55 protein-coding genes (2 of these 55 running past the window's edge) are annotated in these 56183 nt (G+C 63.0%); 22 read left to right on the top strand and 33 right to left on the bottom strand.

The genetic code is table 11. The features are described 5' to 3' along the window. Positions 1–605 carry the 3' portion of an MFS transporter gene (locus N7568_RS18685; protein ID WP_261611274.1) on the top strand. The gene continues 898 nt to the left of window position 1, outside the view, so only the last 605 of its 1503 coding nucleotides appear in the window; its start codon lies beyond the left edge, outside the window; the stop codon is at positions 603–605. A gap of 159 nt (positions 606–764) precedes the next feature. Further along, the gene (locus tag N7568_RS18680) at positions 765–1172 is read left to right on the top strand and encodes a hypothetical protein (RefSeq protein ID WP_261611273.1); all 408 of its coding nucleotides are present in this window, start codon (positions 765–767) and stop codon (positions 1170–1172) included. Here the strand turns inward: N7568_RS18680 and N7568_RS18675 are convergent. From N7568_RS18675 to N7568_RS18650, 6 genes are all read right to left on the bottom strand, one after another. Next, positions 1091–1945 (bottom strand): RNA polymerase sigma factor, encoded by an 855-nt coding sequence (locus N7568_RS18675; RefSeq protein WP_261611272.1) that lies wholly within the window; start codon positions 1943–1945, stop codon positions 1091–1093. The two genes, N7568_RS18680 and N7568_RS18675, sit on opposite strands and share 82 nt — an antisense overlap. Before the next feature lie 162 nt (positions 1946–2107). Then, complete coding sequence (locus tag N7568_RS18670) at positions 2108–2488, bottom strand: RidA family protein (protein WP_261611271.1); 381 nt, start codon at positions 2486–2488, stop codon at positions 2108–2110. 32 nt (positions 2489–2520) lie between these two features. Then, positions 2521–3285, bottom strand: a complete 765-nt coding sequence (locus N7568_RS18665; RefSeq protein ID WP_306423033.1) for an amino acid ABC transporter ATP-binding protein — start codon at positions 3283–3285, stop codon at positions 2521–2523. Then, positions 3285–4208, bottom strand: a complete 924-nt coding sequence (locus N7568_RS18660; RefSeq protein ID WP_261611270.1) for an amino acid ABC transporter permease — start codon at positions 4206–4208, stop codon at positions 3285–3287. Before N7568_RS18660 ends, N7568_RS18665 begins: the two co-directional genes overlap by 1 nt. Before the next feature lie 44 nt (positions 4209–4252). Next, complete coding sequence (locus tag N7568_RS18655) at positions 4253–5194, bottom strand: ABC transporter substrate-binding protein (protein ID WP_261611269.1); 942 nt, start codon at positions 5192–5194, stop codon at positions 4253–4255. 10 nt (positions 5195–5204) lie between these two features. Next, positions 5205–6482 (bottom strand): alpha-hydroxy acid oxidase, encoded by a 1278-nt coding sequence (locus tag N7568_RS18650; RefSeq protein WP_261611268.1) that lies wholly within the window; start codon positions 6480–6482, stop codon positions 5205–5207. A gap of 127 nt (positions 6483–6609) precedes the next feature. Here N7568_RS18650 and N7568_RS18645 point away from each other — a divergent pair, with 127 nt between their 5' ends. Continuing rightward, entirely contained in the window at positions 6610–8292 is a 1683-nt protein-coding gene (locus N7568_RS18645) for a PucR family transcriptional regulator (protein WP_261611267.1), read from the top strand. Positions 8293–8335: 43 nt separating this feature from the next. Here N7568_RS18645 and N7568_RS18640 read toward each other — a convergent pair whose 3' ends face one another. From N7568_RS18640 to N7568_RS18625, 4 genes are all read right to left on the bottom strand, one after another. Further along, on the bottom strand, positions 8336–10690 hold the full coding sequence (locus tag N7568_RS18640; RefSeq protein ID WP_261611266.1) for a glycoside hydrolase family 65 protein: 2355 nt from the start codon (positions 10688–10690) through the stop codon (positions 8336–8338). Between the two features lie 31 nt (positions 10691–10721). After that, entirely contained in the window at positions 10722–11453 is a 732-nt protein-coding gene (locus N7568_RS18635; RefSeq protein ID WP_261611265.1) for an HAD family hydrolase, read from the bottom strand. 8 nt (positions 11454–11461) lie between these two features. Continuing rightward, positions 11462–12463, bottom strand: coding sequence for a LacI family DNA-binding transcriptional regulator (locus N7568_RS18630; RefSeq protein ID WP_261611264.1), 1002 nt, complete (start codon positions 12461–12463; stop codon positions 11462–11464). A gap of 206 nt (positions 12464–12669) precedes the next feature. Next, entirely contained in the window at positions 12670–13305 is a 636-nt protein-coding gene (locus tag N7568_RS18625) for an alpha/beta hydrolase (protein WP_261611263.1), read from the bottom strand. Positions 13306–13331: 26 nt separating this feature from the next. Between N7568_RS18625 and N7568_RS18620 the strand changes: the two genes are divergently transcribed. Both N7568_RS18620 and N7568_RS18615 read left to right on the top strand, forming a co-directional pair. Then, positions 13332–13778, top strand: a complete 447-nt coding sequence (locus N7568_RS18620; RefSeq protein ID WP_261611262.1) for a helix-turn-helix transcriptional regulator — start codon at positions 13332–13334, stop codon at positions 13776–13778. 19 nt (positions 13779–13797) lie between these two features. Next, the gene (locus tag N7568_RS18615; protein ID WP_142937022.1) at positions 13798–14199 is read left to right on the top strand and encodes a VOC family protein; all 402 of its coding nucleotides are present in this window, start codon (positions 13798–13800) and stop codon (positions 14197–14199) included. Between the two features lie 19 nt (positions 14200–14218). Here the strand turns inward: N7568_RS18615 and N7568_RS18610 are convergent, their stop codons facing one another. The 3 genes from N7568_RS18610 to N7568_RS18600 all read right to left on the bottom strand — a co-directional run bounded on the left by N7568_RS18610 (position 14219) and on the right by N7568_RS18600 (position 16850). Continuing rightward, complete coding sequence (locus tag N7568_RS18610) at positions 14219–15370, bottom strand: glutamate--cysteine ligase (RefSeq protein ID WP_261611261.1); 1152 nt, start codon at positions 15368–15370, stop codon at positions 14219–14221. A 39-nt stretch (positions 15371–15409) separates the two neighbouring features. Continuing rightward, positions 15410–15865, bottom strand: coding sequence for a hypothetical protein (locus tag N7568_RS18605; RefSeq protein WP_261611260.1), 456 nt, complete (start codon positions 15863–15865; stop codon positions 15410–15412). 220 nt (positions 15866–16085) lie between these two features. Then, on the bottom strand, positions 16086–16850 hold the full coding sequence (locus tag N7568_RS18600; RefSeq protein ID WP_261611259.1) for a GAF and ANTAR domain-containing protein: 765 nt from the start codon (positions 16848–16850) through the stop codon (positions 16086–16088). Between the two features lie 286 nt (positions 16851–17136). Here N7568_RS18600 and N7568_RS18595 point away from each other — a divergent pair, with 286 nt between their 5' ends. The 5 genes from N7568_RS18595 to N7568_RS18575 all read left to right on the top strand — a co-directional run bounded on the left by N7568_RS18595 (position 17137) and on the right by N7568_RS18575 (position 22356). Further along, entirely contained in the window at positions 17137–17469 is a 333-nt protein-coding gene (locus N7568_RS18595) for a hypothetical protein (RefSeq protein WP_261611258.1), read from the top strand. A gap of 744 nt (positions 17470–18213) precedes the next feature. Further along, positions 18214–19005, top strand: coding sequence for a DeoR/GlpR family DNA-binding transcription regulator (locus tag N7568_RS18590; RefSeq protein ID WP_261611257.1), 792 nt, complete (start codon positions 18214–18216; stop codon positions 19003–19005). Continuing rightward, positions 19002–19988 carry a 1-phosphofructokinase family hexose kinase gene (locus tag N7568_RS18585; RefSeq protein ID WP_261611256.1) on the top strand — a complete coding sequence of 329 codons (987 nt, stop codon included), beginning with the start codon at positions 19002–19004 and terminating at the stop codon, positions 19986–19988. Before N7568_RS18590 ends, N7568_RS18585 begins: the two co-directional genes overlap by 4 nt. A gap of 2 nt (positions 19989–19990) precedes the next feature. Continuing rightward, positions 19991–22018: a PTS fructose transporter subunit IIABC gene (locus N7568_RS18580; protein WP_261611255.1), complete on the top strand. Its 2028-nt coding sequence runs from the start codon at positions 19991–19993 to the stop codon at positions 22016–22018. Between the two features lie 59 nt (positions 22019–22077). Then, complete coding sequence (locus N7568_RS18575) at positions 22078–22356, top strand: HPr family phosphocarrier protein (RefSeq protein WP_261611254.1); 279 nt, start codon at positions 22078–22080, stop codon at positions 22354–22356. A gap of 81 nt (positions 22357–22437) precedes the next feature. On the opposite strand, the gene N7568_RS18570 is transcribed toward N7568_RS18575, so the two are convergent. The 4 genes from N7568_RS18570 to N7568_RS18555 form a co-directional block, all read right to left on the bottom strand. Further along, a complete protein-coding gene (locus N7568_RS18570; protein WP_261611253.1) occupies positions 22438–23025 on the bottom strand; it encodes a TetR/AcrR family transcriptional regulator in 588 nt (195 codons plus the stop codon). A 5-nt stretch (positions 23026–23030) separates the two neighbouring features. Beyond that, positions 23031–23588: a hypothetical protein gene (locus N7568_RS18565; RefSeq protein WP_261611252.1), complete on the bottom strand. Its 558-nt coding sequence runs from the start codon at positions 23586–23588 to the stop codon at positions 23031–23033. Positions 23589–23675: 87 nt separating this feature from the next. Continuing rightward, on the bottom strand, positions 23676–24635 hold the full coding sequence (locus N7568_RS18560) for a DNA topoisomerase IB (protein ID WP_261611251.1): 960 nt from the start codon (positions 24633–24635) through the stop codon (positions 23676–23678). A 43-nt stretch (positions 24636–24678) separates the two neighbouring features. Next, positions 24679–25158, bottom strand: coding sequence for a Dps family protein (locus N7568_RS18555; protein WP_261611250.1), 480 nt, complete (start codon positions 25156–25158; stop codon positions 24679–24681). A 310-nt stretch (positions 25159–25468) separates the two neighbouring features. On the opposite strand from N7568_RS18555, the gene N7568_RS18550 reads away from it, so the two are divergent. Further along, positions 25469–25639, top strand: a complete 171-nt coding sequence (locus tag N7568_RS18550; RefSeq protein ID WP_167332885.1) for a hypothetical protein — start codon at positions 25469–25471, stop codon at positions 25637–25639. Between the two features lie 47 nt (positions 25640–25686). Here N7568_RS18550 and N7568_RS18545 read toward each other — a convergent pair whose 3' ends face one another. Beyond that, positions 25687–25908 (bottom strand): hypothetical protein, encoded by a 222-nt coding sequence (locus tag N7568_RS18545; RefSeq protein WP_261611249.1) that lies wholly within the window; start codon positions 25906–25908, stop codon positions 25687–25689. A gap of 111 nt (positions 25909–26019) precedes the next feature. Here N7568_RS18545 and N7568_RS18540 point away from each other — a divergent pair, with 111 nt between their 5' ends. Beyond that, complete coding sequence (locus N7568_RS18540; RefSeq protein WP_261611248.1) at positions 26020–26532, top strand: DUF6328 family protein; 513 nt, start codon at positions 26020–26022, stop codon at positions 26530–26532. A gap of 66 nt (positions 26533–26598) precedes the next feature. Beyond that, positions 26599–27291: a DUF6766 family protein gene (locus tag N7568_RS18535; RefSeq protein ID WP_261611247.1), complete on the top strand. Its 693-nt coding sequence runs from the start codon at positions 26599–26601 to the stop codon at positions 27289–27291. A gap of 36 nt (positions 27292–27327) precedes the next feature. On the opposite strand, the gene N7568_RS18530 is transcribed toward N7568_RS18535, so the two are convergent. After that, complete coding sequence (locus N7568_RS18530; protein ID WP_261611246.1) at positions 27328–28194, bottom strand: non-homologous end joining protein Ku; 867 nt, start codon at positions 28192–28194, stop codon at positions 27328–27330. 38 nt (positions 28195–28232) lie between these two features. On the opposite strand from N7568_RS18530, the gene N7568_RS18525 reads away from it, so the two are divergent. Continuing rightward, positions 28233–30785 carry an ATP-dependent DNA ligase gene (locus N7568_RS18525; protein ID WP_261611245.1) on the top strand — a complete coding sequence of 851 codons (2553 nt, stop codon included), beginning with the start codon at positions 28233–28235 and terminating at the stop codon, positions 30783–30785. A gap of 47 nt (positions 30786–30832) precedes the next feature. Here N7568_RS18525 and N7568_RS18520 read toward each other — a convergent pair whose 3' ends face one another. Beyond that, on the bottom strand, positions 30833–31093 hold the full coding sequence (locus N7568_RS18520) for a hypothetical protein (RefSeq protein ID WP_043469625.1): 261 nt from the start codon (positions 31091–31093) through the stop codon (positions 30833–30835). A gap of 50 nt (positions 31094–31143) precedes the next feature. Further along, complete coding sequence (locus tag N7568_RS18515) at positions 31144–31377, bottom strand: hypothetical protein (protein WP_261611244.1); 234 nt, start codon at positions 31375–31377, stop codon at positions 31144–31146. A 305-nt stretch (positions 31378–31682) separates the two neighbouring features. Between N7568_RS18515 and N7568_RS18510 the strand changes: the two genes are divergently transcribed. After that, positions 31683–32510: a putative protein N(5)-glutamine methyltransferase gene (locus N7568_RS18510; RefSeq protein WP_261611243.1), complete on the top strand. Its 828-nt coding sequence runs from the start codon at positions 31683–31685 to the stop codon at positions 32508–32510. A gap of 229 nt (positions 32511–32739) precedes the next feature. Then, positions 32740–34365: an MFS transporter gene (locus tag N7568_RS18505; RefSeq protein WP_261611242.1), complete on the top strand. Its 1626-nt coding sequence runs from the start codon at positions 32740–32742 to the stop codon at positions 34363–34365. A gap of 141 nt (positions 34366–34506) precedes the next feature. Here N7568_RS18505 and N7568_RS18500 read toward each other — a convergent pair whose 3' ends face one another. Further along, positions 34507–35922, bottom strand: coding sequence for an aminotransferase-like domain-containing protein (locus tag N7568_RS18500; RefSeq protein WP_261611241.1), 1416 nt, complete (start codon positions 35920–35922; stop codon positions 34507–34509). On the opposite strand from N7568_RS18500, the gene N7568_RS18495 reads away from it, so the two are divergent. The 3 genes from N7568_RS18495 to N7568_RS18485 are packed head-to-tail and all read left to right on the top strand — an operon-like array spanning position 35921 to position 37882. Continuing rightward, positions 35921–36841, top strand: coding sequence for a DMT family transporter (locus N7568_RS18495; protein ID WP_261611240.1), 921 nt, complete (start codon positions 35921–35923; stop codon positions 36839–36841). The two genes, N7568_RS18500 and N7568_RS18495, sit on opposite strands and share 2 nt — an antisense overlap. Positions 36842–36847: 6 nt before the next feature. Continuing rightward, the gene (locus tag N7568_RS18490; protein WP_261611239.1) at positions 36848–37471 is read left to right on the top strand and encodes an FMN-binding negative transcriptional regulator; all 624 of its coding nucleotides are present in this window, start codon (positions 36848–36850) and stop codon (positions 37469–37471) included. Between the two features lie 9 nt (positions 37472–37480). Next, positions 37481–37882: a VOC family protein gene (locus N7568_RS18485; RefSeq protein ID WP_261611238.1), complete on the top strand. Its 402-nt coding sequence runs from the start codon at positions 37481–37483 to the stop codon at positions 37880–37882. On the opposite strand, the gene N7568_RS18480 is transcribed toward N7568_RS18485, so the two are convergent. Then, on the bottom strand, positions 37883–38398 hold the full coding sequence (locus N7568_RS18480) for a GNAT family N-acetyltransferase (RefSeq protein ID WP_261611237.1): 516 nt from the start codon (positions 38396–38398) through the stop codon (positions 37883–37885). It abuts the gene before it with no gap. Next, positions 38395–38865, bottom strand: a complete 471-nt coding sequence (locus tag N7568_RS18475; protein ID WP_261611236.1) for an SRPBCC family protein — start codon at positions 38863–38865, stop codon at positions 38395–38397. The genes N7568_RS18480 and N7568_RS18475 overlap by 4 nt, the downstream gene beginning before the upstream one ends. Positions 38866–38998: 133 nt before the next feature. On the opposite strand from N7568_RS18475, the gene N7568_RS18470 reads away from it, so the two are divergent. After that, entirely contained in the window at positions 38999–40057 is a 1059-nt protein-coding gene (locus tag N7568_RS18470) for an FUSC family protein (protein WP_261611235.1), read from the top strand. Here the strand turns inward: N7568_RS18470 and N7568_RS18465 are convergent. From N7568_RS18465 to N7568_RS18455, 3 genes are all read right to left on the bottom strand, one after another. Beyond that, entirely contained in the window at positions 40047–40478 is a 432-nt protein-coding gene (locus N7568_RS18465; protein ID WP_261611234.1) for a hypothetical protein, read from the bottom strand. The genes N7568_RS18470 and N7568_RS18465 overlap by 11 nt on opposite strands. Positions 40479–40570: 92 nt before the next feature. Beyond that, positions 40571–42319, bottom strand: coding sequence for a sigma-70 family RNA polymerase sigma factor (locus tag N7568_RS18460; RefSeq protein ID WP_261611233.1), 1749 nt, complete (start codon positions 42317–42319; stop codon positions 40571–40573). 157 nt (positions 42320–42476) lie between these two features. Then, complete coding sequence (locus tag N7568_RS18455) at positions 42477–43256, bottom strand: SDR family NAD(P)-dependent oxidoreductase (RefSeq protein ID WP_261611232.1); 780 nt, start codon at positions 43254–43256, stop codon at positions 42477–42479. 197 nt (positions 43257–43453) lie between these two features. On the opposite strand from N7568_RS18455, the gene N7568_RS18450 reads away from it, so the two are divergent. Next, the gene (locus N7568_RS18450; protein ID WP_261611231.1) at positions 43454–44773 is read left to right on the top strand and encodes a BNR repeat-containing protein; all 1320 of its coding nucleotides are present in this window, start codon (positions 43454–43456) and stop codon (positions 44771–44773) included. 53 nt (positions 44774–44826) lie between these two features. Here N7568_RS18450 and N7568_RS18445 read toward each other — a convergent pair whose 3' ends face one another. The 4 genes from N7568_RS18445 to N7568_RS18430 are packed head-to-tail and all read right to left on the bottom strand — an operon-like array spanning position 44827 to position 50154. Next, entirely contained in the window at positions 44827–46668 is a 1842-nt protein-coding gene (locus tag N7568_RS18445; protein WP_261611230.1) for an IucA/IucC family protein, read from the bottom strand. Next, positions 46665–47255 (bottom strand): GNAT family N-acetyltransferase, encoded by a 591-nt coding sequence (locus tag N7568_RS18440; protein ID WP_261611229.1) that lies wholly within the window; start codon positions 47253–47255, stop codon positions 46665–46667. Before N7568_RS18440 ends, N7568_RS18445 begins: the two co-directional genes overlap by 4 nt. Beyond that, positions 47252–48595: a lysine N(6)-hydroxylase/L-ornithine N(5)-oxygenase family protein gene (locus N7568_RS18435; protein ID WP_261611228.1), complete on the bottom strand. Its 1344-nt coding sequence runs from the start codon at positions 48593–48595 to the stop codon at positions 47252–47254. The genes N7568_RS18440 and N7568_RS18435 overlap by 4 nt, the downstream gene beginning before the upstream one ends. Beyond that, complete coding sequence (locus N7568_RS18430) at positions 48592–50154, bottom strand: aspartate aminotransferase family protein (RefSeq protein ID WP_368736526.1); 1563 nt, start codon at positions 50152–50154, stop codon at positions 48592–48594. Before N7568_RS18430 ends, N7568_RS18435 begins: the two co-directional genes overlap by 4 nt. A 288-nt stretch (positions 50155–50442) precedes the next feature. Here N7568_RS18430 and N7568_RS18425 point away from each other — a divergent pair, with 288 nt between their 5' ends. Next, positions 50443–50799, top strand: a complete 357-nt coding sequence (locus N7568_RS18425) for a hypothetical protein (RefSeq protein WP_261611227.1) — start codon at positions 50443–50445, stop codon at positions 50797–50799. A 172-nt stretch (positions 50800–50971) separates the two neighbouring features. On the opposite strand, the gene N7568_RS25985 is transcribed toward N7568_RS18425, so the two are convergent. Together N7568_RS25985 and N7568_RS18415 are read right to left on the bottom strand one after the other, a co-directional pair. Further along, entirely contained in the window at positions 50972–54448 is a 3477-nt protein-coding gene (locus N7568_RS25985; protein WP_261611226.1) for a DUF11 domain-containing protein, read from the bottom strand. A 259-nt stretch (positions 54449–54707) separates the two neighbouring features. After that, positions 54708–56183: the 3' portion of a sigma-70 family RNA polymerase sigma factor gene (locus N7568_RS18415; protein WP_261611225.1), read on the bottom strand. 153 nt of this gene lie beyond the right edge of the window; 1476 of the gene's 1629 nt are visible here — the last part of the coding sequence; its start codon lies off the right edge, out of view; the stop codon is at positions 54708–54710.

Below are 56183 nucleotides of genomic sequence, written 5' to 3'. Positions count from 1 at the left end.
GCGGCATCCTGTTCATCAACTTCTACCTCCAGATCGTTCTGGGCTTCGCCCCGTTCGCGGCCGGAATCGCGTCCCTGCCCATGACGGTGGTGCTGATCGTCACGGCGGGCGTTGCGGCGAAGAACCTGCCCCGGCTGGGCGCCAAGGTCCCCAGCGCAGTGGGTCCGGTCTTCATGGCCGCAGCCATGCTGTGGCTCACTCAGGTCACGCCGGACGGGACGTACGCGGTGAACATGCTGCCTGCGTTGATCCTCATGGGCATCGGGTTGGGCCTGGTCTTCGTCCCCATGCAGAACCTGGCCCTCTTCGGAGTGGACAAGGACGACGCCGGGGTGGCCAGCGCCCTGGTCAACGCTTCGCAGCAGATCGGCGGATCGCTGGGCATCGCACTCTTCAGTGCCATCGCGGCTGCTACCACCGCGGCAGCGACCACTACGGCGGCTGGCGGCGGACCCCTTGCGGCGCTGACCTCGGGCTATTCAATGGTGTTCCTTTGGGCGGCCGGAGTGGCGGTTTTGATAACCCCACTCGCACTTCTCCTGATCAGGATCGACCGCAAGAGCTTCAGCGGAACAAGCGATACCCCGCACGTTCACTTGGGCTGAACGACCGGCGCCGCCACCCTGTCCGGGTGGCGGCGCCCGCATCTTTAGTACGGCGCGGCGGATATTCCGCCTTAATATTGACATGACATAAGTCACATTCTGTAAGCTAATTTCAAAGTCAGGCATACGGCTTCCTTCGCCCTACCCGGGGAGGTCCCCATGGCCCCGAATTCACTCAAGGCCGAGAATCTCATGGCCCATGGCGTCGCGCTCTCGGCGGCCACCATCGCCAGGCGACGGGCAGCCGCTCAACACGGCAACCATGGCGTGGCAAACAAGCCCGATGCCCTCCTCGGAGCGATCGCAGTCCGTCAACTGTTCCACCGCTGGCCGTTGGTGCCGTCTCGGGAGCTGGAACGTATCCGCCACGTACTGATCCATTGCGACCAACTCGGGTCACCGGACACGCATCACTTATCCGAACCAGCGCAGGCGCTGCTGGACCTCATCAACTGCGAGTTGGAGCGTCGACGTTCGGCGGGGAATCAGGCGTCCGGAACGGCGCCGGTCGGAGACGAAGCGGTGGCAGGACAGACATCAGTCGCCCCGGACAAGGACGCCGCCTGAGACTGGCTGGCCTTGGCGCCCATGGAAGCCTGAATCTCCCGGAGTTCCGCCAGGACGGCTGAACAATGGTGGCATTGATCCGTGTGGCGCCTTATTCTGGCCTGCGCATTTCTGCTCAAACCGTTGCGGACATACCTGCCGAAATGCTTCAGATAGAGTGCGCAGGACCGGATGGTGGGCTCGCCCACATGCTTCTGCAGGTACCTTTGCCGGAGCCCCTCGCGTGCACGCATGGCCAAGGAGGACACGGCATTCGGGGTCAGCCCCAGCAACGGGCCGGCTTGTGCCGGCTTGAGGCCCTCAACGTCCACATACCAGAGCACATCCTGCCAGCGCCGGGGAAGTTCCCGGAACGCGTGCACCAAAATGGAGCTCTCGTGGGTCCCCAGCACGTGATCGTCACCGGCAAAGGCCAGGGCATCCACCGCGCTGGAGTCAATGAGGACCAGCCTGGCGGACGTCTGGTTCTTCCGGTGGGCCATCCTGCGGATGGTGGTCAGGAGGTAGGGCCGGAATGACTCCACAGGACCCCCGCCCTTGATGATCGCCTGGAAGACGGCGGCAAACGCTTCACCCACTATGTCCGCGGCGTCACTCGAGTTGTTTGATTCCGTGCGGGCCACGAAACCTCCCACCCGCCGGTACCGGATGAACAGTTCACCAAAGGCGGCAACATCGCCTCCCCGCACCATCGCCAGCAACTGTTGGTCGCTCAGTGGTTCTGCGGCAGCGGGGTCACCGCGGTTTGGGCAGGGCATATTTTGCACTGACATAACGGGCCTTTCAAGGGATGGACAAGCCTGGCCGGAGCTGCAGGGATCGACGTGATGCGGCCGTGTTGTGGGCGCAGTCAAGGAAGGCCCCGCCCAATGCGCTGTAACATGCACCGGACGGGGCCGCGAGAAAGGTCTTGGGACGTTCTTGCGGGGCGTTTGTTACGGGATGGCCGCGACCACGTCGATCTCCACCAGGAAGTCGCCCAGGAACGAACCAACGGTGGTCCGCGCCGGGTAAGGGGCCACGACGTACTTTTCATAGATGGCGTTGAAGCCATCAAAGTCGCGCCCCGGGTGGTGGAGGTGCACGGTCGCTTTGACCACGTGGGAAAAGTCCAGACCGTGGGCACCCAGGACCTCACCCAGGTTCTTCATGGCCTGGATGGTTTGTTCCTCGATCGTGATCCCAACACGCTCGTCCGTGATGGGGTCGTGCGGCGTTTGGCCCGCGGTGTACAGGAATCCGTTGGCCACAATGGCCTGTGAGTAGGGGCCGGCAGGGCTGGGTGCCAGGTCTGTTGCGACTTGGAGGCGGGACATGTAGTGCCTTTCGTTGCTGTTGAAAAGAGTGGCTAAAGGACCTTCGAGAGGAACGCTTTGGTGCGTTCCTGCCGGGGGTTGTCCAGGACTTCCTCGGGCGGGCCGCTTTCGACCACCACTCCCCCGTCCATGAAGACCACCTGGTCGGCCACCTGCCGGGCGAAGCCGAGTTCGTGCGTGACCACAACCATGGTCATTCCGGCCTCGGCCAAGGACTTCATCACGTCCAGGACTTCGCCTACCAATTCGGGGTCAAGCGCGGAAGTTGGCTCGTCGAAGAGCATCAGCTTGGGCTTCATGGCCAGCGCCCTGGCGATCGCGATGCGCTGCTGCTGTCCGCCGGAAAGCTCTTGGGGATAGGAGTGTCCGCGGTTGCCCAGGCCCACCCGGTCAAGCAGGGCTTGGGCTTCCACAACAACCTCGCGCCGGGGCCGGCCGAGCACGTGCACGGGCGCCTCGATGATGTTCTCCAGCACGGTCATGTGCGGGAAGAGGTTGAAGCGTTGGAATACCATGCCCGCGTTGAGCCGTGAACGCGCAGTTTGGCGTTCCTTCATTTCGTAGAGCTTCCCGTTGCGCTCTGCGTAGCCCACCAGGTGCTCGTCAACATACAGGCGGCCTGCGTCAACCTTTTCCAGATGGTTGATGCACCGCAGGAACGTGGTCTTGCCGGAACCGGACGGGCCGATCAGGCAGGTCACCGAGCCCTTTTCGACCCTAAGGTCAATGCCTTTCAGGATTTCGATAACGCCGAAGTTCTTCCGGACTCCCCGGGCTTCCACCATGGCGGTAGTCATCATGCTGTCCTTGTCTTGGGCTTGCGGATCCGTCGGGGCGCTGAGTCGAAGCCACGTCCGTAACGGCGTTCAAGTTTGTTTTGGAAGAAGCTCAGGACGGTGGTCATGAGCAGGTACCAGAGGCTGGCTACGATCAGCAGCGGAATGGTCTGGTAGTTGTTGGCGTAGATGATCTGGGCCGAGTAGAGCAGGTCCGAGATCGCCAGGACACTCACCAAGGATGTTCCCTTCAGCATCGAAATGACCTGGTTGCCGGTGGGCGGGAGAACCACGCGCATGGCCTGGGGCAGGATGACCCGGTTCATCAGCTTGCCACCGCTCATTCCCAGGGCACGGGCTGCATCGTACTGGCCCTTATCCACGGAGCCGATGCCGCCTCGGATGATCTCGGCCATGTACGCTGCCTCATTCAAGGACAATCCCAGGAGCGCCGCCCCCAACGGCGAGATCAGCACGTTGGCGGAGCCCAGGACCACGGACGGTCCCTCGAACGGAAGCCCAAAGGCTATAACGGGATACAGGGCCGCAATGTTGTACCAAAAGATCAGTTGGACCAGCAGCGGCGTTCCACGGAAGAACCAGATGTAGCCGCGACTGATGGTGCTCAGGATCGGGTTGTCGGAGAGCCGCATGATCGCCAGCAAAGTACCCAAGGCGATTCCGACGGTCATGGACACTACGGTCAGCAGGAGCGTCAGCCCGGCGCCGGCAAGAATCTGAGGGGCGAACAGGTAGGACACCACGATGTCCCAGCGGTAGCGCTCGTTCACTGCCACATCCCAGGCCGCGCTGAGCGCCACCAGGATGAGGACGATTGCAAGGGCCAAACGGACCGGATGCTTCAGCGGCACCACCGGGATGGAGTCACCAGCCGCTGATGTGGCCGGCTCCTTGATATCGGGGACTGAGGGTTGCTCACTCATGGCCGTCACCTCTTTTCTCGGAGAATTCGTCAATGGGCTGGACTTCACTGGGCGAAGTTGACGCGGGCGTCGGTGATGGCGCTGGATTCAAGGCCATACTTTCCGAGGACCTTGATGTAGGACTCGCTCTTGATCACGGCATCCAGCGCTGCGGAAACGGACTTCACCAAGCCTGATTCCTTCGGCATCCCCACCCCTACGGGAGCGAACTCGTACGTACGGGCAACCTCGATCTGCGGGTTCTGGGTAGCTGCGTAATTCAGGATGGGCGAGTCAGCCAGCACCGTGTCCAGTCGACCGCTGGTCAGGGCGGAGATTGCCTGCCGGGTGTCCTGGAATTCGCTCTTCTGGATGGCTTCCTTGCCGGCCGCGACGCACGCTTCGTCGTATGAAGGAACGTTGACGGTCAGCTGGTACGAGCCCGTGAGGAGTCCTACCTTCTTGCCGCAGAGTGCGTTCTCGTCCTTGATGCCTGCCGGGTTGCCCTTGGGAACAGCGATCGCGTTACCGATTTGCATGTAGTCCACGAAGTCCAGGACTTCCATGCGCTTCTCCGTGGGTGTCATGGAGGAGACCGTCATGTCGTAACGGTTGGCCGCCAGGCCGGGAATGATGGAGTCGAAGTTGGCCACCTGGATGTCCACTTTGACACCCAATGCCTCGCCGATGAGACGGGCCACGTCGGGGTTGGTTCCGGTCATTTCCTGCGTGCCTTCGCGATAGAACTGCGTCGGCGGCTCGTTGGTGGGGATGGCCACGCGCAGCACCTTGGAAGCCTTGATGGACTCCGGGAGAAGGTCGACGGCGGCCTGGTTGACTTCCACGGCGGGGACGCCGGTGCCCGCTCCGGCAGCGTCGCCGGACGGGTTCGACGTCGATGCGTTGCCGGCGGGGCTGCAGGCCGTCACTGCCAGCATGAGGGCTGCCGTGACGACGACGCCCGGCAGGCCGGCCTTGGTGCGGTGGGTCGCTGGTGGATTTTTCATGTCGGGATGCTCATTTCTGCAAAGCCCAGGTGGGCTCTGTGGGTTGGGTGCGGGTGAACGCTTCATTGCGGTGCCGGATCAAGTCCCGGCCTTCGGTACGCAGTTCCTCGATGGTGGACACTCCGAGGAGCATCATGGTGCGGGTCATTTCGGCCCGGAACATTTTCAGGACGTGGGCTACGCCCGCTTCACTGGCGGCGGCCAGCCCGTACAAGTAGGGTCGGCCGATGGAGCAGGCGTCCGCTCCGAGTGCCAGGGCCTTCACGACGTCCGAACCCCGGCGGATACCGCCGTCGACGATGATCTCCATCCGCCCTGCAGTCCTCTCGACGATGTCCGGAAGGACGTCCAGCGGTGCTGCCATGTGGTCCAACTGCCGTCCACCATGGTTGCTGACCTGGATGGCATCGATTCCCATGGCAGCTGCCAGCGCGGCGTCGTTCGCGTTCACTACGCCTTTCAGCACGATCGGACCGTTCCAACGTTCCCGCAGGTCCTGGATGTCGTCCCAATCGGTGGGCTCATAGGACCCGGCGAGCAGCGTGCGCCACATGTCCGGCGAGCTGGCGAGCGGCCCATCCGGCACCTCAGCGTCCAGGTTGGGGAAGGCGATCGCGTCATTGGCCAGGAACCCCAGCGCCCATGCGGGGTGCAACATTCCCTCCACAACCGTCTTCGGCTTGATGGACGGCGGGGCGGTAAATCCGTTGCGGTAATCGCGCTCGCGGTGTCCGATGGCCCGGCAATCGACATTGACCAGCAGGGCTTCGTAGCCTGCGTTGGACACCCGGTCCAGGACTGCCTGCAGGAGGCCCTTGTCCGAGGTGGGTTCCAGGTTGAACCACCGGCGAAGACCCGGGGCCGCCGCGCTGACGTCTTCCATGGTGGTGGTGCTGAGGTGGGCCAGTCCGTACGGAATACCCTCGGCGAGCGCTGCCCGGGCGACGGCGGACTCACCCTGGGGGTGGAACAGCCGGGTACCGCCAGTGGGCGAGAGGGTGACCGGCATGGAAACGGGTCCGCCCAGGAGTGTTGAGCCGAGGTTCAAATTGTCCACGGAACCCCATTTGGGGAGGAAGGACCATTCGTCGAATGAGGACCGGTTGCGGCGGAGGGAGACCTCGTCTTCGCCGCCACCTTCGATGTATTCGAAGATGCTCTTGGGCAAGCGCTTGGCTGCCAGCTTCCGCATGTCCTCCACGCTGTAGCATTTCCTGGACAGGCGCTCCGAGACGGATCGGGCCGGCCCCTGCACCGAGGCGAGAGCCTTGATGTCCTTCAGTTTCATGGTGTGTCCTCTGCGTTCCTGCTGGGTTACCCTCCCAGCTTCCTTCCCAATGGTGACGCAGATCTCTCTCGCTCAATATGTGAATTCCTCCACAAGATGGGAAACCACCTTGTGATAACGTCCAGGCATGGACAAAGCAGCGTCGCTTACGGATCCACTTCAAGCCGAGCGTACCCAATCAGGGATGCAGCAATCCGCGGTGCGGTTGTCCGACTGCATCCAGCTCATGCAGGCCGATTTGGTGCACGCCAATCCCACGCCGGAGAACCTCGGGCACCCCGTTTCGGACGTACTCATGTACGACCCCCTGGACCACTGGTCCAGCGTGGACGACCGCATCATCCTGGCCGTCGGATGTACGTACGGATCCCCTGATTTTGATCAACTCCTCCACAGGGCAGCGAACAGCAACGCAGCGGCGGTGATCGTCAAAGCCCACGGTGCCCGGATGGAGGAACTGCGCTCGGCAGCCGTTCGCCACAGCCTGGCGGTGCTGGTGGCGCCGGACGGCGCGGACTGGACGCGACTGGTGGCCCTGGCCAGGGCATCGGTGATGGGCGCGGCGGCGGATTCCGTGTCGGGAGTGCGACTCGGAGACCTTTACGCGTTTGCCAATGCCGCGGCTTCCATCACCAACGGCGCGGCCAGCATCGTGGATCCGCTCGGACGTATCCTGGGTTACTCCACACTGCCTGGCCAGCCCATTGATGAACTCCGGCGCATCACCACGCTCACCTTGCAGGAGACCACGCAGCCTGCCTTCGACCAGGACTTCAAGATCGTCTACGCCGCACCGGGTGCGGTGATGGTGCCGGCGCCCGACGACGGCATGGCCCGCCTTGCGCTGGCTGTCCGGGCAGGCGGTGAGCTGCTGGGTTCCATCTGGATCATCGACCCTGGTGAGAAGAAACGCGCCACCGCGCTGAACGCACTGGACCGGATGGCACCCTTGGCCGGGTTGCACATGCTGCACGCGCGCTCAGCCTCCGACTTTGGCGAACGGCGCAACGCCGACCTCATCCGGACCCTCATGGACGACACTCCGCACGCGTCTTTCGCTGCTGCCCAACTGGGCTTGGATACAGCCAACGGGCTCGCCGTGGCAGCCTTTTCGATCGTTCGTCCGGAGACCGGAAGCCTGGACTCAGTGCGTGACATCCATCGGCTGCTGCACTTGGTAACAACGGTGTGCAACGTTCAGTTCGGCACCAGCCACAGTGCACTGATCGGGTCTGTCGTTTATGCGCTGTTGCCCTGTAACGGGACCTCTCCCAGAGCAGTGCACGGCCGGATCATCCAGGAGATCGAAGCGTACTCGCACACCATCAGCTCATACCCGGTCATCGCCACCGTGGGCGGGATCGCCGTTAGCGTCGAGGACGTGCCCCGGTCCAGGTCCGAAGCCATGCAAACCATGCACCACCTGCTGAATCTGCAGGCACGCGAGGGCAAGGCGCCGGGCGATGCAAGAGCGCCGGGTGTTGCGCTCTTTGAGGACTTCCAAATCCCGCTGAACCTGCTGAGGATCGGTGCATTCATTGAGGACAACGGCCTGGGCGGCACGGACGGGATCGCCAGGATCCAGGCCCGCGACGCCGAGCAGCAAACGGACTACCTGGATACTCTCCGCGCTTATCTGGCCTCCAACGGAAACATCTCCGCCATGGCCTCCCAACTCCACGTCCACAACAACACGGTCCGCTACCGCGTGACCCGCCTGGCCGAGGACTTCAACCTGGACCTGGCGGATCCGCAGAAACGGCTGTGGCTGTGGCTGCGCCTGACGACTATGGACCTGGCCTCCAAGTAGCTCCCGACTCCAGCAGCGCCAAGTAGCCCCGCGAAGGCGGGACTTAACGGAGAATCGGAAGTCCCGCCGTCGGGAAGACGCTGGGGAAGATCGACGGCGGCGGAACCGGTACGGTCTCCAGCGGCACCGTGACGGTGTCCGCTCCGACGGTGACGTGGTGGTCCCGCACATTGAGGTGCAGCGGCTCGTCGCTGTAGTCCGGCCCGGACACAAGCGTCAGCGCGATGGAACCCTGCGAAAGGTCCACAGCCAGCAGGCGTCCTTGGACTTTGAGCCGGAAGGACAGTCCCTCCCACTCGACCGGCAGGCGGGGATCGAAGCGCAGGACCTCGCCCTGGTCACGCATTCCCGCGAAACCACAGACCAAGGAGCTCCAGATCCCACCGGTGGAGGCGATGTGGACGCCGTCGATCGTGTTCCCGTGCGAGTTGTCCAGGTCGATGAACAGGGCGTCGGTGAAGTGCTTCAGGGCAACGTCGCCATACCCGACCTCGGCCGCCATGATGCCTTGGACGCACGCGGACAGGGTGGAATCTCCGGTGGTGATGGGATCGTAGAAGTCGAAGGCACGCTGCTTTTCCTCGGCCGTGAAGTCCTGCCATTGGAGGAACATTGCCAGCACCGTATCCGCCTGCTTGAGGACCTGGTGGCGGTAGATCACCAAAGGGTGGAAATTCAGCAGGAGCGGGTACTTGGACTTGGGCGTGTTCCAGTCCCACGGCTCCAGGGTCATGAAGTCATTGTCCTGGCTGAACACCTCCAGGTGGGGGTCGTACGGCAGCGACATCCGCTCGGCAGCCTGGCGCCACACCATCCGCTCAGTGTCCGCGATTCCCTCGTGCTCCAAGCCCGCAGCGACGCGCAGGTTAAAGCGAGCCATGACGTTGGTGTACAGGTTGTCGTTGACCACGGCGGTGTACTCATCCGGGCCGGTGACGCCGTGGATGTGGAACATGCCGTCCTTGCCGAAGAAGCCCAGCGAAGCCCACATGCGTGCCGTCTCAATCAGCAGGTCGGCACCCAGCTCGCCCCTGAAGGTTTCATCGCCGCTGGCCCACTGGTAGCGGTTGGCTGCGAAAGCAATGGCCGCGGCGATGTGGAACTGGGCAGTCCCGGCCGCGTAGTAGGCACTGGCTTCCAGGCCGTTAATGGTTCGCCAGGGGAACAGCGCGCCGTCCACGCTGAGCTCCTTGGCGCGCACGCGCGCATCCGGAAGCATGGCATGCCGCGATTCCAGCACCTTCCGGGCGCCACACGGGTTGGTGTACGTCAGGTACGGCAGGAGGTAGACCTCCTGGTCCCAGAAGTAGTGGCCCTCGTAACCGGAACCGCTCACGCCCTTGGCCGGGATACCTGCCACGCCGGCACGGGCAGTGGCCTGCGCCAACTGGAACAAGCCCCACCGCACTGCCTGCTGCATCTCCGGTTGGCCGCCGATGGAGATGTCGGCGGTGGTCCAGTATTCGTCGTAATGTGCCTTGCTCTGGGCCAGAATTTCAGCAAAGGAGACCAGATTCGCTTCGGCTTCCATGGCGAGGCTTTCGCCGCGGTCCTCGGCGTCGCTGGAACCGGCCACCACGTAACTGACCGTCTTCTCCACGCGGAAAGTGTCGCCGTCGTGAATGGCCAGAACGTAACGGACGGATGACTCGTCCTCCGCCACCAAGGTCTCGAACGGCTGGCCTTCGGCAGAAATCCAGTGGTCCACGGCCATGGCGACGCGCTGGCGGGATTCGGACGTCTCCCATGCGAGGCGAAGCGAGCCGTCGGATCCCTGGAGGTGCAGGGGCAGCAGGACCCGGCCTGCGTGCCGGCCGGAACGGCGCGGGTCATGGACGGAGTGGTCCTCCACCGGCTGGTCCTGGCGGTTCACGACGCCGGACGTGATGTCCGCGGACACGTCGCGGTCGGCTGTCAGCGACAGTTCCAGGCCAAGACACCCGCGGGAATCGAACCCCACCGCACGGCGCTCCACCGTGGTGACGGTAGCGCCCGAACGGCAGGCCCACGTGATGCTTTCCTCATAAACACCTGTGGAGAACTCAACACTGCGGTGGTAGTCCAGCACCGTGGACTCGGCCAGGCTCAGGGCCTCGCCATCAATGGAAACCGTGAAGTTGTTGGCATCCGGCACATAGACGATCCGCTGGCCTGTCCGGGCGAAACCATAGGCATTCTCGGCGTGCTTGATGTCCCAGATCTCGTGGAACCCGTTGATGAACGTGCCGGGAAGTTCGCCGTCCCCGGCCGTTGAATGCGAGCCACGGATACCGAGGTGTCCGTTGCCAAGGGCGAACAGCGTTTCCAGAGATCCTTCGTCACCGGGGACGTGGATATTCTCCACGAGCTTCCAGGGCTCGCAGGGGAAGCGCAGCCGATCGGAGCTGATGAGTGCCATGGGCTGTTGAAGTCCTTCGAAAAAAGTAGGGTCAGAGAAGATCGTTGAGGTCGTCGACCACCAGCGTGGCGCCGGCGTCGAGCAGGGTTTGCCGGCCTGCTCCGCGGTCCACGCCGATCACGGCGTAAAAGTTGGCACCGGCGCCGGCCTGCACACCGGACACTGCATCCTCCACCACGATGCATTCCTCCACGGGCACGCCCAGCAGGCTTGCCCCATAGACGTACGTGGCCGGGTCCGGCTTACCGGGAAGCCCGACGGCGGCAGCCACCTGGCCATCCACCACCACCTCGAAGTGGTGGTCGAGTCCGGCGGCCTTCAGAACCGCAGGCGCGTTCCGGGACGACGAAACGACGGCGACTTTCAGGCCCAGCTCCACCGCTGCATTGATGAACTTGACCGAGCCCTCGTACGGTTCAACACCGCGCGAACCCACGATCTCGTTGAAGATGGCGTTCTTCCGGTTGCCCAAGCCCTGGACGGTCTCATTGTCGGGGTCGTCGTGGACCGGGCCTTCGGGCAGCGTGATGCCACGGGACGTCAGGAAATCCCGGACGCCATCGAAGCGCGGCTTACCGTCGATGTGATCGAAGTAGTCGCTCTCCTGGTAACCCTGCGGGTGGCCGGCCTCTGCCAGGTAACGGTCGAAAAGCTCCTGCCACGCCTGCTCATGCACCACGGCAGTGGGCGTCAGCACGCCGTCGAGGTCGAACAGCAGCGCCGAAGCGCCCGTCCAGGCATTACGAAGATCAGTCATGTGCATTTTTCCGTTCAGCGCTTGTGGCGCGTGGTTTTGCGTTCGATGAGCTTGGTATCGAGCAGGTGGTTGGAGTGTTGTTGGGGGGATTCAGTATTCAGCAGGCGTTCACACAGCAGGTTCGCTGCGAAGGCACCTTGGTCGGCAACGGGCTGCGCCACAGTGCTCAAGCCAAGGAACCAGCTCATGGGATGGTCGTCTATACCGATCACGGACACGTTCTTGGGCACGGACAGGCCATGCTCGCGGAGCGCCGTCAATGCACCGAACGCGGCTTCATCGCAGTGGGCAAACACCGCCGTGGGCTTGGCTCCGCGGGCGATGAGTTCTGTCATTGCCCGCCGACCGTCGTCGATGCTTGGCCCTGCACCCACCACAAGGTCGGGGTGGACGGTGAGGTGGTGTTCATCCAGTGCACGCCTGAAGCCGCGGAACCGTGGGGTCTCGGTCACAACAGAGTGTTCATTGCTCGAGAGAACGGCCAAGTCCCAATGGCCCAGCCCCAGCAGGTGTTGGGTTGCCTGCCAGGCTGCGTGTTCGTCATCGATACCAACATTGTCCCACGGAACATTTTCCATACCCACGCTGGCCACGGCCAGCCCGGATGCCTTCAACGCTTCCACTTCTTCAGGCGCGAGGTCAATATTGAGCAGGAGCAGCCCGTCCACCCTCTGTGCAAGGTTCCCGAGATCCGCGAAGAACTGTTTCCTCACAGTGGCCTTGTTCCGCAGGCTGACAAGGACTGTGTCGTAACCGCTGTCGCCGAAGACTTCTTCAGCGGCTTCCACGGCCTGGGCGAAGAACCAGGCCGTGGCTGTCGGGGCAACAATCGCCACCGACCCCGTGCTGCCGCCCGCCAGCCTGGACGCTGCCGCCGAGGCCTTGTAGCCAAGTTTGCTGGCAGCTTCCGCCACCTGTCGTTGGGCCTTTTCAGAAACGTTGGGGAGGCTCCTGAGCGCCCGCGACACCGTGCAAATGGACAATCCGGAGAGGACAGATACGTCCTGGATTGTCACCCTGTGAGTCCTAACCATGCAACACGGCCTCAACCCTTTCCATACTCGCCTGACGCCTTGGCGTGAGCCCTGCAACGGGTCACCAGCCAAAAGTGTAAGCGCTTACAATTTTGTCATTCAATAGAGTGCAGTTGAATGCAAAATTGTGACGCGAATCTCACCGAGGGATTGATTCTGAGGCCCCGATGCCGTCTAATCAGCGGCGATCAGCCGCGCGCTCCTAGCCCATTCAGCACGTAGAACCTCAGGAACGCGCTCACATCCACCAGTTCCGGCGGCTCAATCCTGTGCCCCATCCCCGGATAGCTCCGCGCTGTCAGGGCTACGTTGGCGTTCAGCCACTCCTCTGTGTAGGCAATAGCGTCCTCGTTAATAACGGGATCCGCCTTGTCCCGGCCCCAAAAGAACGGAGGCGGGCTGTCAAAGGCCTCACTCAGGGCAAGAAGGTCGTTGTCCAGGACGAACCCGGACAAGCCAACGGTGGCCTTGAAGGCGTGCGGCCGCAAACGCAGGAGGGTACTGGCCATGGCCATGCCCTGCGAATAGCCCAGCAGGCTGACACTGCTGTGGTTGTCCTTGACAGAGTTGATCCAGTTGAACACCGAGTTGGTGGACGCGATGACATCCGCGAAGTCGTTGGTCAGGAAGTAGTCCAGCAGGAACCAGCCGTAGTGGTCACCGATGGATTTGGGACCCCGAAGGGCGGCGCACGTGAACTCGCCGGGAAGGTGCGGGAAGAGGTCCACCATGCGTTGTTCGCTGGTACCGTAACCGTGCATCATCACCAGCAACGGCGTGCCCTTGCGCTGGTCTTCGGGCTTCGACCACACCACTGATTCCATGGGCACGAGCCTAGTAGACTGACGCCATGACTCCGCAGGAACTGGCCAACCTGGCCCATCTGCGGCGCGCCCGCGACTTCATCGATCGTGAGTATGCGCGTCCCTTGGATGTTCCCACCATGGCAGCCGGCGCCCTCATGTCCCCCGCGCATTTCTCCCGCCAGTTCAAGGCAGCCTACGGCGAATCGCCCTACAACTACCTCATGACCCGGAGGATCGAGCGGGCCATGGCACTGCTTCGCTCGGGAACAAGCGTGACCGACGCCTGCATGGAAGTCGGCTGTACGTCACTGGGCTCGTTCAGCACGCGCTTCACGGAAATTGTGGGCATCAATCCCAGCGACTACCGCTCCCGTGAGCACCATGCCGTGAAAGCCATGCCCAACTGCATCGCCAAGGAACACACGCGCCCTGAAAGAAACAGCAAGAGCCAACAAAACCTGAGCAGGATTGAAGAAGCGCCCACGTCATAGCTGCAATAGCGTGTGACTCATGAACATTTCATTGAAGTACGCACACGTCACAGTCAACGATGTCGATGAGTCGCTCGCCTTCTACAGGGATGCCCTGGGCTTCGAAGTCCGGAACGACGTCGGCTCGGACGGCCAGCGCTGGGTCACCCTCGGCAGCGATGCCCAGCCTGATCTTGAACTGGTCCTGTCCCCTCCGCACGCGGGCCGCTCCCAGGCCGACGGGGATGCCATCCAGGAACTCCTCACCAAGGGCGTCATGCCGATGCTCGTGTTCACCACTGATGACCTCGACGCCACCTTCGAGAAGCTTCGTGCATCCGGCGCCGAAGTACTGCAGGAGCCGATCGACCAGCCTTGGGGACCGCGCGACTGCGCTTTCCGTGACCCGTCCGGCAACATGATCCGCATCAACCAAGGCTGAATTTCCAGCCGCCGGCCCGCTACAGACTCAGCAATCCGGCGTCGGACAGTTCGCCATCCTGGTGCGTCGACGCAATGGCAGCGGATACGACGTCGGACAACCGGCGCCGTTGGCCGTAGGCCTGGCGCTGCAACCTCTCTCCGGTGCCGCGGCGGAGGATATTCGCCACTCCGGCCCGCGCGAGCGCCAGGTCGCCAGCCTCGGTCAGGGCCCCGCGGACGTGCCGGAGCAAGGCGGCCGCCACGTCCGCGGCAGGATACGGCTGCTGCTCCAGCGGGTGCAGCAGCTGGTGATTGATGCCAAAACGGCTGGCCTTCCAGTTTGCCATCCGGATGAGCGGGGATATGGTGCCCGACGGCGGTCCGCCCTGCCGCCATTCGGCCGCCGAGGTCTCCACAAGGGCACGCGCGATGACCGCAATGGTCAGGGCATCTTCGGCGTAGAGGCACACATCGGCGATCCTCAGTTCAACGGTAGGGTGCCCCCTTGACAGGCGCGCATCGAAATAGATCATGCCCTCGTCCAGCGGAACTCCCGAGCCCAGGAGTTCTGACAGCACTGCCCGGTAGCCTTCGGCAGAACCGAAAACGTCCATGGGACCAGCGGTGGGCCACCTGTTCCAGATCTGCGTGCGGTAGCTCGCAAAACCGGTGTCCATGCCCATCCAGAACGGCGAGTTGGCACTCAACGCCAGGAGCACTGGGAGCCAATGGCGCATGCGGTCGAGGACGGCGACGCCTTCGTCGGCCGACTCGATGGATACATGGACGTGGAAGCCGCAGGTGAGCTGCTCCCGGGCTATCAACCCGAACTCGGTGCCCATGGTGGCGTATCGCTGATTGCCCAAAGTGGGCGTCGCGTGGAATACCGGCGGCGTGGCCAAAGCCGCAACGCGCGCCCCGACCGCCCTGGCAGCTTTGTCCGACAATGCCCGCCCGGCGCGGATCTCGGCCCGGAGTTCGGCCGCGGTTCTGCAGGGACGCGAGTTGACCTCGACCTGCTCCTGCTTGAATTCCGATTTCAAGGTGGCTGCTTCGGGGCCCGACTCCCCGCCGCCGACTACCCCGCTCCGGGGAACGGCCACGTCCAGCAGGTCGGCAGCCAACGCCAACGGCAACCCGTCCGCGGGATCCGCGATCAGCAGTTCCTCTTCAACACCAAACGTGCGCATGGCCACCCTTCCCCACTATGAGTTATTCAGAGACGGTGGTCAGCCAACGTGGCGTGGGACCTCCATTTGGAAACCGCAACGGCAATGCAGAACCTGGGTCTGCAGATACACCTCAAGCAGGTCGGGGCTTTCAGGATCGTCAGTGGTCCGGGGTGCCTCAATCACGCGTTCGGTGGGGCGTCCCAACGTCATGGGATCGCCGCAGTGGGTGCAGCTGAACCAGAGTCCGGCTGCGGAAGTGGAAAGAAATTCCCGTTGGATCTCCGGCACCAAAGCCTGGAGGCGGACAGCGTGGGCGTAGAAAGTGTCGCACTCGCTGCAGGTGTAGCTGACTTCGACAACCTCCGACTGGTTCGGTTCTGCTTCCATCACCGTTTCAACAAAAATGTAGGAATCAGTCCCGCAAACTGTGCACCACGGACGTGATCCGGTCTCTGCAGTAGCGGGTTCCGTCCCTTTTGCAGGTTTCGGGACGGGAAGGGATCCAAGCGTCATTGCCATTCTCCTTTTGCTCCTCAAAAGAGCCTGCATGCATGCACGCGGCGAGCCGGCCGAAAGCGGCCACAGCTAAAAGGTGCAGTTCTTGGACCATCCGGGATGGCACCAGGTCATGAGGCTCCAAGGGCTATCTGCTTAACCCACCTAAAATGTAGTTCACGAGTGGCGGAGGTCACAAGTCACGGGTTTGATCATCCTGCCCGCTCACTGCCGGGCGTCAGGGCTCGAAATGGGCCACGGGAGCCTGCTTCGCCACACTCTTGACCAGCGATTCCGCAACGTCCCTGAGTTTCTGGTTCCGAGTACTGGAGGCTTTCTTCAGGATCTGAAATGCCTCTTCCTGCGTGCAGCGGTTTTGCCCCATGATGATGCCGCTGGCAAGGTCAATGACGGTCCTGGACTGCATCGCTTCCTGGAGGTCATCCGCATGCTGCTGCTTCACGCCTATCCGCACGGCCAACCGCAGCGAGCGCTCGGCCTGGCTGGCGTAGAGCTCGCAATTCCGGATGGTTGCTTCGTCGTAGGCATTGGCCTGGGGCGCGAAGAAGTTGAGGGCCGCCGTGGCCCCTTCGTCCAACTCCAAGGGAACGCAAAGTGCGGAAAGATGACCGCGCTCCGCAATGACGGAACAGTACTCGGACCAACGACCTTCGGTGGAAGTGTCAGGAACAAGCACCGTGGCGCGGCTTCGCATCGCTTCCAAGCACGGCCCATCCCCGTACGCCTGCTGGACTTCATCGATCAGCCTGGCTTCATGGGTACTTCCAGCCACCGTGGCGGTGCGGCGGCGCCGGCTGAGAGTGATGCCACAGAGCACATCCATACCAACAGCCTCGGACACCGCGGCCGCGGAAAACACGGCCAGGTCTTCCAGGAATCCGCCCACATCCTCGCTGTCAACAACAAGGTCCTGCAGCCGCTCAGGCACCGAAACATTGTCGGGCGCTGAGGCAGCATCAGGCAGCGCTAATTCAACGTTCATTTCGTCCATGTCTTAGTTTACGGTCGTCCGGGACCGGCTTGTCACTGTCTCAGGAATGATAACGGAATCCTTGCATATGCGGTGCACCTATGTGCACAATCTAGCTACAGTCCCCATCACAGGACCCATGCTTTTTAGCTCATGCAGACGGGCGTCCCGCATTTTTTTGATGCAGAGGTACTGACCCATGCCGGCCCAGCCAGCGTCCAGAGTCCCGGACGAAGCTCACCAACCCCCTGACGCGCCCCTTTGGTGCACGCACTGCAATACCGATAAGCATCTTCTGGTGAACTCCATCCAGTCGCACTATCCGCCAGCCCCCAACATGGTGGACGTCACCTACGAGTGCCACATCTGCAGGTACGCCTATCAACAGGTTGCCTCGGTTGAAAAGGTAGCCACGGTGTTGAACCGTCCGGGTGTCTCTCAAGGAGTGCTCCAGTTCGGCGGCCAGTATCTCCACTGCGGTGAGCCCATGAAGACCAGGACCAGCGAACTGCGGAGAATCCAGGCTCCCCTCGCCCTGAAGCCCGGGGGCCAGCCGAGGATCTACGAGGTTCTCATCAACACGCGCATTCTTGGGTGCCATTGCGGGTTCCGCATGGAAATCCCGGACTAGGACCAGCGGGCATCAATGAAGAGCCACAACAGCAATTCCGGAACCAGCGGGAGGGAAGGCATGCACGCAGAATCACCAGGGAGAGAACCTTCAACCGCAGGCGGGAGCCTGGGGCAGGCCAGCAAGCGCAAGCTTCCGGATCCACCGGATCCGGACAATCTGCCCATCGACTACCCCGGCTCCGGGTGGGACTCCAGCCGGTATCCCGCCACAAACCCCAAAGGCCTGAGGCCACCGCATTCGGTCCACAGAAGGAGCACCTGACCATGAGTGGATTCCCTCCGGATCCGGCGCACCCGGATCCAACCCGAGAGCCCGGACCCACCCCCGAGCCCGTTCCACTACCGGAGCCGGGCCCACCTCCCGTCCCCGATCCCACGCCTGGGCCCACAGTGCCCTCACCACCTGGACAGGGAGAACCTCCGGCTCCGTTGACATAGGGTCGCCGGGCGCCCATGGGCCGGGTCCTGGCAAATCCCCCAGTCAGGACCCGAACGAGGGCATGTCGCGCTACAGGGAGCGCGGCATGCCCTTTCGCATGTCCGGGCGCACCCATGCGTATCCATGCGCCGGAGCGCAGCGCCTACCATTCCCGGTCCACCCCCTTCGGAATCTTTGTTTATGTTGATTTCTATTGACTTCCCAACATAAACAAAGATAGAGTCAAGCAATTCCACATCACTTGTGACAGCAGTCACGGCAGTGGCCGCACGGGAAACTTGGCATTACCGCAATGGAGGGTAAGTGTTCGCAGAAGAGCGCCAGCAACTGATCTCCGCACTCGTCGCAGAGCGCGGACGGGTGAGCGTCACCGACCTCGCCGACCGTTTCAGCATCACCACCGAGACCATTCGGCGCGATCTGGCGGCCCTTGAGGTTTCCGGAAACCTGCGGCGCGTCCATGGCGGCGCCGTTCCCTCAGACCGCCTGAGCACCCGGGAGGAGAGCATCCTCGAGCGCGCTGTCCAGCGCCAAGTGGAGAAGCTCCGCATCGCGAACGCCGCCCTTTCCTTGATCCCCGAACCCACCACAGGCAGCATCCTGCTGGATGCGGGCTCCACCACCGAAACCCTCGCGGACCTGCTGGCGCAGCGGACGCCGTCAGCCAACGGTGGCGATGAACTCGTGGTGATCACGCACGCCATTCCCATCGCCGGGAAGCTCTCCTCCACGCAGGGCATCGCACTCCAGATCCTCGGTGGACGTGTCCGCGGACTGACGCAGGCCGCCGTCGGGCAGTCCACCGTGGAGGCGGCCCACAAACTTCGTCCCGACATCGCATTCGTCGGCGCGAACGGTATCCACGCAACGTTCGGGCTCAGCACCCCCGATCCTGAGGAAGCCGCAGTCAAAGCCGCGTTCGTCACGTCAGCCCGCCGCGTGGTGGCACTGGCCGACTCTTCCAAGCTGGACGCCGAAACACTGGTCCAGTTCGCCACCCTGAAGGATGTTGACACCTTGATTACAGACAGCGAACCCTCCGCGGAACTCGCAGCAGCCCTTGCCGAGGCCGGCGTAGACGTGGTGATCGCATGATCGTCACCTTGACCGCCAACCCCAGCCTTGACCGCACGGTGGAACTCCCCGGAGCCCTGGCCCGCGGTGAGGTACAGCGCGCAGTGGCCGTCCACCAGGAATCCGGCGGAAAGGGCGTCAACGTGTCCCGCGCCCTCGTGGCCTCCGGCCTCGAAACCGTGGCAGTCCTTCCGGGCGCGGACTCCGATCCGGTCCTTTCCGGACTGCACGACGGCGGCGTGCCCTTTGCGGCGCTGCCCATCGGTCAGGCACTGCGCAGCAACGTCACGCTCACGGAACCGGACGGCGTCACCACCAAGATCAACGAACCCGGCCCGGAACTGAGCGAAGAACAGCAGGAAGCCCTGATCGGGCTGCTGCTGGAACGCTCCCGTGGCGCGAGCTGGGTGGTACTCGCAGGTTCGCTCCCACCAGGAGTTCCCGCGGATTTCTACGCCACAATCGCGCGCCGGCTCCGGTCGAACGCGGATGGAGCGGCAACCCCCGGCATCGCCATCGACTCCTCCGGGGCGCCGCTTGCGGCGTCTTTGGTGGGCGATGCCTCCGGTAAGCCGGACCTCCTGAAGCCGAACGCGGAAGAGCTCGCAGAGCTTGCCGCCGCCGCCGGTTTCACCAGCGTCTCCACTGCTGACGAACTGGAAGCGGATCCGGCCAAGGCCGCTGAAGCTGCAGCCGCCGTCGTCGCCAGCGGTGTAGGTGCCGTTCTCGCAACACTCGGGTCCAAGGGAGCAATCCTGGTGACGGCAGACGGAGCATGGCTCGCCACGCATCCGCCCATCAAAGCCGTCAGCACGGTAGGCGCCGGGGACTCTGCATTGGCCGGATATTTGCTGGCTGCAACCCAAGGCGGGTCCGCGCAGGACTGCCTTCGTCAAGCCGTGGCACATGGTGCCGCTGCTGCTTCCCTGCCTGGCTCCACTGTCCCGGCAGTCCACCAAACAACCCCCGACGCCGTAACCATCACGGCCCTCCAAAAGGACTAACAGTGACCCAGCTGATTACACCCCAATTGGTCACCCTCGACCAGAACCTGGGCGACTCCCCCGCCGACGTCATTCGCGTCCTGGCTGGCAAAGTTGCCGCCTCAGGCCGTGCTTCCGAGGTCGAAGGGCTCTTCGCTGACGCCTTTGCCCGCGAGCAGAAGACCGCCACCGGAGTCCCCGGCGGCATCGCCATCCCGCACTGCCGCTCGGCCGCGGTCACGGAACCCGCCCTGGCCATGGCGCGCCTGTCCCACAAGGTGGACTTCGGTGCCAAGGACGGCCCTGCTGACCTCATCTTCTTCATCGCAGCCCCGGACGGCGCAGACCAGGAGCACCTGAAACTGCTCTCCAAGCTGGCGCGCTCACTCATCAAGAAGGACTTCACGGCGGCACTGCGAGCAGCTGCCACCGAGCAGGACATCGTGGATCTGGTGGACGGTGCGCTGGCCGACAAGCCTGCGGCTGCGCCCGCCGAGGCTGCACCTGCTGCTGCCGCAACTCCTGCTGCTGCCGGCACGACGACGGCCTCCGCACCCAAGCGCATCGTGGCAGTTACTGCTTGCCCCACAGGTATCGCACACACGTACATGGCGGCTGACTCGCTGGTTGCCGCGGCCAAGGAGATGGGCGTTGACCTGCAGGTGGAGACCCAGGGTTCTTCTGGCGCCAAGCCTCTGGACCCTGCTGTGATTGCAGCAGCCGACGCGGTGATCTTCGCCGTCGACGTTGATGTTCGCGGCAAGGAACGCTTCGCCGGAAAGCCGGTCATCAACGCACCCGTCAAGCGTGGCATCGACGAACCCACCAAGATGGTCCAGGAAGCACTTGCAGCTGCCGAGGACCCCCGCGCACGCCGAGTTCCGCACTTTGGCTCCGAAGAGCAGGCTGAGCGTGCCGAGGAGGAGAAGGGTGAGCACATCGGCCAGAAGCTGAAGCGAGCACTCCTCACCGGTGTCAGCTACATGATCCCGTTCGTTGCCGGCGGTGGCTTGCTGATTGCCCTGGGCTTCCTGCTGGGCGGCTACGACATCACTGAAGTCGCGGACAAGGTGGTGTTGGAGAACAACTTCGGCAACCTTCCCGAAGGCGGCCTCGCGATCTACCTCGGCGCTGTGCTGTTCAAGATCGGCGCCCTTTCAATGGGCTTCCTGGTCCCGGCCCTGGCTGGCTACATCGCCTACGCCATCGCCGACCGGCCAGGCATCGCGCCGGGCTTCGTTGCCGGTGCCGTATCCGGCTTCATGGGCGCCGGGTTCCTCGGCGGCATCGTTGGTGGCCTCCTGGCCGGTTACATGGCGCATCTCATTGGGACCTGGCAGGTACCGCGCTGGCTCCGTGGCCTGATGCCCGTGGTGATCATCCCGTTGCTTGCCTCCATCTTCGCGTCCGGCCTGATGTTCCTGGTCCTCGGCGGTCCCATCGCAGCCCTCACGGTTGCGCTGAACACCTGGCTCACCGGCATGAGCGGCGCCTCCGCAGTGGTCCTCGGCATCATCCTCGGCCTGATGATGTGCTTTGACCTTGGCGGTCCGGTCAACAAGGTTGCCTACGCCTTCGCAGTAGCCGGCCTGAGCGCGGGCAGCGCAGACAACCAGGCTCCGTGGATGATCATGGGCACCGTCATGGCCGCCGGCATGGTCCCGCCGCTGGCAATGGCCTTGGCCACCGCGCTGGACAAGAAGGTCTTCACCCTCAACGAGCGTGAAAACGGCAAGGCAGCCTGGCTGCTGGGCGCTTCCTTCATCTCCGAAGGCGCCATCCCCTTCGCTGCAGCCGACCCGCTGCGTGTCATCCCCGCCAGCATGCTGGGCGGCGCACTGACCGGCGCACTCTGCATGGCCACCGGGGTCACCTCGCAGGCTCCGCATGGTGGGTTCTTCGTCTTCTTCGCGATCGGCAACCTGGTGATGTTCGTCGTCGCCATCCTCGCCGGAATGGTGGTCAGCGCCCTGGCTGTCATCGCCCTGAAGCGCTGGGCCGTTCGGAAGCCGGTTGAAGCAGAACCCGTTCCGGCAACCGCCAGCGTCTAAAGATCCAACGGTCTAGACTTCCCACAAAGCCACCCAACCCTTCACAAAGAGGAGCACCAATGCCAGAACGTACAGCCACCATCGCAAGCCGCGTCGGCCTCCACGCCCGCCCGGCAGCCATCTTCGCCGAAGCCGCAGGAGACCTGGACCTCGATGTCACCATCGCCCGTCAAGGGGAGCCCGCTGACGACGCCATGGACGCGGCCAGCATCTTGTCCCTGATGAGCCTGGGTGCCGCCCACGGTGACGTTGTGGTCCTGCGCGCAGAGGGCGACGGCGCTGACGCCGCCCTGGATAGCCTGGTGAAGATCCTCGAAACGGACCACGACGCCGAGTAGGGACACGCAAACCCCTCAGCGTCACGCAAAGAGCCTGGCGACACCCGGATATGGGTGTCGCCAGACTCTTTCTGCGTCTCCCTAGGGACCGGCGAGCTCGTCGAGATGGCGGGCGAGCATGCTGGGCATCTGACTCGACTCCGGCAGTTCCCCGCTCCACAATCCCTGCATTGCGATTCCATCCAGGAGCGCACGCAAGCGCTGGGCTTCATAATCGGGGTCACGCCCCGGGTTGAACTGCCCTGCTTCGGCCAGGAGCTGGAGGCCAACGTGACACACGCGGTCTACTCCTTCGCTGAGCCTGATCGCGGCAGGACGTAGCGCACTATCCGTCAGTGAGAGGACACCGAGCTGGACCTGCGCAACCAGTTCCAGGCGCCGTTCCTTGTCAAGAGGAAGCAACTGCAACAGCAACTCATCAACCAGCGCCCGGCCAGTCAGCTCAAGTGCGGCGATTCGGGCGGTGACCCGGTCCTCAATGAGTTGCAGGCAGTACTCCCGCAGGGCATGTTGCGTGGCAAACGCGCGCCTCAGTGAAGCGGCGGCAATGTCCGCTTCCGCTGCGACCCCGCGCACTGACAGGCCGGCGAGCCCATCACGTTCGAGGACACGTAAAGAAGCCTCCGCAATCGCTGCGGTCCGTGCCTCTGCGTCGATTCTCCGGGGCATGGGTTTCAGCGCGAAGGAGTTGTAGCCGGCAAGGCGCGGGCGGGCTTCTTCGGCCAGATCGTGTAGCTCACGGCCCAGAGGAAGTCGATGGCGAAGATGATGCCCAGGATGCGGAAGAAGTCCGAGAGGGCTGCGGTTCGTTCGGGGTCGTTGACGAGGATGATGATCGCTCCCAGGGTCGCCGCAGCGATGGCCACCGCCAACGCCGTAAGAAGTACATCCCGCCAGCATTTGATGGTGTAGCGGGTTCCGGTGAGTCGTTCCGGCGCAGGTCCGCCCGCGAACCGGTGCTGGAAGTGCGCATCGGCCCAGGCAACCATGCGTTTGCCATACGCGATGGAGACGCCAATATAGATTGCCGCCAGTCCGTGCTGCCAGGACGCCGTTCCCCCGCCCAGCAGATCGACGGCCACCAAGGCAAGCAGGACAGCATCGATGACCGGAGCAAGGATCAGGAGAGCTCCACCCAGGCGGGGGCGCCGCAACAAGTACCGCGCCGCCAGCCCGGCGAGGATCGCTACCCAGAACGCAACTTCGCACACCACGATCGCGAACAGAATCATTTACGGCCCCCAGACGCCATGCCCCGTCAAACTTTATTAGTACGAGTGTACTCATAAAATTGCCGGGGCCGCCTCGAGGCACCTGGTTTACCTCGGCACTTCGCCGTTCAGATAAGCCGCAATGGAAGCCTCAGTGGGCTTGATGACCTTCAATTCTTCCGAGAGGTAGCCCTCGATGATCCGGGGGTCCACGTAGGAGGAACGTGCCACCGATGGGGTGTTGCCCAAGAGCTCGGAAGCCTCCTTGATGGCCCGCACAATTGCCTGCCTGGGAGTTCCTTTATGGCCCGATTTGATGAGGCACATGGCCGCTGCGGCCGTCCCCTTCCACGTTCGAAAATCCTTGGATGTGTAGGCCTCTCCTGCAATGCCCCGCAAATATTCGTTGATCATGGACGCGTCCACGGAAACCCACGTGCCATTGGCTTGGTAGGCCAGCAGGCGCTCCTTGCCCGGACGCTCCGCCAGCGGTTCAAGGAAGGACGCCAAAGCGGGATCGTGAATGGAGGTGTCCCATAGCTGGCCGCTCTTACCGGGGAACTTGAGGAAGACGTCCGGCCCCTCCACGCGCGCGTGCCGGCAGCGGATGGTGGTGAGCCCATAGGAGCCGTTCTGCTTCATGTAAATCTCGGAACCGACGCGGAGCGCGCCGAGGTCCATGAACCGCACTGCGGCGGCGAGGGTCTGCTGCCGGGGGTCAACGGGGTCCTGGAGGTGGACGGTCACGCTGCGCCGAACGCTGGGCAGCACCAAACCCAGTTTGGCCGCGCGGATGAACTTCTCCGTGTCCTTCCGCTCCCGCCAACCGGGGTGGTAAAGGTATTGGCTCCGCCCGGCGCCATCAACGCCCGTGGCCAGGATGTGCCCATTCTCGAAAGGGCTGATCCACACGTCGGTCCATGCAGGCGGGATCGCCAGCGCATTGATGCGCTGGCGATCCTCCTTGCTGACCAAGCTCCCGTCCGGATGGCGGTAGCTGAACCCCTTCCCTACCCTGCGGCGGACAATGCCGGGTTTGGAAAGGTCGCTTCGCTTCAGCCTGGGCACAATCTATCCGCCCTGTTCGCAATCAGCCTGGTCCTGGTACTTGCTAGGCCTCGTCCGGATCCGTCACTGAAGCGCCGGCGTTCATGATCTCGGCGTTGATCATCCACACCAGCTGCTCAAGGCGGGCGATGAAGGCGTGCAGCAGGTCCGCCGTAGTGGGATCTTCCTCGTCCACCTCGTCATGGACGTCGCGCATGGTCTGGACAGCGCGCTCCACGCGATCGGTGACCAACTTGACGGCGTTCTTGGTGTTGACCAAGCCGGCCGGGAATTCATCCAGGCGCGTTCCCTTGGCGATGGTCGCGCTACGGCCATCGGGGAGTGCATGAAGGGCGCGCATGCGCTCTGCGGTGTCGTCGGCAAACTGGCGGGTGGCAAGGACCAGCTCGTCCAGCTGGAGGTGAAGGTCGCGGAAGTTCGGTCCCACGATGTTCCAGTGAGCCTGCTTCCCTTGGAGCTGTAGCTCGATAAGGTCGGTCAGGACGATCTGAAGGTTGTCTGCAAGCTGCTGTGACGCTTTCATGTGTTCCTCTCTTGGACGTTCATGTGAGCGAAAACCATGCCGCCGAATTTCTGCGGCATCTGCCCAATCATCAAGTGACGACTGCAATAAGCCTTTCATAAGGGTGCTTAGTAGTACAATGAGGAGTGTTGCTGTTCACGACTGGCGAACTCCGCCCCTGGGCGAAGGCCGGTGTGTGATAACTGAAAAGGCACTTTGAGGCTATGGAACCGCCTCAAAGTACCGGCATAACTAAATCGAAGTAAATCGGAATGCATAGTTGGGGATCCACGATTCATCAATGATTCCCCCAGAAAGGAATGTGCTGACCATGAATACGCTTCTGATCATTGCTGGTGTAGTAGCAATTGTTCTTCTTCTTGTAGGCGGCTTCTCCCAAGCCCTTAACTGGCTGCTGTGGGTAGGCGTCGTTCTCTTGGTCGTCGCGGCCATCGGATGGTTGCTGAGCTTCATGTCCGGCCGCCGGGGCCATACGGTATAGGCCCGCACCACGACCCTACGCACACTGAGGGCAGTCCTCCGGCGTGATCAACCGCCGTCCGAAGCGCTACCAGTGGCCGAGGGCGGCGGCGCCGCGTCAGGGTCCTTGGGCGTGGGGAACTCGTCCCCGGTCACTTCCGGGGCTCCCTCCGCAGGCCGTTCCGGTGTTTCGCGTTCGCTTCCCTGGCCGGGCATTTCCTGTTCGGGCGTGGGCGTTCCATAGCCGCCGGGTTCGCTGTCCGGGTCCACGCGATGCTCGTCCTGACTCATTTTTTCCTCCTTGGAAATCCTTGGGGCCCCGAAGAAAAGGCCGGGGAATGCTGACAGTCCGACCGTAGTCCGGTGAAACGCCGGCGTCCACCAATACGCGGAGGTGTACGAATGGCAGAGCCGGAACCGGCCCCCAGATTCGGCAGGAACGAATCCACTGAAGAACGTATGGACCGGAACTGGATGGAGTTGATCCAGGAACTTCGTGTCCTTCAAACCGGAGTGCAGATCCTGGGCGGGTTCCTGCTGACCTTGCCTTTTCAGCCGCGTTTCGGCGAACTGGACGACTGGCAACGGAGCCTGTACCTAACCAACGTGATGGTTGCCGCCCTGACCACCGTCCTCATTGTGCTTCCCGTCAGCGTTCACCGAAGACTCTTCCGCCGAGGCCTCAAATCCGTACTCGTCTCCAGCGCAGACACCATCACCAAATGGGCGTTGGCTGGAGTCGCCATCCTGATCACCGGCTCGGCATCGCTGGTCTTCGACGTCACTGCAGGCAGGACCGCTGGGTTGGTAGCGGGCGGCTTCATCATCCTGGTGCTGCTGGTACTGGTGGTTGGAATGCCTCTGTGGCTGTACCGGCAAGGAATGCGCAACAACGGCGACTCGAAGGAAGAGTGAGCAATGCTGCGACCCATCAAGGGCCACGAAGGCCCGGTGAACAATAGGCCAGTGAACAAAAGGCCGGTGAGCAAGAGGCCGGTGAACAAGAGGCCGGTCCGTGCGTGGATCAAGGACCGTGGGCTGTTGCTGGCGAACGTGGGACTGTTCGTCGTATTCCTCGGCGGAATGATCATCTCCGGTGCGGCCAGCTACAGCGAGGAGCAGCAAACCCACGGCGGGCCACCACTGGGCATCCTGCAGTATCTGGCCACAGGACATTTCGTTGAAGCCGTCTTTGAGAACTGGGAGTCGGAGTTCCTGCAAATGGCCATGTACGTGGTTCTCACGGTCTTCCTCTTCCAAAAGGGCTCATCGGAGTCCAAACCCGTCGGAAAGCACGCCCCACAGGACGAAGACCCCCGCGACGCCAGGATGACCGCCAAAACCCCGTGGCCGGTACGGCGCGGCGGGTGGGTCCTGAAGGTCTACGAGCACTCACTTTCCGGCCTTCTGGGCCTGCTTTTCCTGCTTTCCTTCACCATGCACGCCGTAGGTGGAACGGCCGCCTATAACGAGGAGCAGCTCAGTCATGGCCTGCCCGAGGTCTCCACATGGGAGTACATCGCCTCCAGCCAGTTCTGGTTCGAGTCATTCCAAAACTGGCAGAGTGAATTCCTTGCCGTGGCCGTCCTGGTGGGGGCCTCCGTCTACCTCCGGGAACGGGGTTCGCCGGAGTCCAAACCCGTGGCTGAACCCCATTACCAGACAGGCGCCTGACTAGGCGCCTGACCAGATGTTAATCCCGACGCCGGTTCACGCCTTCTTCTTGGCCCGCGCCTTTGGCTTGCTGGCAGTCTTGCTGGCGGCAGCAGCGTCGTCGGACTCTTTTTCCTTGCCGCGCTTCTTATCCAGGCTGCGCTTGAGCGCTTCCATGAGGTCGATGACGTCGCCGCCCTCGCCTTCGCCTTCCACGACGCCGAAGGTGGCCTCGGTGTCCAGGGCCTCGCCCTTGTCCAGCTTGGCCTCGATCAGAGTCTTCAACTGGGCCTGGTAGTCATCGGTGTATTCGTCCGGATCGAAGTCGTGAGCCATGGACTCAACCAAGGCCGAAGACATCTCGAGTTCCTTGTCAGAAATCTTGATGTCCGTCTCCAGCGACGGGAACTTGGCTTCACGGACTTCGTCGCCCCACAGCAGCGCCTGCAGCAGCAGCACATCACCGCGCACGCGCAAGGCTCCCAGCCGGGTCTTTTGGCGCAGGGCATACTGGACAATCGCAATCCTGTCCGTGTCCTCCAGCGTCTGCCGCAGCAACATATACGCCTTGGGTGATTTGGAATCCGGCTCAAGGAAATAGCTGCGCTCGTACATGATGGGGTCCAGCTGCTCGGCGGGGATAAATTCCACCACCTCGATCTCACGACTGTTCTCCTCCGGCAAGGACTTCAATTCAGCCGCGGTAAGAACCACAGTCCGGCCTTCTTCTTCGTAGGCCTTGTCAATGTCTTCATAAGCCACAACTTCGCTGCAAATTTCGCATTTTCGCTGGTACCGAATGCGCCCGCCGTCCTTATTGTGGACTTGGTGCAGGCCAATATCGTGATCCTCCGTGGCACTGTAGAGCTTCACTGGTACGTTGACCAGACCGAACGCGATAGATCCCTTCCATATGGCCCTCATGCACCCAGTCAACAGCACAACACAGCGGAGGAGAAGAGGTGGCAGGCAAGCAACAGGAGCGGGTGAACGTGGAAGGCCACGAGCTCACCCTCACCAACCTCGGCAAGATCATCTACCCGGAAACCGGCACCACCAAGGCTGAAGTGCTGGCGTACTACGCTGCCGTGGCGCCTTTCCTCATTCCGGCAGCGGCCAATCGTCCCGTCACCCGCAAGCGCTGGGTCAACGGTGTGGGCACCGCCGAGCACCCCGGGCAGGTGTTCTTCCAGAAGAACCTCGAGGACTCCGCGCCCAAGTGGATACCGCGTGCCACTATCCACCACTCCGACCACACCAACGACTACCCCATGGTCAACAACCTGGCCACGCTCACGTGGATGGCCCAAATCGCCTCACTGGAAATCCACGTTCCGCAATGGCAGGTGGACGCCTCCGGGAAACCGCTCCGGCCAGACCGTTTCGTCCTGGACCTCGACCCCGGCCCTGGGGCGGGACTGCCCGAGTGCGTTGAGGTGGCCAAGCTGGCCCGCTCCATCCTGCAGGACATGGGCATGGACCCCGTCCCGGTCACCAGCGGCAGCAAAGGCATCCACCTCTACACGGGCCTCGATGGGACCCTGAAGTCCGAGCAGGTTTCCGCCTTTGCCCACGAGCTCGCTCGTGCCCTTGAATCGGACCATCCGGAGCTGGTGGTCAGCGACATGAAGAAGTCCCTCCGCAAGGGCAAAGTCCTGGTGGACTGGAGCCAGAACAGCGGGAACAAGACGACGATCGTCCCCTACTCACTGCGCGGCCGCGCATTCCCCACGGTGGCAGCGCCCCGCACTTGGCGGGAACTCGCTTCCCCCTCCTTGGACCACCTCGACTACACGGTGGTGATGAAGCGCGTCAGTACCGGCAAGGACCATTTCGCTTCCATCTCCGACCGGCACCTGCCGCCGCACGGCGAGGATGACAACGACGGCGGTGCTGCCGGCGGCAGTTCAGGCACGGGCGGGGCCGGCTCCCGCGAGCGGGTGGTGACGGTGGAGAACCGTCTCGCCAAGTACGTCGGGATGCGCGATCCGGACAAGACGCCGGAGCCGTTCCCGTCGTCGTCGGCTGTTTCAGGCGGGGCATCCGGGAGGGCGTCCGCCGACCAGCCTCAGCCCGGCGACCCGCCGCCAGCGGGTGGCATCTTCGTCATCCAGGAGCATCATGCCCGCCGGTACCACCTGGATTTCCGGCTGGAGCATGAGGGCGTGCTGGTGTCCTGGGCGCTGCCGCGTGGCGTGCCCGAAACCACGGACCGGAACAACCTTGCCGTGCACACCGAAGACCATCCCATGGACTATGCCAACTTCGCCGGCGTCATTCCCAAAGGTGAGTACGGCGCCGGAACGGTCAGCATCTGGGACCGTGGCGAGTACACGTGCGAGAAATGGCGCGACGGCAAGGAAGTGATTGCAACGCTCACGGGCGAGCCCGGTGGTGGATTGCAGGGCACCAAGCGGTTCGCTCTCATCAATACGGGCCAGAACTGGCTGATCCACCTCATGAAGGAGCAGCCGGGAGGGCGGCGGGTTTCGCCCGCCGGTACCACGCACCCGGAGTCGAGGCCGGCAGTCGCACCCGCTGCTCCCCAGCCCATGCGCGACTATGCACCCATGCTCGCCACCGCCGGATCCACCGCCGAGCTGCACGGCGACGGCTGGCTGTTCGAACTGAAGTGGGACGGGATTCGGGCGATCATCACGGGGACCGACGGGAAAATCCGCCTCATGAGCCGCAACGGAAACGACCTCACGGCCACGTACCCGGAGCTCACTGACCGTGCGTGCTGGCCGGAAGGCGACTTTGTTGCAGATGGCGAAATTGTGGCGCTGGGCAAGGGGTCCAGGCCCGACTTTGGTCGACTCCAGCAGCGGATGAACCTGGTCAAAACGGCCGACATCGAGCGGGCCCGGGCAACGGTGCCGGTGCAGCTGATGCTGTTCGACCTGCTTTACGACGGCGGCACGGACCTCAGCGGGCTGCCATTCAGCGAGCGTCGCGACAGGCTGTCCAGGTTCGCGGAGCGCTTACGCCCGGGTTGCCCGCTTCACCTTTCCGCTGTGCTGGACCACGATGTGGAGGACCTCATGGGCAGCGCGGCCGAACTTGGCCTGGAAGGTGTCATGGCCAAGAAGTCAGACAGCCGCTATGTGACGGGGCGGCGCAGCCGGTCCTGGCTCAAGCTCAAACTGGAGCAAAGCCAGGAGGTAGTGGTAGGCGGATGGCGTCCCGGCGCGGGCGCGAGAAGCGGAACGTTCGGCGCGTTGTTGTTGGGCATTCCCGACGGCGACAAGCTGCACTATGTGGGCAGGGTTGGGACCGGGTTCAAGGATTGGCAGTTGCGGGACATCATGGAGGAGCTGGAGCTCCGCGTGATTGCTGATTCACCCTTTGCCGATATCCCCCGTGAGGATGCGGCGGGCGCCACCTGGGTGCGTCCTGACCTCGTGGCTGAGGTGACCTTCGGCGAGTGGACGGGGCCGGGCCGGCTGCGGCACCCCGTGTGGCGCGGCTGGCGTCCGGACAAGTCCCCTTCAGACGTCAGCCAGCCCAACTAGGTCACATTGCTGCTACTCAGTTGGGCTGGCTGCGTTGGGTGCGGGAGCTATGAGGAGTGCGGCATCTGCGGGCGGCTGGTCCGGTGGATCGCCGTCACAGCTGCGCCCTGGCCCATGCGGCCGTGGGCTTGGTCGCGCTCCTTCGGGTGGCGGCGTTTACCGTTGCCGTCAGGCCACTGCTTGCTCTGGTCAGCGCCCAGTGCAACGGCGATGGTGGTCGGCTCGGGCATCGGGGCCATGTCCATGGACTCCACCAAGTGGCTTGCAACCTCAGGATTGATGCGTTCGGAATCGTGATTCGCAGTCATGGTTCTTCCTTTCCAGTGTGCCTGTTTTCCAGTGTGCCTGTCCGCAGGTTTTACCAGCGGACCTTTTTCTCGGTCTTAGCCTGCTTGCCGCTGGCGGAGGTCGGCTTGTGGCCCTTGCCGGTGCTCTGCCAGCCGGCCGGAGCTCCACCCCCGGACTTGCTGGCCAGCATGGCCTTCTGGGCATCGGTGAGCTTGGACTTGATGCCGCCGGTCGCTGGAGTTTGGGCTGGGCTCTCCGGTGACGGGGTCTCGGGGGTGTTGTTTTCGGAAGGGTTGGCAGTCATTCGTGGACTCCTTAAGTCTGAGTCCTGAAGAGACACGTATCCCATGTCGTTGCGGTTCGGGAAAAAGGCGTCGAGAACGGGAACGGCATGGAGGCATGGCCTCAACAGGCGTGGATTTTTGTCAGGTGAAACTCGGCTGTGCCGCTACGGGCAGAGGCCGGTCTACTCAAAAATCAGTGTTCCCATGCCTCATACCCTAACCAAGTCCCGGCAGATTTGTGAACCCCTCACCTGCAGCTGCTGCCAATTCAATGTCCCACCCGCCTTTCAACCGTCTGGATTCCTCCTCGGCTAGCATGGCCACCATGATCCGGGGATCCGACATCGCCACCACACTTCGTGCCGCGGGCTGCGTTTTCGCCGAGGATGAGGCCCGGCTCCTCCTGGACGCCGCCAATCATCCGGACGAGCTCAACCGGATGGTGGACCAACGCGTCCGCGGGCTGCCCCTGGAACACATCGTCGGCTGGGCGGATTTCTGCGGAAAGCGCATGGTGGTGGGACCCAGCGTGTTCGTTCCGCGGCGTCGCACGGAGTTTCTGGTGCGTCAGGCGGCGATGATCGCCCGGCCTGGTGCCGTCGTCGTCGACCTCTGCTGTGGTTCCGGGGCGTTGGGCGCGGCGCTGAGCGATCTCCTGGGGTGCTGCGAACTGCACGCGGCAGACATCGACCCCGCTGCGGTCCGCTGTGCACGCCGCAACGTTGAGCCCCGTGGCGGGAACGTCCACCAAGGTGATCTTTTTGCGGCACTCCCCCATGAACTGCTGGGGAAAGTGAATGTCATGCTGGCGAACGCGCCGTATGTTCCCACGGAGTCCATCGGAATGATGCCGCCGGAGGCGCGGCTCCATGAGCCTCTGGCGGCGCTCGACGGCGGCGCTGACGGTTTGGCGGTCCAGCGTCGGGTTGCGGAGGGGGCGGCTGCATGGCTGGCGCCGGGTGGGTCGCTGCTGGTGGAAACCTCGGAGACGCAGGCGTCCGCAACGGAGCGGATCATAGCCGGGGCCGGACTGCGGGCGAGCGTCGTCTCGGACAAGGAACTGGACGCCACCGTGGTGCTTGGATGGAACCGCGGGGCGGGCGAACCATCAGCTTTTAGGCCCGAATCCCACCTGTTAAGTGGGCTCAGCTAAACAATTTGGTAACAAGGTGCTCCGGAGGGCAAAAACAGGCCCGGATCCGCATGATTACGGGGCAAGAGCGGGCAATGAGATGCAACACACCTAGGCAATTTGCACCCTCAAATGGCCCAATAATCCGATCTCAACTCGGGTTTTCGGCCCAAAACGCGTAAAATTGAAACCCTGCCCAGAGCGGGGCAGCAGAAGTCGCAAGCAAATGACCTCCCTAGGAGAAGCCCAAATGCCCACAGACCAAAGCAACACCGTCTCTCCGGATGGCGCAAGGAACGCCACCGGGAACCAGGTATTGGCAGGCCCAACCCCGGCCGCCACAGATGCAGTAAAGAACGCAACGAAGAAAACGAAGCTTCGCCCGAAGCGCCGGCTCAAAGAGTCCGACGTCAACGTGGTGAACAAGCCGATGCTGCGCAAAGCACTCGGCGGCACCATCGTCGGCAACACCATGGAATGGTACGACGTCGGCGTATTCGGCTACCTCATCACCACCATGGGTCCTGTCTTCCTGCCGGAAGCAGACAAGTCCGTCCAGACACTCTTCCTTCTGGGCACCTTCGCCGCAACCTTCATCGCGCGCCCCCTCGGTGGCGTCGTGTTCGGTTGGCTCGGCGACAAGGTGGGCCGCCAGAAGGTACTCGCAGCAACACTGATGATCATGGCGGCAAGTACGTTCGCCGTCGGCCTCCTGCCCGGCTACGCGCAGATCGGCATCTGGGCCGCCGCGTTACTGGTGATCTTGAAGCTCATCCAAGGCTTCTCCACCGGTGGCGAGTACGCCGGTGCCACAACCTTCGTGAGCGAATACGCCCCGGACAAGCGCCGCGGCTACTTCGCCAGCTTCCTTGATATGGGCAGCTACATCGGCTTCGCCCTCGGCGCCGCCCTGGTTTCCGTCCTGCAGCTCACGCTCGGACAGGCAGCCATGGAGGAATGGGGTTGGAGGATTCCGTTCCTGATCGCTGGTCCGCTGGGCCTCATCGCCGTGTACTTCCGTAGCAAGATTGAGGAATCCCCCCAGTTCCAGGCAACCCTGGACGCTCAGGAAGCCTCCGCCAAGGATGCAGCATCACAGGACGCTGCAGTCGCCAAGGGCCCCGTGGGCATCATCAAGGCCTACTGGCGCCAGATCGTGCTGGCCATGATCCTGGCAGCAGCGGCCAACACCGTTGGCTACGCACTGACCTCCTACATGCCCACGTACCTCACGGATTCCAAGGGCTACGACCCCGTCCACGGCACCTTGCTGACCATCCCGGTCCTGGTGATCATGGCCGTTTGCATCCCGCTGACCGGTAAGTTGTCCGACCGCATCGGACGCCGTCCGGTGCTGTGGGTGGGCGCAGGCAGCACCATCGTCTTCTCCATCCCGGCCTTCATGCTGATCGGCGTTGGCGAAATCTGGTCCACGTTGGCCGGCCTTGCCTTGATTGCTTTCCCGGTGACGTTCTACATCGCCAACCTGGCCTCGGCCCTGCCGGCACTGTTCCCGACGTCCAGCCGTTACGGCGGAATGGGCATCGCCTATAACTTCTCGGTTGCGATCTTCGGCGGAACCACGCCGTTCATCGTGCAGGGCCTCATCGAGGGCACCGGCGACGACATGATGCCGGCGTATTACCTGATGGCCACGTCCATCATCGGTGCGATCGCCATCTACTTCCTGCGTGAATCTGCCCAGCGCCCCCTGCCGGGCTCCATGCCCAGCGTGGACACCCAGGCTGAAGCACGCGAGCTCGTAGCAACGCAGGACACCAACCCGCTCATCAACCTGGACGAGATGCCGTTCGACGGCCAGCCCATCGATGACGCAGTGTTCGGCAAAGGCAACAAGGACCTGACCCCCGCTTAGGAACTCTTTGCCTGCAACTTCTGCAAAGCGACACAGATAGTTCGCGGCTCCTCGCCGCCCACCGTAGCCACCAGCCCCAAGGCGCTCTCCTTGATGCTGGTGGCTACGGCTGTTAATAAACGCACGACGGCGGCGCCCGCCTCAGGCTTGCAGCAAGCCTTTGACTGCCTCACCGATGATCCGTGCACCTTCCGGGAAGGCAGCCGGGTTGGGGCCGGCGTAGTTGAGCCTGATGTAAGGGCCTTCCGGTTCCGCCGGGAACCACTCCGTCCCGGCCGCAATGAGCACGCCGGCTGCCTCGCAATCCTTGGTGAGTTGTTCGACGTCGAACCCGTCCGGCATCCGTAGCCACAAGTTCAAGCCGCCCTTGGGCAGGTGGCTGAGGTGCGCTTGCGGAACGTGTTCGCGGAGGCTGGTGACCAGGAGGTCACGCCGCGACTGCAGCTGATGGCTGAGGCCACGAAGGTGCGTTTGCCACCCGGGCTGCGTGACGACGTCGAGCGCTGCAGCCTGCAGCACTCCGCTGACATACATCGACTCGGCGGCCTGTGCCCCCATGATGCGTTCACGCGCCGGACCACGGGCGATGATCGCGGCCACACGGACGGATGGCGATACGCTCTTGGTCAGCGAACGGATGTAGACCACGTGGCCGGAATCGTCCTTGGCGGCGAGCGGAACCGACGGCGCGGTGATGCCGAAGTCGTGCGCCCAATCGTCCTCCACCAGGAACGCTCCATGCCGCTGGACGATCCGCAACACCTCTTCGCCGCGCTCCGCGGACCATTGCGCGCCGGTGGGATTGGCGAAGTTTGGCTGCGCGTAGAACAGCCTCGCACCGGATTCTTCGAAAGCCCTGTCCAGTTCCTCAGGATCCGGCCCTTCCGGACCGCTGGGGACAGGGATGACGTTCACGCCGGCTTGGCCTGCGGCCAGCAGCGCACCCCAATAGCTGGGCGACTCCACCAAGAGCGGCTGTCCGTGTCCCACCAGTCCCCGGAAAATAGAGCTCAGTCCGCTTTGGCTGCCGGGAAGAATTACGACGTCGCTCGGCTGGGGCGGCGTGACGCCCACCGGGGTTGAGGTACTGAGTTCCTGCGCGAACCATGTTTGGAGTTCTGGAAGGCCCTGCGCCGGAGGCCGCGACAGGGCGGCGTCTCCCCTTGCTGCGCGGGTGAGTGCGGCACGGACGAGGCGTTCCGGGAGGAGCTCACGGTCGGGGTAGCCGGAGTGGAACGCGATGACGTCGTTGGAGGCACTGCGCATGGCAGCGGAGTTCAAGGGGCGTGCGGCCTGGGCGGAGCGCAAGGCTGCGGTCTGCCACCCATAATCCGACGGCCTTGCCGTGCGGTATGCCCGCACGAAGGTTCCGACGCCGGGACGGCTCTCAATCAGGCCCTGGGAGGTGAGCGTTCTCAGCGCTTTCTGCACGGTCACCGGGCTGGCTTGGTACTCGGCTACGAGTTGGCGCGTTGATGGCAGCTTGGCCCCGGGGGCTGCGCCTGCGATCCATTCTTTTACTCGCGAGACAATCCGGGAACTGCTATCGTTATTCATGAGTCCTAATAGTAGCGCTACTACAATTTTGCGGCCAGTGATATCCACTCGGACCTCGACCGGTATCTGGTGGGGCCTCCTCGGCGTCGTTGCTTTCTCTTTCACCGTTCCGCTCACCCGGGTGGCCGTGGAGGGTATGTCGCCCCTGTTCATCGGAGCAGGCCGGGCGGTGGTTGCCGCCATCCTTGCGGCACTCGCACTGGCCCTCACCCGGCAACGGTTTCCGCGCGGCCGGCAATGGCTTCGCCTGGCCGTGGTGGCAGGCGGCATCGTTGCAGGATTCCCGCTGCTGACCACCTTTGCCCTCACCAGCACCTCAGCGAGCCACGGGGCAATCGTCATCGCACTGCTGCCCGCGGCCACGGCCACCGTGGCGGTGATTCGCGGGCGGGAGCGTCCACGGCTGCTCTTCTGGATCCTGACTGCGGTCGGCGTCGTTGCTGCCCTGGTGTTTGCCCTGGTTCAATCCGGCGGTTTTGGCTCGCTGCATTGGGCAGACCTCCTGCTGCTCGGAGCCGTGGTTGCGGCAGCCATTGGCTATGCAGAAGGCGGACTGCTGGCCCGGGAACTAGGCTCATGGCAAACCATCTCGTGGGCGCTGGTGGTTGCGTCGCCAGTCATGATCCTGCTGACTGTGGTTTCACTGGGTTCGGGCTCCCCTTCTGCCACCCCGGCCCAGTGGTTGTCCTTCGCCTACCTGGGGGTTGTGAGCATGTTCCTCGGCTTCTTCGCCTGGTACCGCGGCCTGGCCATCGGGCCCATGGCGCAGGTCAGCCAGATCCAACTCGTCCAACCCGTGATGACCATCGCGTGGGCCGGCCTTCTCCTGGGCGAACCGCTGACGTGGACCACCGTGGTGGGAGGCCTCGCGGTGATTCTTTGCGCCGGTGCCGCTGTCCGCGTCAGGCTAAGAAAGTAGGAACCCATGTACACCCCAGCACACTTTGCCCCATCCGATGAGGCTGTTGACTCGCTGCTTCATCACACCGGAGCAGCCAACCTGGTCACCATGACGGAGGACGGATTGGTCGCTACCCTGCTGCCCTTCGTTTACGAACCCTCAAGGGGTGAACACGGGGCCCTGCATGCCCACATGGCCCGCAACAACACCCAGTGGTCCTCCCCCGTTTCCGGTGAGGCACTGATGATCGTGCAGGGCGCGGATGCCTATATTTCGCCCTCTTGGTATGCCTCGAAAGCGGAACACGGCCGAGTGGTACCGACGTGGAACTACTCCACGGCCCACATTTACGGTGAGCTCATCATTCACGATGACGCCGAGTGGCTGGGCCGGCATGTTCGGCGCTTATCCAACCAGCACGAAGCCGGCATGCCGCGACCCTGGACCGTTGATGAAGCACCGGAACGGTTCATCGCCGGGCAGCTGAGGGCGATTGTCGGCGTCGAACTCTTGATCTCACGGGTGGAGGCGAAGACGAAACTCAGCCAGAACCGCGCTCCAGCGGATGTCGACGGCGTCATCGCCGGGCTCCATGCCGCGGGCGACTCGGCGAGCGCAGCCGATGTGGAACGGGCGCGGACCTCGTAGACTCGGCGCATGCGCGACGTTCCGGTAGGGTCCATCCACCATCTTGAGATCTGGGTGCCGTTCCTTGAGCGGGCAAGGGAAGAGTGGGGCTGGTTGCTGGGCGAGCTCGGTTACGTGCCCTTCCAGGAGTGGCCCACGGGGTGCAGTTGGAAGCTTGACGGCACCTACGTGGTGGTGGAGCAGACGGATGCCGCCACCGCAACAACCCACCGCCGCACTGATCCGGGGGTCAACCACGTGGCATTCCATGCGGGCACCCGCGAGAACGTGGACCGGATCAGGGCGCTCGGCGCGGACGCGGGCTGGTATGAGATGTTCGAGTCCAAATACCCGCACGCCGGCGGCCCGGACCACTACGCTGCGTACCTGCTCAACACGGACAGCTACGAGGTGGAGCTGGTAGCGGACTAGCTACTTGGGCGGGACCGCCGGGCGCCACATGGCTACGCGGGGCCAGTGGGTCAGGCCCAATTCCACCTCGTGCTCCATGAGGCGGGTCAATTCCGGACCCCAGCTGCCGGCGTCGAGCACCTCGAAGCCGAGGCGGCGGTAGTACGGGGCGTTCCACGGCACATCCCGGAACGTGCTGAGGGTTTGGCGTTCCATTCCATGACCCCGGGTCCACACCCGTGCCGCATGCAGCAGTTCGCGGCCCAGTCCTTGATGCGCTTGATCGGGGTGGACACTGACTTGCTCCACGTGACCGGCTCCGTCGACGATGTCTGCCACTAGATACGCCACTGGATAGTCGAGCCCATCCACGAATACCCAGGCCCGGCCCGCGGCGGCGTAGTTGTGCAGCTCAGCGACCGACAAGGGCTCGTCCTCTGCAATGGAGTCCATGCCCAAGGCCCGGAAAGCCTCACCCGCGGCACGCTCGATGTCCTGCAAAATCAACAGGTCGTCCGCATGCGCGAGCCTGATCATTGCCGGGTGTCCAGCGCCGGGGGTACCTGGGTCACCAGGAATTCGTTGCGCTTCTCGATCAGGTTCTGCAGGTACCGGGCCAGGATCAGTTTCTCCACCAGCCTGCCCAGGGGACCAAAGGGGGCAGCGAACTCCACGGTGTCCACCATGAGGGTGCCACTGCCGTCCGGCCTGAACTCGTGCGTGTGGCGGAGGTACTTGAAGGGGCCCTTCACCTGTTCATCGGAGAACGACGCCGGCGCCTCCATCCGCGTAATGCGGCTGGTCATGCGGAACCGGACTCCGAGGTGCCACGCCTGCCAGGTGACAGTCTCACTCTCGGAGATCAAACCGGTGGTGACGCCGGCGATTGCCTTCTCGCGGCTGTGCGTCATGGACCCCACGTGGGCATCGATGTTGCGGGAAAGATCAAACAGTTCCTGCGGCGACATGGTGGAGCGGGTGCGGCAGACGAAAGCGACGGGCATACCTCGATCTTCCCAGACCTTTCCTGGTCCGTGTGCCCGATCTCGCTACGGCTTGTGACCGGGCTAATGGCGGCCCGCCCGGACGTCCTGATAATTTTCAAGGGAGTCCCTCTGATGATTGGTGGTGTTTCCCGTGCCCGCAATCATCGCGCATGCCCGCGAACTCCACCGGCTGGGCCCGGCCAACAATGATCGCCTCTCGGCAGTACGGGTGGCCCTGAGCGTCGCCGTACCGGGACTGGTCCTCATTGTCATCGGCCGACCGGACCTCATGATGTACGCCGTGTTCGGTGCGTTGACGGGGATGTATGGCCGCAACGAAACGCATCAGCTCAGGCTCAAACACCAAGCCCAGGCTGCCTTGTTCCTGGTGGGCGGGCTGGCCATCGGCGTGTTCCTTTCCATCCACCACATCCACTCCTGGTGGCTGGTACTGGTCGCCACACTGTTCGCAGGAGCCGGTTCTCTCTACGCCGACGCCGTGCGCCTCAAGCCCATCGGCCCGTTCTTCGGCATCCTCGCTTTGGGCGCCTGCGCTTCTGTGCCAACCAGTGTTCCGTTCACGACGGCGGTACTCATCGGCGCTGCCTCCGCAGGCTTTTCCCTTTTGGTTGGCTTTGTTGGCTGGTTCCGGCACCGCACGTGGGTGGCCGGGGCCGTCCGCGACGTCCCAGTCCTCCGCGGCCCGCTGCGCCAGTCGGCACTGGTCCATGCCGCACGCTATTCACTCGCCGTGAGTGCGGCCGGGACCATTGGAGTGCTGAGCGGCAGCGGCCACCCCCACTGGGCCATGGCCGCAGCCGCGGTGCCACTCGCCGGCGCCGACCTCCCCAGCCGCGTCCACCGGGGCATCCACCGAATCGTGGGGACGTTCCTCGGGTTGGCGGTGGTCGCCGTCGTACTCTTCCCCAGTCCGTTTTCGCCGCTTCAGTACTTCCCGGGCCAAACCGCCGTTGTCCTGGCCGTGCTGGTGGTCCTGTGCCAGTTCCCCACTGAGCTGTTCATGGCGCGGCACTACGGATGGGCCATGGTGTTCTTCACCCCGGTGATCCTGCTGATTGCGCAACTGGCGGCCCCCATGGATCCAGGCGTGCTGGTGATGGAACGTGCCATCGAAACGTTCGTGGGAGCAGTAGTCGGCATCGCCGTCGCAGTACTGGTGCGGGCACCGCGGAGCAGGGTTACTTCGTGACCACCAGAATGTTCGGGTGGATCTTCGTCAAGCCGCTCGACTCAAGCTGTTTGGTGTCATAGCCGTCGGAAACCAGGACAGCAGATTTCTGGTCCGGGCCACTGGTTCTCAGCATCTCTCCTTGGACGGAAGCAGTGCAAGCGCTGTGCGCGAAGTATGGATCCAGGGTTTCTACGATCAGGCATGACGACCGGCCCTGGTTTCCCTGTCCTAAGTAGTACTTCTTCCCGTTGGCCTCAGCCACCAGAAGCACCTTGTCCAGTTTGGTTTCGCCCAGGGTCAAGTCCGCCGGTGGCCTGTCCGCGTCTGTAGCCGCACGTTCCATGGCCTTGAGACCTGTAGGGGCGGGACCGGAACAACCGCTCAACAATGCCCCCGCTGCAACGATGGCCGACACCAACGCTAAGGATCCGTTCTTCATAGCACTGCCCCCTCAGGCCCGAATGAAGTGTCATCGTACACCGGTCCCCCAAAGCTGCAGTGGTCAAGTCCCTCCCGGAGCACGGACGGGTGCTAAAAAGTGTTGGAGAATCTGGCCGTCTCGATGCCTGTTCCGCTGAATTGGTAGTCAAGAGTAGTTTCTTCTGATTCGTCCTGCTTGGAGACTCCGAGGGAAAACGTCAACTCATCAGGGTCCACAGCGGTACTGGTGCAGCGGAACTGCCGTGATCCGGCGATGTCCGAAGAACAGTCCCAGCCGGACGGTTCGATCAGTTTGCCCGGGATCATGTCCGCACCGGCAGAAATGGTGAAGACCACCTCGGCTGCGGCCGGCACTGCCTGGCTCTGAAGGTGGAAGGTAATAGTGACGTTGGTATCCGAGGCTGTTGTGCCCGCCTCTGCGGTGAACGTCGCTGTCACTGACGGCGTGGGAACCGGCGATTCAGTCGGCGAAGGGCTGGCCGAGGGGGAAGGGCTCGCCGACAGGGAGGGGCTGGCTGTCGGCGAAGGGCTGGCCGTCGGCACCAGTGCTGGGAGAGTCGCCGGTCCCGTGGGCGCAAACGTCGGAAGCACTGGATTCTCTTGTGATGGCTCAGGTGACGGTAAGACACCGGGCTGCTGCTTTGTGGGCGTAGGGAAGGGAAAAGGAAAAACTGCCGGGTTCTCTATCGCCCCGTTCGAGGGATAGCTCGGCGCCGGGAACAGTGGCGGCTCGCTTTCAACCGAGCCTTCCGGACCGGGACTGGCGGTTGCTGGACCCGAGCCTTCCCCACCCGACGTTGACGATCCCCCTGCCTGCGGCTCCAGTGTGTTGGACCCTGCACCACCTATCGCCATGGCGGCGCTCACTGTAACGGCCGCTACTGCAAGGGCACCAGCGCCTGCCTTCCACAGGATGGCCATCTCCTTGGGTGCTGCTCCGTGCACCACCGAGCTACCTGCGGCTGCGCCTGCACCTGCTCCCGCTATCGCTGGGAAAGCAGAGCTGAACGCCACGCCTGCGATCAATGGGAATACCACTGCCCGCATGGCCGACTGTACGTCGTTGAGGTCCAGCAGGAGGGCAGTGCATTTGGGACAGTCCTCCAGGTGTGCCCTGACCCGGTCCTGGCTCCGCCGGGCCAGCCCATTGCGGGCATACGCGCCCAACTGGGCCGAGTACTCCTCGCAGTCCTCCCCCGAGGATGAACTGATGTGGTTCTGGAGGTATGCCTGGCGGAGGCGTTCCCGTGCACGGAGTACCAGCGAGGACACTCCGTTGGGGGTCACACCCAGCAGCGTTGACGCGGCGGCTGGCTTGAGGCCCTCAATGTCGACGTACCACAGGACTTCCTGCCAGCGTTGAGGGAGGGAACGGAACGCCTGGGCCACAGCTGCGGATTCAAATCCGGCCACCGCCGGGTCGTCGTGGACCTCTGCTGAATCCAACGTGAAGGACTCGGATGTGGGACGCGTTCGGGACGCCATCCGGTTGGTTCGGTAGGCGAGACGCCTGACGGCCTGTAGCAGGTAGGCGCGAAAGAACGTATCTGGACCTTTCCCTGCAGCCAAGGACTGGTAAACGGAGGCGAAAGCGTCAGCCACCACGTCGTCCGCATCCGCGAGGTTATCTACTTGCGCTGCTGCCACTGTCCGCGCCATGGGTTGGTGCCGCTCAAAGAGTGCCTCGAAGGCTCCTTTGTCCCCGTCGCGAACCCGCAGGACCAGCCCTGCGTCGCTTTCAGCCACGGCAACACTGCCGTTATCCCCGTAGCCTGTTCCGTCCCGGCCACTGCGTTCCGCCGGATCCGATCCATCCATGCCGTTACCCGCTTCGGGCACGGCTCTTTTCGCGGGTAAACGAGACCTCTTCCAGGGCCCTGTTTGCGGGGCCACGCTGCTGTAGCCCCCGTGCAGCCGCCGTGCCCGGTGGCCGCACTCCAGCCCCAGCATAAGGCCGGCCCCCGATCAAGGACACCCTTTTGGGATGGGTTTAGGCTTACGGTTCCAGTGGTCGCCGAGGCGGACCAGATGTAAGTTTTGCGGGCAAGACGCGTGCGAAGAAGCTGACCACCTTGTAGCGGCGCGTCGGGATGGAAACTCCTTTGCCCTTGGCGTTGTCCTCCAGCCCTTCGCGCACAACACGCTCAGCAGAGAGCCACAGGAAACGGGGAGCCACGGACTTGTCCATGCCCATACGGTCGTGGAACTCAGTGTGGGTGAAACCTGGGCACACCGCGGTAACCTGCACGCCCGACTTCCCATACGTGATGTTTGCCCACCGGCTAAATGTCACCTGCCAGGCCTTGGCGGCAGAATAGGTGCCCCGGTTCGCGAACGCCGCAACGCTGGCCACGTTGATGATCCTGCCCTTGCCGCGCGCCAGCATGACTTCAAGAGCCGCGTGGCACAGCTCCATTGGCGTTTCCACGTGGAGACGCAGATGTCGCCGCTCCTCGTCCAGGTGGTTCCTTTCAAAGGACTTTAGAAGTCCAATGCCGGCGTTGTTGACCAGGACATCCACCGGACGGGCCGCATCCCGCAAACGGTCCGCCACAACAGCAACCCCGACGTCGGCGGTCAAGTCCGCAGATAAAACCTCCGCGGAAATGCTGAAGTCGCGTTCAAGTTCCTCGGCTTTTTCCCTCAGGCGCTGTTCGTCGCGCGCCACCAGGACCAGGTGGTGCCCGGCTTCGGCCAGTTGACGCGCGAACTCCGCACCGAGCCCGGCAGTGGCCCCGGTAACCAGGGCAGTGAGTTCATTGGCTCGTGTCGTCATGCGCCTAGACTAGTCCCCCACCCGCTGTCGCCTAAGGCTCCGTGTAAAGGAGCTCGCCACCTAAGTTCTTCCGAAGGGGAACATCTCTCCGCCGAAGTGGCAGGTAACCTTCACGATTGTTGCCCGAGGCGGGTGCGGGGAGCCAGTCCGGCGCATAGGATGATTTTTGAAACGATGCAAAGCCGCAAAGGATTCCCATGGTCACCGACGTCCCGTCCCCGCAAGAGCCACTGGTCCTCAACAACAACGGCGCCTGGTGTTGGTTCCAGGATGAACGGGCACTGATCGATCCTGCCAACAACTCAATCCTGGTCGGTTCGGTCGCTTCACCAGAGGGTTCGGGAGGGCCGGATCGTGGAGGCAACATCGAGCTCGCGGTGCTGGACTTGGCCACTGGCGAGCGACAAGTTCACGTCCTCCACGAGCACCTGGAGGCGGACGACCACAACGCTCCGGCTCTCCTGATCCGGCCGGACGGGCGATACCTGGCCATGTACGCCAAGCACAAGACGGACAACTTCTCGCGCTGGCGTGTATCGGTACGGCCACACGACGCTTCAGAGTGGGAGCCCGAGCAACAGTTCGACTGGACTGAACTGGCAAACGGCCGCGGTGCCACGTACTCCAACCTGCACCACTTGAGTGTGGAGGGCCGGGCCTACAACTTTGTCCGCGCCATCAATGACGACCCCACGCTAATGATCTCCGACGACGATGGAAGCACGTGGAGCTACGGGGGGAAGCTCTTCACCCGCCCAAAGATCGGTTACGTCAACGGATACACCCGGTATGTCAGCAACGGGACAGACCGCATCGACCTCATCACCACGGACCACCACCCGCGCGACTTCAACAACAGCGTCTACCACGGCTTCATTCAAGGCGATGCGCTCCACGACTCCGAAGGAAACGTGGCCAGCAAACCCGTCATCGGATCAGCCGGCATCAACCAGACGACCCTCACCACAGTTTTCGAGGCCGGGATGACGCTCGACGGCGACACCCTCACCCATGGCTGGACTACTGACCTTCGCCGGCAGGGCAAGGAACTTGCCGCGATCGTCACCTGCCGGGCCAACGACGTGAACGGTCCGCTGCAGCGGGAGCAAGTGCTCGACGTCGACGATCACCGCCTGCTGTACGGCCGCTTTGATGGCGTGGGCTGGAAGCTGCATCCGCTGGCCGTCGCCGGTCCTGGCTTACTGCCGCACGAGCAGGACTACACCGGACTGGGTGCCGTGGATCCCAACAACCTGGACCTGGTGTACATCTCCACGCCGATAGATCCACGGACGGCTGCTGCTACCGCGCACTACGAGATCTACCGCGGTGTAACTTCCGACGCCGGCGCGAGCTGGACGTGGGAAGCCGTCACCGAAGGCTCTGGGGTAGACAACCTCCGGCCCATGGTGGTGCCCGGCGATGCGTCGGTTCATGCTGTGTGCTGGTTCCGGGGATCGATGAAGTCCTCGCAGGCGTATGAGACCGAGGTGGTACTGCGCCGAAGTGACAGTTAATAGCAATGTCTGCGACCACGATTGGCATCAACTGTCACCTCGGCGGAACCTGACTAGGCGAACTTGGCCAACGGGTTGGCCAGGCGGCCTGCCATCTGGAGCCCACCCGAGGGATCCGAGATGTCGAGCATCTGCTGGTTGTTGCGCAGTTGCAGGCGGTTGAGGCAGGACAACTCGAAGTCCGGCGCAAAGAGGTCGTGCATGGCGAACTGGTCTGCAAGCTCCGGGTGGCGCTGCTGGTATTCACGAAGCACGGCCGCGGCAGTTCCCCAGAACTCGTCCTCGCGCAGCGTCCCGTCCTCCACAAGGATGGCTCCGAGGAAGCGGAAGATGCAGTCGAACACGTCCGTGAAGATGGCCAGGACCATTTCCTCGGCAGGGATCTCGGCCTTGACGCGGGAGACTTCCTCCGGCAGTTCCAGCCTGTCCCCCATGACCACGATCTCCTCGGCGATGTCCTTCATGATGGCGCGGACCGGCACACCGTTTTCGAGGATCAGGATGACGTTTTCGCCGTGGGGCATGAATGCGAGCTCGTACTCGTAAAGGCAGTGGACCAGCGGCACGAGGTAGGCCTCGAAGTAGCGGCGGAGCCACTCTGTGGGGGCCAGGCCGGACTGTTCGATCAAAGAAGTCACCACAGAGGCCCCGGACGAGTCCACATGCAACAACGACGCCATGGTGGCCAGCTGCTGTCCGTCCTTAAGCAACGGCAACGGACTTTCCCTCCACAGGGCCGAGAGCATCTTGCGGTAGGGCGAACCCTTGGCCGAAGCAGCCTCGTAGTAGTGGTTGTGGTACCCGATGGCCGCAGTTTCACGGATCATGGCCAGGCCCCGGCTCTGGAGCTCCTGGTCATTGCCGATCAGTTCCTGCAGCCAATCGTTGATGGCCGGCGTGGCCTTCATGTACTGCGGAGACAAGCCACGCATGAAGCCCATGTTCAGCACCGACATGGCCGTCTTCACGTACGCCTTCTCCGGGTGGTCCGTGTTGAAGAAGGTACGGATGGACTGCTGCGCCTGGTACGAATCTTCGCCGGTGCCCAGGTTCACGATGTGCCGCTGGGCGATTTCTGCCGCGAACGTCACGGTGAGTTTGTTGTCCCACTGCCAGGGGTGCACAGGCATGAGGAGGTAGTCCTCGGGATTCAACCCGGAGGCCGACAACTCCGCGTTGAACCAGGTGAGGGTTGCCGGTCCGAGTTCAGCCTCGAAGTGAGTCCGGTAATCCAGTCCTGCGCTGGACGTGAACACTGCCCTGCTGCGGTGCACCGCGATCCACTGCAGCTTCACCGTGGCACCCGTTTCCGGCGCGAAGGCGTGGTAGTCGGCAATCCCGAAGCCCAGCCGGCCGTTGTTGGCGACAAAGCATGGGTGGCCCTCGGTCATGCTGTGTTCGATGGCCTGGAAGTCGGCGGCCCGGTCCGCGCCTCCTGTGATTCCCGCAGCCAACTCGGCCGAACTGAACGGTTTGCCCTGCTTGTAAGCGTGGCTGGCCAGCGTGCTGCTGATTTCCTCCAGGTAGACAGGCAGCATTTCCTGGCGGATGGCCAGTGCCTCATGGAACTCGGCGATGAAGTCCAAAGCGTCCACCGGCAATTCCTCGCCGTCACGCAGTTTCACGATGGATTCCGCGGAGACGGACCAGTGCTCCAACTGCAGGAGCCGCGCCCGGAAGCGGTACTCCACCGAGTCGTCGTCGCTGACTACCTTATAAAGCCCGACGCCGGACCCTTCTTCCCGGATCAGCTCCGGAACCAGGATGCGTTCGTGCGAGAACTCGGCGATGGCCTTGCGGACCAGGTGCCGGTTGGCGATTGCCCAGCGTTCAGGCGTCAGGTGGGATACGGAATCAACAGCCGCAGTGGTCACGGCATCGGCGGTGGTGGTCACAGGGATTCTCCTCTGGTCGCCGCGACGGGCGCGGCCAGAATCGGGGTCAGGGTGCCGAGGAAATCCTCGCGGGTGCAGAAACTCAGGAGGCCCTGCTTATGGTCTTCGGAAGGGTCGACGGCGGGAAGGGTCACCACGCCGTGCGGGCGGAAGCCCACCTTCTCGTTGAGGACATGGATCTTGTGGTTCCGGGCGTCAGGCTCGACGACGACCCGCTGGGTTGCGGGATCCCGAAACAGTTCCGTCATGACGGACTGCATGACGGCGGTGGTGAAGCCAGGCTGCGGCTCACCAGTGGGCGGGGACACCAAGAGGTGCATGCCCACATCACCGGGCTGGATCTCATAGACGTCCGCCAACGGCGATGACTCCGGACGGTACCGTTCCATCAGGAAGGCGGGGACGCCGTCGTCGAGCCCCAAAAACGCTTGGTGATGGCCGGATTCAGCGATCTTCGAGTACTCCTCCACAACGTCCTGCTCGGTGGCGGAAACCATGCCCCAGAACCGGGCATATTCTTGACTGACCCAACTGTGGAGGACAGGTGCATCCCCGACCGGATCGACGGGCCGGAACGTGAAGCTCATACGGTGGCTCCAGCGGTTTCCGGAACCGCGGCAGTCACGGGAGCGGGGGCGCCGAATTGCTGGAACGCGATGCTGCGCTCCACGGGGTAGACCTCCCGGCCGGTGATTTCCCGCAGGATGCAGGAGTTGCGGTAGGCCGCCATGCCGAGGTCCGGCGTGACGAAGCCGTGTGTGTGCAGCTCGGCGTTCTGGACGAAGATTTCACCGGGTTCCACACCGGTCCCATAGTTGCGCTCGACGTCGAAACGGCCCTTGGAGTCGCGGCGGATCCGGTCCTGGATTCCTGCCAGGAAGGCGGGCTCCTTGTAGGTGTAGCCGGTTGCGAGCACCACGGCTTCGGACTCCAGGCTGTAGCCCTGTCCGTGTTCCTCGTGGTGCAACTGGAGGGTGTGCGTGCCGGTGGTGGCATCCCACTCTGCGGCAGTGAGCGAAGAATGTGTGTGCAGTTGGGTGTCCACCATGCCGGAGAGGCTCTTGGTGTAGAGGAGGTCGTAAATGTCGTCGATCAGGTCCGAGTTGATACCCTTGTACAGGTTCTTCTGGCTTTTGATCAGCGAATCGCGCTGCTCGCCCGGGAGCGAGTGGAAGTAGTCCACATATTCCGGCGAGGTCATCTCAAGGGTGAGCTTGGTGTATTCCAGCGGGAAGAAACGACCGGAACGGGTCACCCAGTTGAGCTGGTAGCCGTAGACGTCGATTTCCTGAAGCAGTTCGTAGTACAGCTCCGCGGCGCTCTGGCCGCTGCCCACGATGGTGATGCTGCGCTTGGACTGCAGCTCACTCTTCCTCGACAGGTAGTCGGCATTGTGGAGGACGAGTCCGCCGGCTTCGACTATCCCCGCACAGGAGCCCGGAACATACGGGGACGTGCCAGTACCAAGGACCAGTTTGCGGGCGCGAAGAACCTCAGCGCCGTCCGGGCCCTGCACCGAGAGGCGGTACACGCCGTCGTCGTACGCCACATCCAGCACATCCGTGCTAAAACGAACGGATTCAAGCTGGCCAGCCACCCACTGGCAGTACTGGTTGTACTCGGCGCGCAACGGGTAGAAGTTCTCCCGGATATAGAAGCGGTACAGGCGGCCTGTCTGCTTCAGGAAGTTCAGGAACGAGAACGGCGACGTCGGATCGGCAAGCGTCACGAGGTCCGCCATGAACGGGACCTGCAGGTGCGCGGGCTCCAGCATCATGCCAGGGTGCCAGTCGAAGGATTCGCGGCGGTCCAGGAAGACGCAGTCGAGGTTCTCAACAGGCTCGCTCAGCGCGGCCAGGCCCAGGTTGAAGGGCCCGACGCCGATTCCGGCGACGTCGTAGATCTTGCCATTGTCTTGGGTGCTCACGCGGCAGCCTCCGTGGTGTCCGCAAGCAGGTTGTCGCCTGTCCGACGGATAAGTTCGATGATTTCCTGGATGTCCCTCAGGCTCGCCTCGGCGTTGAGGAGGGTGAATTTGAGGTAGTGGCGGCCAGCTACCTTGGTGCCGGCAACTACGGCCTCGCCGGAAGCGAAGATCGCGGCGCGGATGGCCGGGTTGAGGACGTCAGCAGCATCCTCGTCCAACTGATCGCCATCGATCAACGGACGGTAGCGGAACACCAGAGTGCTCAGCTGCGGCGCGGCAGCGAGCTCGAAGTCGGCGTCGTCAGCCAGCAAGGTTCCTACCCGGGCGGCGAGGTCGATCGCTTCGTCGAAGAGCGCACCGATGGCGTCGGCACCCATGATGCGGAGGGTCAGCCACAGCTTCAGGGCATCGAAGCGGCGGGTGGTTTGGATGCTCTTGTCCACCTGGTTGGGGATCTCGGCCCTCGCCGCGCTTTCCGGGTTCAGATAGTCCGCGTAGTAGGTCACGTGGCCCATCATGGAACCGTTGCGGACCAGGACTGCGCTGGAACTGACGGGCTGGAAGAAGGTCTTGTGGAAGTCGACGGTGACGGAATCGGCAAGGTGGATACCGTCCAGGAGGTGGCGGTGGCGTCCGGACACGATGAGCCCTCCACCGTAGGCACCGTCCACGTGCAACCAGGAATCGTAGGCGCGAACCAACGCGGCCATTTCCGAGAGCGGGTCAACCGAACCGAAGTCCGTGGTCCCGGCAGTGGCCACAACAGCCATCGGCACCAGCCCGGCGTCGTGCGCTTCTGCCAAAGCAGCCGCCAGCGCGGTGGGATCCATGCGGTGGTCTTCAGTGGTGGGCACCGCGATGACGGCATCGAAGCCCAGGCCCAGCATGGAAGCGGACTTTTGAATGCTGAAGTGGCTGTCCACGGAAGTGAAGATCCGGAGCCGATCCAGCAGGTGCGGCAGGCGTGCGTCCCCGCTGGTGGAGCGCAGCTTGGCAACGGCATGGTTGCGGGCAATCAGCAATGCCTGGAAGTTGGACTGGCTGCCACCCGAGGTGAACACGCCATCGGCGTCGGCGTCGAAACCGATGCGCTCCGCAGTCCAGTCAATGAGGCGGCGCTCGATCATGGTAGCGCCTGCACTCTGGTCCCAGGTGTCCATGGAGGAGTTCACGGCCGAGAGCACGGCTTCGCCAACAAGCGCCGGGATGACCACCGGGCAGTTCAGGTGTGCGGCGTACCGGGAGTCGTGGAAGTAGATGGCGTCCTTGAGGTAGAGCTCATCGAGCTCGTCAAGGGCCGCAGCCGTGTCCGGCAACGGACGTTCAAGATCAACGGCGCCAACCTTCGCCTTCAGTTCAGCGTGCCCGACGCCGGTGAATGGCTGGGCGGTCCGCTGGACTTTGGTGGAGACCGCGTTGACTCCCTGAAGAACCTGAGCGACGTAGCTGGGCGAATTTCGTGCGTTGAACAGCTGGTTGGTGGCAGCGAGGGCCAGTTCCACCTTGGAGCCAAAATCCTGCTCCTGAGCGATCCGCTCTTCGACACTAGGTGACGTCACGTCAGCTTCCTTCCATTGCGTTGGGGCGCTTATTAGCAAGGTAAGCCTTACTTAGGTAAGCCTTTCCGTCAAACTTTTGTGACCTATTTCGCTTGGAAGGCGGTTTCTCAAGGTTCTACCGTCCGGTAGCGCGTCATTGACTTTTCTTCGTCCGGGTTTCCGTGCAAAACTTGCCACTCTTTTCGGCCAATGAATTGCCTTTTTGGGCCAACGGCTTCGACGACGGGACCGCCCGGAGGCGAGGAGTAGAGTGCAAGGACTATTCACCGTCAACGGTTGGGGGACCATATGAAGGACCACGTTCACGAGCGCATCGGTTTCCGTGAAATCGATGAGCATGGCAACGCCGTGCAAGCCGTCAGCCCTCACATGCCGGAGCCCTCGGGTCCGCCCCGGAAACGAGCTTCCGTCAACCCGTTCATCGTTGCGCTGTGGGTCATGGACGTTGGCGTGGTGTGGTTCTGTTTATGGGCGTTTACGTCTGCTGAATCCCTCATGGGATCCCCTTCGACGGGCTCATCGGCCCAAGTCAATTTCATGATACTTTCCGCGGTCCCGTACGGCCTCCTGGGCGCCATACTCCTTGCTGCAGGCCTCCTGTTCTGGCACGCCGTGCAATGGCAAAAAAGGCGGCCGACCGGGTAGCTGATACCCGATCGGACCCTGTCCGCTGGAGGACTAGAGCACCGTGGCCCCAAGAACGCACGCGATTGCCTTCTTCATGCCAATAACTACCTGGTTCTTTCTGGCTTCGTAGATTGGGGAAGAGGCACGCGGCGCCCAGGGTTGGGGCCCCGGACGCCGCGCACTACATGTCCTATGCCTCGGAACGCTTGCGGCGTCCGACGAGGAACAGGAACAGCCCCGAGCCAACAACCAGAAGGCTCACTGGCAGCACGGCGAGTACGACTCCCGTGTTGGCCAGAGGGCCTCCAGGTTGGCCCGGAACCACCGACGGGAAAGTCACTACAACACTTGCAGGTGGTGTGGTGACCGGGGGTCCCGCCGGAGGCGTACCCGTAGCAGTCGCCGTGTTGGCGACGTCTCCGGCGTCGATATCAGCCTGGGTGATGGCGTACGTTGCTTTCGCAATCACTGTTTCACCGGGCAACAGGGTCCCTGCAACACCAGGCCAGGCATAAACCAAGGCCGACAGGCCGGGCATCGGATCGTTGACTGCAACGTCCGTTACAGGCACACTCCCGGTGTTCTTCACTGTGAACTTGTAGGTGATCACATCGCCCACCCGGGTGGGGTCTCCAACCGCGGACGCGTCGGCAGTCTTGCTGAACTCCAAGCCCGAATTCGACGACAGCGGTGTGTCCGTCGTTCCCGGAGGCGGGGTAACAGGACTGCCCGTGGGCGGAGTGCCCGTGGTCGTGGCGCTGTTGGCGACATGACCGGCGTCGATATCAGCCTGGGTGATCGCGTACGTTGCTTTCGCAGTCACTGTTTCACCGGGCAACAGGGTCCCTGCAGCACCGGGCCAGATGTACGTCAGCGGTGAGAGGCCAGCCAACGGATCCGTAATGGACACGTTCTTCAGCCCGACATTGCCCGTGTTCTTGGACGTCAACGTGTACGTGATCCGGTCACCAACAACGGAAGGCGACTGGATGCCCGAAGCGTCGGCCGTCTTGCTGAACTCCATCGCCGGGCCAGTGGTCAGCGGGGTGTCCGTTTCACCCGGAGGCGGGGTAACAGGACTGCCCGTGGGCGGAGTGCCCGTGGTCGTGGCGCTGTTGGCGACATGACCGGCGTCGATATCAGCCTGGGTGATCGCGTACGTTGCTTTCGCAGTCACTGTCTGGCCCGGAAGAAGCTCACCCGGTGTGCCCGGCCAGGTATAAACGAGCGGCGAAAGGCCGGCCAGAGGGTCGTTGATGGTGACGTCTGTCAGCTTCACATTGCCCGTGTTCTTGGACGTCAACGTGTACGTGATCCGGTCACCAACAACGGAAGGCGACTGGACGCCCGAAGCGTCGGCCGTCTTGCTGAACTCCATCGCCGGGCCACTAGTCAGTGGGGTGTCCGTTTCACCCGGAGGCGGGGTAACAGGACTGCCCGTGGGCGGAGTGCCCGTGGTCGTGGCACTGTTGGCGACATGACCGGCGTCGATATCAGCCTGCGTGATCGCATAGCTCGCAGTGGCGGTAACAGCTTCATTTGGCAGCAGCGTGCCGGGGGTACCCGGCCACGAGTACGTCAGCGGCGAAAGGCCAGCCAGAGGGTCGTTGATGGTGACGTCTGTCAGCTTCACATTGCCCGTGTTCTTCGACGTCAACGTGTACGTGATCCGGTCACCAACAACAGAGGGCGACTGGATTCCCGAAGCGTCAGCAGACTTGCTGAACACCATCGCCGGGCCAGTGGTCAGTGGGGTGTCCGTCGTTCCCGGAGGCGGGGTAACAGGAGGACCCGTCGGAGGATTACCCGTGGTCGTGGCACTGTTGGCGACATGACCGGCGTCGATATCAGCCTGCGTGATCGCATAGCTCGCAGTGGCGGTAACAGCTTCATTTGGCAGCAGCGTGCCGGGGGTACCCGGCCACGAGTACGTCAGCGGCGAAAGGCCAGCCAGAGGGTCGTTGATGGTGACGTCTGTCAGCTTCACATTGCCCGTGTTCTTCGACGTCAACGTGTACGTGATCCGGTCACCAACAACGGAAGGCGACTGGATTCCCGAAGCGTCAGCAGACTTGCTGAACTCCATCGCCGGTGCGGAATCGGCGCTGTTGGTCAGCACACAACTGATGTCGGCGCCGGCAACGGGCTTGAGAGCCAGCGAACCATCAAAGGCCGCACCGTTGGGCAGGCCAGTCTGCAGACCGTTGGCGTCAACGCATGTGATGGCACTGGTATAACCGGACAGGTTGTCGCCCGCCTCAGTCAGGTAGTACGTGGTGTCCACGGAGGCGACGTATTCGCCGGTAACTCCGGTCCCCGCATCAACGGTGGAGCCGGCACCGCTTGTGGTCGCGTTGGCGGTGTTGCTGACAACCGGTCCCGTGGCCGAACCCGTCCGGATCTCAACTGTGAATTGATCGGAATCCAACAAGCGCGTGGTGTCCAGGGCCTTGCTCAATTCAAGGCGCGGTGCCCGAACGATCAGAGTGGCGTCGGCGGGAAGGTTGAGGTTGGTGACGAGGTTGGCAGGACCATTCACATATGATCCCTCCCTAGCGGCCGTCACATCCACGGTGATGGTGCACGAAGTCATTCCCAGCGCCACATCACCACCCGCCACGGAAATGGTGTTGCTTCCAGCCACCGCCGTCCGCACCAAGGGATTGGTTCCCGAGGCTTGCACACAGGTGCCCCCGATGTTGGGAGTATCGGCGACAACCACTCCTGCCGGGAGGGTGTCCGTGATGAACCAGTCGTTCTTGGCCTTCAGATCATCGGTGTTGGTCACCGTAAGCGTGACCTTGGAGATTCCGCCCGGTCCGATGATGGACGGCGTGAAGGCCTTGTCCACCTGGGGGGTTACGTCCACGATCTGCGGGAGGTCGAAGGCGACGTCGTTACCGGATCCGGTGGTTGCTTCATTCCTGACCTCAAGGCCAAGGGTTGGTGTTGTGCCCGGAGGAATCTGGTAGGCATCGGATTGGAGCCGGCTAACCTGCACTGCGGCCAGATTGCTGCCGCCGCAGGGGTCAAGCCCCGCGCTGAGTACTTGCCTGGTCCCATTGATGAGCAGGCTGAAGGTCTCGCTGGCGTGTGCCGCGTGGCAATTGACCTGCGCGAAATAGGCCGACACAGCGTAATAGTGGCCAGCAATTGCCGGAATGGTATTGGACTCGGTGCGGAACTGGACACCCGGAGCAATGGTTCCCGAGCGGCTGTTGGTGTATTCAGACAGTGACTGGTTGGTGACGGCTTGCGCTGCCGTTTGGCCTTGGGCTGTGCCCAGCGCCACCGACATCTGCTGGACCTGTCCCCAGCCCGCAGGCTGGTTGTTGACGCAACCGGTATCGGATGTTGGCAGCGGGGTCCGGGAGTTTAGAATCCACCCGTCGCACTGTCCGCCGGCTGGCGTGTAAGGTTTGTCAGCCGTGTAAGTCTCGTTGGCGGCAGCGGGACCACCGGCGTAGTTCAGGATACTGATGGCACCCGTGGTGGCATCCTCGTTTGAGAAGTCTTCAGTGTAGACCGGGGTGCCCGGTTGGGTGACGCCAGGCGTGCCTGGCGCGATGGCCACGGCTGGTGGCGCCACGGCGCCACCCACCCCCAGCAACAAAATCGCTGTGGCGAGCACCGCCGCCAACAGCTTCTGTGAATTTGTGTGCTTCACTGACTCTCTCGCTTCTCTTGGTCACGCGATGCCAGTCCTCAAGGTGGACCGGCGTCCAGCTGGGCTCCTCAGTAGTCCAGCTCGCGTTACCGACGTTTCATATCGTTGAATGTTCACGTAAATTCAACGAGGGCGCCGAAAAAAAGGGGGCCCAACGCCTTAGTGGAAGCACTCGGCGAATCGTGACGCAAGAAACTGAAAAAGTTTTAGAAAGTTTTCAATCCTTCGCAGAGACAGGGATCGCGGTGGAAGAGCCCGGTTAGTGGAAGCCGTTTGCGAACGTCTTGGTGACGATTCCGCGGCCGCCGAACAGGTAGTTCAACGTACCGCTATCAGCCGTAGCGGGCAGCGCGACTCCCAGCGTGAAGGCGAGGCTGTTGGCTGCCAGTGAATCAGTACTGCACCGAACCTGCCGAATGTCGGAAGCGGCGCTGGCACAGGTCCAGCCTGCGGGGGCAACGGTCCTATCCGCCAAAAACGTTGCCTGGTCCGGAAGGGTGAACACAGCTTCACCCGTAGTGGGGGCGCCGGCACCCTGAAGCGAAAACTGCACGTTCAGGTCCCGCTCCGACTGACTGTCAGCCGGAACAGCGGCAAACGTCGCATCAACCGTTTGGGTCAGTGGTGCCGTTGACGTCGAAGCAGTGGGCGCCGTCGTCGACGATACGGTACCCGAGTCGACCACCACGGCACTCCTCGGCGGCAGTACCGCCGGTGGAGTCTCGACGGCGTCGGACTGGGGTGACGCCGCTCCCGGCGGGTCCGCGGGGGGCGCCAAAGCAGGACCCGATGACGCCGGTGCGGCGCTGGGACTTGGCAGCGCACTCGGCGCGGTGGATTCCTGGGCAGGGGGGACACTGGAGGTGGCATCGGCGGTGACGGTGGCCTGCGAAGTGGAGCCCGGCTGCAGGAACCACGCAAGGACTCCAGCCAACGCCGCTACTCCCAAGACAACTGCCGCTGCCAGCTTCCATGCCTTGCTGACCCCATGGACCCCGGCAGCGATCTTGCCGGAAACTGCCGCGTTTCCGGCACCTGACGCTGCACCCACTGACGTGGCGCCGGACGCGATGGCAGCAACCACTCCCGGACTGAAGGTGATCCCCGTAAGCAAAGGGAACAGGATGGCGCGCATGCCACCTTGGACGTCGTTGAGTTCGATCAACAACGCCGTGCACTTGGCGCAGCCCGCCAAGTGGTCACTGACTTTTTCCTGGGATGTACGCTTCAGTGCGTTGCGGGCATACTTCCCCAGCTGGCTGGCAAATTCGTCGCAGGACTCGTCCACCACCTGACTGATGTGATGTTGCAAATAGGCCTGCCGCAGGCCCTCGCGGGCGCGAATCGCCAGCGAGGAAACACCGTTCGGAGTGAGCCCAACGAAGGGAGCTGCCGCCGCCGGCTTCAATCCTTCAATGTCCAGGTGCCAAAGAACAGCCTGCCAACGCTCCGGCAGTGATTTGAAGGCCTTGGCCATGATGCTCGACTCAAGGTCGCTGAGGAGGGGGTCGTTGTCCAGCACTGGAGAATCCAGGATTGCATCATCAGCCGCTGTTGGCATTCGCCGCGCCTTGCGGTTCCGGTCATGCGCGGTTCGCCGCACCACCGTCAGGAGGTAGGAACGGAAGAACTCCGTGGGGCCCTTACCTTCCTTCAGCAGTTGAAAGATCGCCGCGAAAGACTCGGCCACGACGTCATCGGCGTCACTGGGGTTGTCTGTCTGGGAGCGGGCAAC

Source organism: Paenarthrobacter aurescens, from assembly GCF_025421775.1.
Taxonomy (GTDB): domain Bacteria; phylum Actinomycetota; class Actinomycetes; order Actinomycetales; family Micrococcaceae; genus Arthrobacter; species Arthrobacter aurescens_B.
The sequence above is the reverse complement of the archived record's forward strand: the minus strand, read 5'-3'. Positions and strand labels throughout refer to the sequence as shown.

Bases quoted from the DNA above. Each gene is read 5' to 3' on its own strand.
- N7568_RS18680 (WP_261611273.1), top strand. From the start codon at position 765: ATGGCCCCGAATTCACTCAAGGCCGAGAATCTCATGGCCCATGGCGTC.
- N7568_RS18675 (WP_261611272.1), bottom strand. From the start codon at position 1,945: ATGTCAGTGCAAAATATGCCCTGCCCAAACCGCGGTGACCCCGCTGCC.
- N7568_RS18670 (WP_261611271.1), bottom strand. From the start codon at position 2,488: ATGTCCCGCCTCCAAGTCGCAACAGACCTGGCACCCAGCCCTGCCGGC.
- N7568_RS18665 (WP_306423033.1), bottom strand. From the start codon at position 3,285: ATGACTACCGCCATGGTGGAAGCCCGGGGAGTCCGGAAGAACTTCGGC.
- N7568_RS18660 (WP_261611270.1), bottom strand. From the start codon at position 4,208: ATGAGTGAGCAACCCTCAGTCCCCGATATCAAGGAGCCGGCCACATCA.
- N7568_RS18655 (WP_261611269.1), bottom strand. From the start codon at position 5,194: ATGAAAAATCCACCAGCGACCCACCGCACCAAGGCCGGCCTGCCGGGC.
- N7568_RS18650 (WP_261611268.1), bottom strand. From the start codon at position 6,482: ATGAAACTGAAGGACATCAAGGCTCTCGCCTCGGTGCAGGGGCCGGCC.
- N7568_RS18645 (WP_261611267.1), top strand. From the start codon at position 6,610: ATGGACAAAGCAGCGTCGCTTACGGATCCACTTCAAGCCGAGCGTACC.
- N7568_RS18640 (WP_261611266.1), bottom strand. From the start codon at position 10,690: ATGGCACTCATCAGCTCCGATCGGCTGCGCTTCCCCTGCGAGCCCTGG.
- N7568_RS18635 (WP_261611265.1), bottom strand. From the start codon at position 11,453: ATGCACATGACTGATCTTCGTAATGCCTGGACGGGCGCTTCGGCGCTG.
- N7568_RS18625 (WP_261611263.1), bottom strand. From the start codon at position 13,305: ATGGAATCAGTGGTGTGGTCGAAGCCCGAAGACCAGCGCAAGGGCACG.
- N7568_RS18620 (WP_261611262.1), top strand. From the start codon at position 13,332: ATGACTCCGCAGGAACTGGCCAACCTGGCCCATCTGCGGCGCGCCCGC.
- N7568_RS18615 (WP_142937022.1), top strand. From the start codon at position 13,798: ATGAACATTTCATTGAAGTACGCACACGTCACAGTCAACGATGTCGAT.
- N7568_RS18610 (WP_261611261.1), bottom strand. From the start codon at position 15,370: ATGCGCACGTTTGGTGTTGAAGAGGAACTGCTGATCGCGGATCCCGCG.
- N7568_RS18605 (WP_261611260.1), bottom strand. From the start codon at position 15,865: ATGACGCTTGGATCCCTTCCCGTCCCGAAACCTGCAAAAGGGACGGAA.
- N7568_RS18600 (WP_261611259.1), bottom strand. From the start codon at position 16,850: ATGAACGTTGAATTAGCGCTGCCTGATGCTGCCTCAGCGCCCGACAAT.
- N7568_RS18585 (WP_261611256.1), top strand. From the start codon at position 19,002: ATGATCGTCACCTTGACCGCCAACCCCAGCCTTGACCGCACGGTGGAA.
- N7568_RS18575 (WP_261611254.1), top strand. From the start codon at position 22,078: ATGCCAGAACGTACAGCCACCATCGCAAGCCGCGTCGGCCTCCACGCC.
- N7568_RS18570 (WP_261611253.1), bottom strand. From the start codon at position 23,025: ATGCCCCGGAGAATCGACGCAGAGGCACGGACCGCAGCGATTGCGGAG.
- N7568_RS18565 (WP_261611252.1), bottom strand. From the start codon at position 23,588: ATGATTCTGTTCGCGATCGTGGTGTGCGAAGTTGCGTTCTGGGTAGCG.
- N7568_RS18555 (WP_261611250.1), bottom strand. From the start codon at position 25,158: ATGAAAGCGTCACAGCAGCTTGCAGACAACCTTCAGATCGTCCTGACC.
- N7568_RS18550 (WP_167332885.1), top strand. From the start codon at position 25,469: ATGAATACGCTTCTGATCATTGCTGGTGTAGTAGCAATTGTTCTTCTT.
- N7568_RS18545 (WP_261611249.1), bottom strand. From the start codon at position 25,908: ATGAGTCAGGACGAGCATCGCGTGGACCCGGACAGCGAACCCGGCGGC.
- N7568_RS18540 (WP_261611248.1), top strand. From the start codon at position 26,020: ATGGCAGAGCCGGAACCGGCCCCCAGATTCGGCAGGAACGAATCCACT.
- N7568_RS18530 (WP_261611246.1), bottom strand. From the start codon at position 28,194: ATGAGGGCCATATGGAAGGGATCTATCGCGTTCGGTCTGGTCAACGTA.
- N7568_RS18520 (WP_043469625.1), bottom strand. From the start codon at position 31,093: ATGACTGCGAATCACGATTCCGAACGCATCAATCCTGAGGTTGCAAGC.
- N7568_RS18515 (WP_261611244.1), bottom strand. From the start codon at position 31,377: ATGACTGCCAACCCTTCCGAAAACAACACCCCCGAGACCCCGTCACCG.
- N7568_RS18510 (WP_261611243.1), top strand. From the start codon at position 31,683: ATGATCCGGGGATCCGACATCGCCACCACACTTCGTGCCGCGGGCTGC.
- N7568_RS18505 (WP_261611242.1), top strand. From the start codon at position 32,740: ATGCCCACAGACCAAAGCAACACCGTCTCTCCGGATGGCGCAAGGAAC.
- N7568_RS18495 (WP_261611240.1), top strand. From the start codon at position 35,921: ATGAGTCCTAATAGTAGCGCTACTACAATTTTGCGGCCAGTGATATCC.
- N7568_RS18500 (WP_261611241.1), bottom strand. From the start codon at position 35,922: ATGAATAACGATAGCAGTTCCCGGATTGTCTCGCGAGTAAAAGAATGG.
- N7568_RS18490 (WP_261611239.1), top strand. From the start codon at position 36,848: ATGTACACCCCAGCACACTTTGCCCCATCCGATGAGGCTGTTGACTCG.
- N7568_RS18485 (WP_261611238.1), top strand. From the start codon at position 37,481: ATGCGCGACGTTCCGGTAGGGTCCATCCACCATCTTGAGATCTGGGTG.
- N7568_RS18480 (WP_261611237.1), bottom strand. From the start codon at position 38,398: ATGATCAGGCTCGCGCATGCGGACGACCTGTTGATTTTGCAGGACATC.
- N7568_RS18475 (WP_261611236.1), bottom strand. From the start codon at position 38,865: ATGCCCGTCGCTTTCGTCTGCCGCACCCGCTCCACCATGTCGCCGCAG.
- N7568_RS18465 (WP_261611234.1), bottom strand. From the start codon at position 40,478: ATGAAGAACGGATCCTTAGCGTTGGTGTCGGCCATCGTTGCAGCGGGG.
- N7568_RS18455 (WP_261611232.1), bottom strand. From the start codon at position 43,256: ATGACGACACGAGCCAATGAACTCACTGCCCTGGTTACCGGGGCCACT.
- N7568_RS18450 (WP_261611231.1), top strand. From the start codon at position 43,454: ATGGTCACCGACGTCCCGTCCCCGCAAGAGCCACTGGTCCTCAACAAC.
- N7568_RS18440 (WP_261611229.1), bottom strand. From the start codon at position 47,255: ATGAGCTTCACGTTCCGGCCCGTCGATCCGGTCGGGGATGCACCTGTC.
- N7568_RS18425 (WP_261611227.1), top strand. From the start codon at position 50,443: ATGAAGGACCACGTTCACGAGCGCATCGGTTTCCGTGAAATCGATGAG.